General features: G+C 60.6%; 56 protein-coding genes (2 of these 56 only partly in view). 32 read left to right on the top strand and 24 right to left on the bottom strand.

Features of this window, described 5'->3' with window-relative positions; translation table 11 throughout:
- Positions 1-1,617, bottom strand: the 5' portion of a protein-coding gene (locus tag AC1DNK_RS01735) for a methyl-accepting chemotaxis protein (protein ID WP_477939021.1). It extends 381 nt beyond the left edge of the window; only the first 1,617 of its 1,998 coding nucleotides appear in the window; its start codon is at positions 1,615-1,617; the stop codon falls past the left edge of the window.
- Positions 1,618-2,086: 469 nt separating this feature from the next.
- On the opposite strand from AC1DNK_RS01735, the gene rpmH reads away from it, so the two are divergent.
- The 4 genes from rpmH to yihA all read left to right on the top strand — a co-directional run bounded on the left by rpmH (position 2,087) and on the right by yihA (position 5,166).
- Positions 2,087-2,221, top strand: coding sequence for a 50S ribosomal protein L34 (gene rpmH, locus AC1DNK_RS01730; RefSeq protein WP_112385299.1), 135 nt, complete (start codon positions 2,087-2,089; stop codon positions 2,219-2,221).
- Positions 2,222-2,243: 22 nt separating this feature from the next.
- Positions 2,244-2,651: a ribonuclease P protein component gene (rnpA, locus tag AC1DNK_RS01725; protein WP_112385298.1), complete on the top strand. Its 408-nt coding sequence runs from the start codon at positions 2,244-2,246 to the stop codon at positions 2,649-2,651.
- Complete coding sequence (gene yidC, locus AC1DNK_RS01720; RefSeq protein ID WP_112444503.1) at positions 2,651-4,444, top strand: membrane protein insertase YidC; 1,794 nt, start codon at positions 2,651-2,653, stop codon at positions 4,442-4,444. The genes rnpA and yidC overlap by 1 nt, the downstream gene beginning before the upstream one ends.
- Positions 4,445-4,509: 65 nt before the next feature.
- Positions 4,510-5,166, top strand: coding sequence for a ribosome biogenesis GTP-binding protein YihA/YsxC (yihA, locus tag AC1DNK_RS01715; protein ID WP_112385297.1), 657 nt, complete (start codon positions 4,510-4,512; stop codon positions 5,164-5,166).
- Between the two features lie 49 nt (positions 5,167-5,215).
- Here the strand turns inward: yihA and AC1DNK_RS01710 are convergent, their stop codons facing one another.
- The 3 genes from AC1DNK_RS01710 to AC1DNK_RS01700 all read right to left on the bottom strand — a co-directional run bounded on the left by AC1DNK_RS01710 (position 5,216) and on the right by AC1DNK_RS01700 (position 7,138).
- Positions 5,216-5,773, bottom strand: a complete 558-nt coding sequence (locus AC1DNK_RS01710; protein WP_112444477.1) for a fasciclin domain-containing protein — start codon at positions 5,771-5,773, stop codon at positions 5,216-5,218.
- Positions 5,774-5,882: 109 nt separating this feature from the next.
- The gene (locus tag AC1DNK_RS01705; protein WP_477939020.1) at positions 5,883-6,602 is read right to left on the bottom strand and encodes an anti-sigma factor; all 720 of its coding nucleotides are present in this window, start codon (positions 6,600-6,602) and stop codon (positions 5,883-5,885) included.
- Positions 6,599-7,138 (bottom strand): sigma-70 family RNA polymerase sigma factor, encoded by a 540-nt coding sequence (locus AC1DNK_RS01700; RefSeq protein ID WP_112385294.1) that lies wholly within the window; start codon positions 7,136-7,138, stop codon positions 6,599-6,601. The genes AC1DNK_RS01705 and AC1DNK_RS01700 overlap by 4 nt, the downstream gene beginning before the upstream one ends.
- Positions 7,139-7,283: 145 nt before the next feature.
- On the opposite strand from AC1DNK_RS01700, the gene argB reads away from it, so the two are divergent.
- Positions 7,284-8,171 (top strand): acetylglutamate kinase, encoded by an 888-nt coding sequence (gene argB / locus AC1DNK_RS01695; protein ID WP_112514072.1) that lies wholly within the window; start codon positions 7,284-7,286, stop codon positions 8,169-8,171.
- Positions 8,172-8,178: 7 nt separating this feature from the next.
- Here the strand turns inward: argB and AC1DNK_RS01690 are convergent, their stop codons facing one another.
- Together AC1DNK_RS01690 and AC1DNK_RS01685 are read right to left on the bottom strand one after the other, a co-directional pair.
- Positions 8,179-8,952, bottom strand: coding sequence for an isocitrate lyase/PEP mutase family protein (locus AC1DNK_RS01690; protein ID WP_477939018.1), 774 nt, complete (start codon positions 8,950-8,952; stop codon positions 8,179-8,181).
- Positions 8,949-10,028 carry a bifunctional transcriptional activator/DNA repair enzyme AdaA gene (locus AC1DNK_RS01685; protein WP_477939015.1) on the bottom strand — a complete coding sequence of 360 codons (1,080 nt, stop codon included), beginning with the start codon at positions 10,026-10,028 and terminating at the stop codon, positions 8,949-8,951. The genes AC1DNK_RS01690 and AC1DNK_RS01685 overlap by 4 nt, the downstream gene beginning before the upstream one ends.
- A 96-nt stretch (positions 10,029-10,124) precedes the next feature.
- Between AC1DNK_RS01685 and AC1DNK_RS01680 the strand changes: the two genes are divergently transcribed.
- Both AC1DNK_RS01680 and AC1DNK_RS01675 read left to right on the top strand, forming a co-directional pair.
- Positions 10,125-10,832, top strand: coding sequence for a pyrimidine 5'-nucleotidase (locus AC1DNK_RS01680; protein WP_477939013.1), 708 nt, complete (start codon positions 10,125-10,127; stop codon positions 10,830-10,832).
- 101 nt (positions 10,833-10,933) lie between these two features.
- Entirely contained in the window at positions 10,934-11,545 is a 612-nt protein-coding gene (locus AC1DNK_RS01675) for an EF-hand domain-containing protein (protein WP_477939011.1), read from the top strand.
- A 42-nt stretch (positions 11,546-11,587) separates the two neighbouring features.
- On the opposite strand, the gene AC1DNK_RS01670 is transcribed toward AC1DNK_RS01675, so the two are convergent.
- Positions 11,588-12,454 carry an LOG family protein gene (locus AC1DNK_RS01670; protein WP_477939009.1) on the bottom strand — a complete coding sequence of 289 codons (867 nt, stop codon included), beginning with the start codon at positions 12,452-12,454 and terminating at the stop codon, positions 11,588-11,590.
- A 181-nt stretch (positions 12,455-12,635) separates the two neighbouring features.
- Here AC1DNK_RS01670 and dapD point away from each other — a divergent pair, with 181 nt between their 5' ends.
- The 3 genes from dapD (at position 12,636) to AC1DNK_RS01655 (ending at position 15,384) form a co-directional block, all read left to right on the top strand.
- Positions 12,636-13,496, top strand: coding sequence for a 2,3,4,5-tetrahydropyridine-2,6-dicarboxylate N-succinyltransferase (dapD, locus tag AC1DNK_RS01665; RefSeq protein ID WP_477939007.1), 861 nt, complete (start codon positions 12,636-12,638; stop codon positions 13,494-13,496).
- A gap of 111 nt (positions 13,497-13,607) precedes the next feature.
- The gene (gene dapE / locus AC1DNK_RS01660) at positions 13,608-14,801 is read left to right on the top strand and encodes a succinyl-diaminopimelate desuccinylase (protein WP_477939005.1); all 1,194 of its coding nucleotides are present in this window, start codon (positions 13,608-13,610) and stop codon (positions 14,799-14,801) included.
- Positions 14,788-15,384, top strand: coding sequence for a hypothetical protein (locus AC1DNK_RS01655; RefSeq protein WP_112385285.1), 597 nt, complete (start codon positions 14,788-14,790; stop codon positions 15,382-15,384). Before dapE ends, AC1DNK_RS01655 begins: the two co-directional genes overlap by 14 nt.
- On the opposite strand, the gene AC1DNK_RS01650 is transcribed toward AC1DNK_RS01655, so the two are convergent.
- The 7 genes from AC1DNK_RS01650 to AC1DNK_RS01620 form a co-directional block, all read right to left on the bottom strand.
- Positions 15,372-15,731, bottom strand: coding sequence for an arsenate reductase family protein (locus AC1DNK_RS01650; RefSeq protein WP_477939004.1), 360 nt, complete (start codon positions 15,729-15,731; stop codon positions 15,372-15,374). The two genes, AC1DNK_RS01655 and AC1DNK_RS01650, sit on opposite strands and share 13 nt — an antisense overlap.
- A 34-nt stretch (positions 15,732-15,765) precedes the next feature.
- Complete coding sequence (gene truA / locus AC1DNK_RS01645; protein ID WP_477939002.1) at positions 15,766-16,569, bottom strand: tRNA pseudouridine(38-40) synthase TruA; 804 nt, start codon at positions 16,567-16,569, stop codon at positions 15,766-15,768.
- Positions 16,569-17,504 carry a methionyl-tRNA formyltransferase gene (gene fmt / locus AC1DNK_RS01640; RefSeq protein ID WP_477939000.1) on the bottom strand — a complete coding sequence of 312 codons (936 nt, stop codon included), beginning with the start codon at positions 17,502-17,504 and terminating at the stop codon, positions 16,569-16,571. The genes truA and fmt overlap by 1 nt, the downstream gene beginning before the upstream one ends.
- A gap of 19 nt (positions 17,505-17,523) precedes the next feature.
- Complete coding sequence (locus AC1DNK_RS01635) at positions 17,524-17,943, bottom strand: PIN domain-containing protein (RefSeq protein ID WP_477938998.1); 420 nt, start codon at positions 17,941-17,943, stop codon at positions 17,524-17,526.
- The gene (locus AC1DNK_RS01630) at positions 17,940-18,227 is read right to left on the bottom strand and encodes a FitA-like ribbon-helix-helix domain-containing protein (RefSeq protein WP_112538443.1); all 288 of its coding nucleotides are present in this window, start codon (positions 18,225-18,227) and stop codon (positions 17,940-17,942) included. Before AC1DNK_RS01630 ends, AC1DNK_RS01635 begins: the two co-directional genes overlap by 4 nt.
- A gap of 66 nt (positions 18,228-18,293) precedes the next feature.
- Complete coding sequence (gene def / locus AC1DNK_RS01625) at positions 18,294-18,809, bottom strand: peptide deformylase (RefSeq protein WP_112385279.1); 516 nt, start codon at positions 18,807-18,809, stop codon at positions 18,294-18,296.
- Positions 18,810-18,906: 97 nt separating this feature from the next.
- Positions 18,907-20,403, bottom strand: coding sequence for a methyl-accepting chemotaxis protein (locus AC1DNK_RS01620; RefSeq protein WP_477938995.1), 1,497 nt, complete (start codon positions 20,401-20,403; stop codon positions 18,907-18,909).
- A 205-nt stretch (positions 20,404-20,608) separates the two neighbouring features.
- Between AC1DNK_RS01620 and AC1DNK_RS01615 the strand changes: the two genes are divergently transcribed.
- From AC1DNK_RS01615 to AC1DNK_RS01605, 3 genes are all read left to right on the top strand, one after another.
- Complete coding sequence (locus AC1DNK_RS01615; RefSeq protein WP_477938993.1) at positions 20,609-21,835, top strand: DNA recombination protein RmuC; 1,227 nt, start codon at positions 20,609-20,611, stop codon at positions 21,833-21,835.
- Positions 21,836-21,879: 44 nt separating this feature from the next.
- Entirely contained in the window at positions 21,880-22,779 is a 900-nt protein-coding gene (locus AC1DNK_RS01610) for a ribokinase (protein ID WP_477938990.1), read from the top strand.
- 231 nt (positions 22,780-23,010) lie between these two features.
- Positions 23,011-25,344: a methyl-accepting chemotaxis protein gene (locus AC1DNK_RS01605; protein ID WP_477938989.1), complete on the top strand. Its 2,334-nt coding sequence runs from the start codon at positions 23,011-23,013 to the stop codon at positions 25,342-25,344.
- A 74-nt stretch (positions 25,345-25,418) separates the two neighbouring features.
- On the opposite strand, the gene ptsN is transcribed toward AC1DNK_RS01605, so the two are convergent.
- The 6 genes from ptsN to lptC form a co-directional block, all read right to left on the bottom strand.
- A complete protein-coding gene (ptsN, locus tag AC1DNK_RS01600) occupies positions 25,419-25,883 on the bottom strand; it encodes a PTS IIA-like nitrogen regulatory protein PtsN (RefSeq protein ID WP_112385274.1) in 465 nt (154 codons plus the stop codon).
- A gap of 70 nt (positions 25,884-25,953) precedes the next feature.
- Positions 25,954-26,529, bottom strand: coding sequence for a ribosome hibernation-promoting factor, HPF/YfiA family (hpf, locus tag AC1DNK_RS01595; RefSeq protein ID WP_112385273.1), 576 nt, complete (start codon positions 26,527-26,529; stop codon positions 25,954-25,956).
- 219 nt (positions 26,530-26,748) lie between these two features.
- On the bottom strand, positions 26,749-28,287 hold the full coding sequence (gene rpoN / locus AC1DNK_RS01590; RefSeq protein WP_112385272.1) for an RNA polymerase factor sigma-54: 1,539 nt from the start codon (positions 28,285-28,287) through the stop codon (positions 26,749-26,751).
- 156 nt (positions 28,288-28,443) lie between these two features.
- A complete protein-coding gene (gene lptB / locus AC1DNK_RS01585) occupies positions 28,444-29,226 on the bottom strand; it encodes an LPS export ABC transporter ATP-binding protein (protein WP_112385271.1) in 783 nt (260 codons plus the stop codon).
- A gap of 36 nt (positions 29,227-29,262) precedes the next feature.
- Complete coding sequence (locus AC1DNK_RS01580; RefSeq protein WP_112385270.1) at positions 29,263-29,877, bottom strand: LptA/OstA family protein; 615 nt, start codon at positions 29,875-29,877, stop codon at positions 29,263-29,265.
- Positions 29,878-29,892: 15 nt separating this feature from the next.
- The gene (gene lptC / locus AC1DNK_RS01575; protein ID WP_112385269.1) at positions 29,893-30,558 is read right to left on the bottom strand and encodes an LPS export ABC transporter periplasmic protein LptC; all 666 of its coding nucleotides are present in this window, start codon (positions 30,556-30,558) and stop codon (positions 29,893-29,895) included.
- Positions 30,559-30,772: 214 nt separating this feature from the next.
- On the opposite strand from lptC, the gene sppA reads away from it, so the two are divergent.
- From sppA to AC1DNK_RS01560, 3 genes are all read left to right on the top strand, one after another.
- A complete protein-coding gene (gene sppA, locus AC1DNK_RS01570; protein WP_112385268.1) occupies positions 30,773-31,723 on the top strand; it encodes a signal peptide peptidase SppA in 951 nt (316 codons plus the stop codon).
- A 29-nt stretch (positions 31,724-31,752) separates the two neighbouring features.
- The gene (locus AC1DNK_RS01565; protein WP_018898213.1) at positions 31,753-32,052 is read left to right on the top strand and encodes an integration host factor subunit beta; all 300 of its coding nucleotides are present in this window, start codon (positions 31,753-31,755) and stop codon (positions 32,050-32,052) included.
- Between the two features lie 110 nt (positions 32,053-32,162).
- On the top strand, positions 32,163-32,495 hold the full coding sequence (locus AC1DNK_RS01560) for a LapA family protein (protein WP_477938988.1): 333 nt from the start codon (positions 32,163-32,165) through the stop codon (positions 32,493-32,495).
- On the opposite strand, the gene AC1DNK_RS01555 is transcribed toward AC1DNK_RS01560, so the two are convergent.
- The gene (locus tag AC1DNK_RS01555) at positions 32,496-32,933 is read right to left on the bottom strand and encodes an N-acetyltransferase family protein (protein WP_477938987.1); all 438 of its coding nucleotides are present in this window, start codon (positions 32,931-32,933) and stop codon (positions 32,496-32,498) included.
- Between the two features lie 46 nt (positions 32,934-32,979).
- Positions 32,980-33,432, bottom strand: coding sequence for an SRPBCC family protein (locus tag AC1DNK_RS01550; RefSeq protein WP_112385265.1), 453 nt, complete (start codon positions 33,430-33,432; stop codon positions 32,980-32,982).
- A gap of 116 nt (positions 33,433-33,548) precedes the next feature.
- On the opposite strand from AC1DNK_RS01550, the gene AC1DNK_RS01545 reads away from it, so the two are divergent.
- The 6 genes from AC1DNK_RS01545 (at position 33,549) to AC1DNK_RS01520 (ending at position 40,064) form a co-directional block, all read left to right on the top strand.
- Complete coding sequence (locus tag AC1DNK_RS01545) at positions 33,549-34,646, top strand: class I SAM-dependent methyltransferase (protein ID WP_477938985.1); 1,098 nt, start codon at positions 33,549-33,551, stop codon at positions 34,644-34,646.
- On the top strand, positions 34,643-35,500 hold the full coding sequence (locus tag AC1DNK_RS01540; RefSeq protein ID WP_112514093.1) for a TrmH family RNA methyltransferase: 858 nt from the start codon (positions 34,643-34,645) through the stop codon (positions 35,498-35,500). The genes AC1DNK_RS01545 and AC1DNK_RS01540 overlap by 4 nt, the downstream gene beginning before the upstream one ends.
- Positions 35,497-36,000, top strand: coding sequence for a signal peptidase II (lspA, locus tag AC1DNK_RS01535; protein ID WP_112385262.1), 504 nt, complete (start codon positions 35,497-35,499; stop codon positions 35,998-36,000). The genes AC1DNK_RS01540 and lspA overlap by 4 nt, the downstream gene beginning before the upstream one ends.
- 55 nt (positions 36,001-36,055) lie before the next feature.
- On the top strand, positions 36,056-38,317 hold the full coding sequence (locus AC1DNK_RS01530) for an ATP-binding protein (protein ID WP_112514094.1): 2,262 nt from the start codon (positions 36,056-36,058) through the stop codon (positions 38,315-38,317).
- Between the two features lie 104 nt (positions 38,318-38,421).
- A complete protein-coding gene (gene olsB / locus AC1DNK_RS01525) occupies positions 38,422-39,297 on the top strand; it encodes a l-ornithine N(alpha)-acyltransferase (protein WP_112514095.1) in 876 nt (291 codons plus the stop codon).
- A 131-nt stretch (positions 39,298-39,428) separates the two neighbouring features.
- Positions 39,429-40,064, top strand: a complete 636-nt coding sequence (locus tag AC1DNK_RS01520) for a bleomycin resistance protein (RefSeq protein ID WP_112514350.1) — start codon at positions 39,429-39,431, stop codon at positions 40,062-40,064.
- Between the two features lie 59 nt (positions 40,065-40,123).
- On the opposite strand, the gene AC1DNK_RS01515 is transcribed toward AC1DNK_RS01520, so the two are convergent.
- Positions 40,124-42,409, bottom strand: coding sequence for an NADP-dependent malic enzyme (locus tag AC1DNK_RS01515; protein ID WP_477938982.1), 2,286 nt, complete (start codon positions 42,407-42,409; stop codon positions 40,124-40,126).
- Between the two features lie 302 nt (positions 42,410-42,711).
- On the opposite strand from AC1DNK_RS01515, the gene mutS reads away from it, so the two are divergent.
- From mutS to murJ, 4 genes are all read left to right on the top strand, one after another.
- Positions 42,712-45,426 (top strand): DNA mismatch repair protein MutS, encoded by a 2,715-nt coding sequence (mutS, locus tag AC1DNK_RS01510; RefSeq protein WP_477939850.1) that lies wholly within the window; start codon positions 42,712-42,714, stop codon positions 45,424-45,426.
- A gap of 10 nt (positions 45,427-45,436) precedes the next feature.
- Positions 45,437-45,709 carry a hypothetical protein gene (locus AC1DNK_RS01505; RefSeq protein ID WP_112385257.1) on the top strand — a complete coding sequence of 91 codons (273 nt, stop codon included), beginning with the start codon at positions 45,437-45,439 and terminating at the stop codon, positions 45,707-45,709.
- A 127-nt stretch (positions 45,710-45,836) separates the two neighbouring features.
- A complete protein-coding gene (locus tag AC1DNK_RS01500; RefSeq protein ID WP_477938980.1) occupies positions 45,837-48,728 on the top strand; it encodes a [protein-PII] uridylyltransferase in 2,892 nt (963 codons plus the stop codon).
- Positions 48,725-50,305 carry a murein biosynthesis integral membrane protein MurJ gene (murJ, locus tag AC1DNK_RS01495; protein WP_477938978.1) on the top strand — a complete coding sequence of 527 codons (1,581 nt, stop codon included), beginning with the start codon at positions 48,725-48,727 and terminating at the stop codon, positions 50,303-50,305. The genes AC1DNK_RS01500 and murJ overlap by 4 nt, the downstream gene beginning before the upstream one ends.
- 3 nt (positions 50,306-50,308) lie before the next feature.
- Here murJ and AC1DNK_RS01490 read toward each other — a convergent pair whose 3' ends face one another.
- Positions 50,309-50,737, bottom strand: a complete 429-nt coding sequence (locus AC1DNK_RS01490; protein ID WP_112385254.1) for a YcbK family protein — start codon at positions 50,735-50,737, stop codon at positions 50,309-50,311.
- Between the two features lie 332 nt (positions 50,738-51,069).
- Between AC1DNK_RS01490 and AC1DNK_RS01485 the strand changes: the two genes are divergently transcribed.
- The 6 genes from AC1DNK_RS01485 to tsaB form a co-directional block, all read left to right on the top strand.
- On the top strand, positions 51,070-51,471 hold the full coding sequence (locus tag AC1DNK_RS01485; RefSeq protein WP_477938976.1) for a VOC family protein: 402 nt from the start codon (positions 51,070-51,072) through the stop codon (positions 51,469-51,471).
- A gap of 91 nt (positions 51,472-51,562) precedes the next feature.
- Positions 51,563-52,627 (top strand): tryptophan--tRNA ligase, encoded by a 1,065-nt coding sequence (gene trpS / locus AC1DNK_RS01480; RefSeq protein ID WP_112385252.1) that lies wholly within the window; start codon positions 51,563-51,565, stop codon positions 52,625-52,627.
- 120 nt (positions 52,628-52,747) lie between these two features.
- The gene (locus tag AC1DNK_RS01475) at positions 52,748-53,707 is read left to right on the top strand and encodes a hypothetical protein (RefSeq protein ID WP_112538424.1); all 960 of its coding nucleotides are present in this window, start codon (positions 52,748-52,750) and stop codon (positions 53,705-53,707) included.
- An 83-nt stretch (positions 53,708-53,790) separates the two neighbouring features.
- Complete coding sequence (locus AC1DNK_RS01470) at positions 53,791-54,282, top strand: universal stress protein (RefSeq protein ID WP_112385250.1); 492 nt, start codon at positions 53,791-53,793, stop codon at positions 54,280-54,282.
- Between the two features lie 113 nt (positions 54,283-54,395).
- On the top strand, positions 54,396-54,962 hold the full coding sequence (locus AC1DNK_RS01465; RefSeq protein ID WP_112385392.1) for a NifU family protein: 567 nt from the start codon (positions 54,396-54,398) through the stop codon (positions 54,960-54,962).
- 99 nt (positions 54,963-55,061) lie between these two features.
- On the top strand, positions 55,062-55,438 hold the 5' portion of the coding sequence (gene tsaB / locus AC1DNK_RS01460) for a tRNA (adenosine(37)-N6)-threonylcarbamoyltransferase complex dimerization subunit type 1 TsaB (protein ID WP_477938974.1). The gene runs 283 nt beyond the window's last position; 377 of the gene's 660 nt are visible here — the first part of the coding sequence; the start codon lies at positions 55,062-55,064; its stop codon lies off the right edge, out of view.

Here is a 55,438-nt window from a genome sequence, read left to right as displayed (position 1 = left end):
GCCGGTTGCCTGCACCAGCTTGACGCCGACATTGACTTCATCGCCCGACTTGGTGATGAGCGCCTTGATGTCCTTGGCAGCGGTTGCCGAACGCTGAGCCAGTTCGCGGACTTCCTGAGCGACAACCGCAAAGCCCTTGCCTGCCTCGCCGGCACGCGCTGCCTCAACGCCTGCATTGAGCGCCAGCAGGTTGGTCTGGAAGGCAATCTCGTCGATGACGTTGATGATCTGGCTGATCTCGCGGGATGCCTGCTCGATGCGGCCCATGGCATCTACCGCATTGCGGACGACGACACCGGATGCACCCGACTTGTCCTTGGCTTCGGAGACCATGACGCTGGCTTCCTGGGCACGCTCGGTCGAATTCTGGACAACCGCCGTGATCTCGTCGAGAGCGGCAGAGGTTTCTTCCAGTGCGGCAGCCTGCTGCTCGGTACGCTTCGACAGGTCGTCGGTGGCAACGCGCAGTTCGTTGGTGTTGCCGTTGATGGCTTCAGTCGTTTCGCGAACTTCGCGCATTGTTGTCTGCAGCGTCACGAAGGTGCTGTTGACGTTCTGCTGCAGTTCGGCGAAGGCGCCCTGGAATTCGCCGCGCATCGTCTGCGTCAGGTCACCATCGGCAAGGCTTGCAATGACGCGGCGGGTTTCGTTGACGCCGGTGTCGACGCTGGAGAGCAGCGAGTTGATGTTGCCTGCGAAATGGTTGAGGCTTTCGTCCTCGTAGTCCTTGTCGATGCGGCGGCTGAAATCACCGGCGGCAGCGGAGGCAACGACGACAGACATGCTCGACTGCAGGTCATCGCTCTTGGCGCGCATCGCCGTTTCCTGGGCGTTGAGGCGCTTGATGGCGAGGCCGTTTTCCTTGAAGACGGCAACGGCCGCGGCCATGTCGCCGATTTCATCCTGGCGGCCTGCATAGGGCACTTCCGCTTCGAAATTGCCGTCGGCGACTTCCTTGATCGCGGTCGTCACTTTCTTGATCGGGCGGCTGAGGTGGCTGGTACCGATATAGAAGCCAAGGCCGACGCCCGCAGCGATACCGATCGTGGTGATCGCAAGCACAAGCCAAAAGACAGAGTTGCGGAAGGCCTCGATCTCGTCATCGACGGCATCGAGTTCGGCCTTGTCGGTCTTGACGATTGCGTCGATCTCGGCCTGGAAGGCCTTGCGGTTGGCGCGGTTGGCGTCGTTATTACCCTGATCGTTTGCGGCTGCAGGGCCGACTTCGGTGCCGAGACGTGCAGTCTCGGTGCGGAAGGCGCGGAATTCCTTGGACCGATCGACGAGCTTGCCGAAGCTATCCTTCTGGCTCTCAGGAACCAGCGGCGCCCAGCCAGCGATCACCTTGTCGATCTCATCGAGATCGGTGTTGATGCCTTTGGCAAAAGGAGCGACGTCCTTGATCTCCTTGGAAGCATAAATGCCACGGGCTTCCATCACGGTTGCCGTGACGAAACGATTGAGACGCTCGCCGGCATAAGCGCGGCTGGAAGCGCTTTCATAGGCGGTCAGCTTATTGTTATACTCGTTCATAGCGAACAATGCCGTCGCGCCGATGACCAGCGCAACGCCAGCCATAACGCTGACAAGCAAATTGATCTTTCCACGAATTTTCAAAGTATAGTCTCCCTAGGGGGTGAAGAGAGACTGGAAAGCAAATTCCCAGCCGAATGACCAAAATATCGGCGAAATTTCTTAAAGTTATGTTTCGGATTTTAGCTATTACGACTACAAGAAATTATCCCTATTATTCGGGCTCACAGCAGATTTTTCGCAAAAATTGCAATCAGCAAGACCGAACCAATGGGAAATCGTGGCTGCCTCAGAAGAACTTCGGCAAAATTCAACCTTCTGGGGTATTGTCGTAGTCGTTAACACCCTGATGCGACTTTTTGCATATTGGCGTTTTAGCGGGCAGGCCGCGTAGACGATTTTTACGGCTATAATTGACTTTTTTGGCGACCCTCCCTATAAGGCGCCGCACGTCCGGTCACTATAGGTCTTTTGGCCTCGCCCGTTCGCAAAAATAACGCTCCTTGCACTTTGCAAAACGTAAGAAGGGCCGCACTCCGCGGTATTAAAATAAATGAAGCGTACTTACCAACCATCCAAGCTTGTCCGCAAGCGCCGCCACGGTTTCCGTGCACGTATGGCTACTGCCGGTGGCCGCAAGGTTATCGCCGCTCGCCGCGGACGTGGCCGCAATCGTCTTTCGGCTTAAGGCCGGAATTGCCCGATAAGAGATGGCGGGCGAATTGACGACCAAAAAAGAACAAGAAGAAATGACTGTCGGGCGGCTGAAAAGCCGCCCGCAGTTTCTTGCTGTTCGCGTAGGCGAAAAGCGCAGGGGCGGCTTCTTCCTGCTCGAGGTACTCGACCGCAAGGAACCCGACACCGAAGCCCGCGTCGGCTTCACAGTCACCAAGAAACATGGCAACGCAGTCGAAAGAAACCGCATGCGGCGGCGTCTTAAAGAGGCGGTGCGGCTTCATGCAGGGTTTGCAATGCAAGCCGGACACGACTATGTGGTTGTCGCGAGAAGGGATGTCTTAAAGGCATCTTTCCAACAATTGACTGCGGAGCTCAAAGCCCGCGTTGAAAACAAGCCGAAACAAAAGCGGTCGAGTGAAGACCGCTCCAGGAACGTATGATGCAAAACAACCGCAATTATTTCATTGCGATCGCTCTTTCGGTGCTGATCGTTCTTGGCTGGCAGTTCCTCTATATGAATCCGCGCATCGAAGCGCAGCGCAAGGCGCAGGAAGCTCAGAAGGCGCAGCAGACCACCGAGCAGACGCAGACGCCTGCAGCAGGTGGCGCACAGCCGGCTCAAACGAGCGGCGCCGCTCCGAGCGGCCAGGTGGCGACGGTGGCAACACGCGAAGAAGCGCTCGCCAAGTCGCCGCGTGTCGCAATCGATACCGCAGCTCTTTCGGGCACCATCAACCTGACGGGTGCCCGCCTCGACGACCTGAAGCTCAAGGGCTATCACGAGACCGTCGACAAGAGCAGCCCGATCATCACGCTGTTCTCGCCGGCTGAAACCAAGGACGGCTACTTTGCCGAACTGGGTTACGTCGGCAGCGATCAGACCGGTACGGTTCCGGGCGCATCGACCGTGTGGACGGCACCGGAAGGCGCGAAGCTGACCGAAAAGACGCCCGTTACGCTCACCTATACGAACGACAAGGGCCTGACCTTCGCGCGCACGATCTCGGTCGATGAGCGCTACATGTTCACCATCGCCGACAAGGTGACGAACAGCGGCACGAATGCAGCGGCGATCTCTTCCTACGGCCGCGTCACGCGCTATAACAAGCCGACCACGCCTTCGGTCTATGTTCTGCATGAAGGCTTCATCGGCGTTATCGGCGAAGACGGTCTGGTCGAGAGCAAGTACACGGCTGTCGAAAAGGAAGCCGTTACGCCTGCCAAATCCACCGGCGGCTGGCTCGGCATCACCGACAAATACTGGGCGGCAACGATCGTTCCGCCGCAGAAGTCCGCTTATGAAGCGCGCTTCGCCTACTATCCGGGCACGCAGCCGAGCTATCAGGCTGACTACAAGGAAGACGCCGTCAGCATCGCTCCCGGCCAGTCCGTCGAGCTGAAGAGCCTCGTCTTCGCCGGCGCCAAGGAAGTTCCGGTTATCGACGGCTATGAGGCTTCCTACGAGATCCCGCGCTTCGATCGCCTGATCGACTGGGGCTGGTTCTACTTCCTGACGAAGCCGATGTTCAAACTGATGGACTTCTTCTTCCGTTACTTCGGCAATTTCGGCGTGGCGATCCTTCTGACCACTATCGTCGTCAAGGCATTGTTCTTCCCGCTCGCCAGCAAGCAGTACGCTTCGATGGCGAACATGAAGCGCATGCAGCCGAAGATGGAGGAGCTGAAGGCCAAATTCGGCGACGACCGCATGGGTCTGCAACAGGCGATGATGCAGCTCTACAAGGACGAGAAGATCAATCCTGTCGCTGGTTGCTGGCCGATCGCGCTGCAGATCCCGATCTTCTTCTCGCTCTACAAGGTGATCTACATCACCATCGAAATGCGCCACGCGCCGTTCTTCGGCTGGATCAAGGACCTTTCGGCTCCCGATCCGACCTCGATCGTCAATCTTTTCGGCCTGCTTCCCTTCGAAGCGCCGACCCTGCTGCATCTCGGCGTATGGCCGCTGATCATGGGCATCACGATGTTCCTGCAGATGCGCATGAACCCGACGCCGCCGGATCCGACCCAGGCCATGATCTTCACGTGGATGCCGCTGGTATTCATGTTCATGCTGGCGAGCTTCCCGGCCGGTCTCGTCATCTACTGGGCCTGGAACAACACGCTCTCCGTGATCCAGCAGTCGGTGATCATGAAACGCCACGGGGTGAAGATCGAGCTCTTCGACAATCTGAAGGGCGTCTTCAAACGAAAACCGGCGCCATCCAAGTAGACTTAGAAAAGCCCCGCTCCGGCGGGGCTTTTTCTTGGCGGCAGAAATGATCTATAAGGCAGCCCATGACAGAAAAGAACGATAAGCCCCTCTTCGGGCGGCCCTGGATCTTCATCCGTGGCGTGCCCTCCATGAAATTCCTGCCGCCGGAAGGCCCATTCGAAATCGCCTTTGCCGGACGCTCGAATGTCGGCAAGTCGTCGCTGATCAATGCGCTGGTCGGGCACAAGGGGCTGGCGCGCACCTCGAACACGCCGGGACGGACCCAGGAACTCAACTATTTCGTTCCCGACGGCTATTCCGGCGCCGAAGGCGACATGCCGCCTATGGCGCTCGTCGACATGCCGGGCTACGGCTATGCCCAGGCACCGAAGGATCATGTCGACGCCTGGACGAAGCTGGTTTTCGACTATCTGCGTGGCCGCGCCACGCTGAAGCGCGTCTATGTGCTGATTGACAGCCGTCACGGTATCAAGAAGAACGACGAGGACGTGCTGACGCTGCTCGATAAGGCAGCCGTCTCCTATCAGATCGTGCTGACCAAGACCGACAAGATCAAGCCGCCAGCAGTCGCGAAGCTGCTCGCGGAGACGCTCGAGAAGATCAAGAAGCGGCCTGCCGCCTACCCGTTCGTGGTCGCGACCTCGTCCGAAAAGGCAGAGGGGCTCGATGACCTTAGGCAGGCGATTGCCGAGACGGTGGAAATCAGCAACTGGAAATGAAAGAGGCGCCCCGAAAGGCGCCTCCCCACATTCTCCTGCCTGCAATCATTTACATCTTCGGCAGAAGCACCTTGTCGATGACGTGGATCACACCGTTCGACTGCTTGACGTCGGCGATGGTCACATGAGCGACGCCGCCGTTTTCATCGGTCAACGTAATCTTGCCCATGCTTTCCTTGGCCTTGATGATGCAGCCGCCGACCGTCTTGATGTCGTGCTCGCCGCCATCATCCTTGATCATCTTGGCGACTGTCTTCGACATCGCGTCGGCCGCGACGACATGGCAGGTCAGAACCTTGGTGAGCTGGGCCTTATTCTCCGGCTTCAGCAGCGTATCGACGGTGCCGGCTGGAAGAGCTGCGAAGGCTTCGTTGGTGGGCGCAAACACCGTGAACGGGCCCTTGCCCTCAAGCGTCGAGACTAGGCCCGCGGCCTTGACCGCGGCGACCAGGGTGGTGTGATCCTTGGAATGCACTGCGTTTTCGACGATGTTCTTGGTGGGGTACATCGCGGCACCACCGACCATCGGATTCTTGGCCTGCGCTGCAAAGGCGATTGCGGACACGGCAGTGGCAAGCGCGATGGTGCGCAAAGCGGACGTGATCATGATTGTTCTCCTCGACGCCGGCTGCAGGCACTGGCCTGATGCCTCGTGCTGCCCGGTCATTGAAGCTACGGGCGGCAGCGGAAAAGAGTTTCGGCGACAGGAAAGAATTTTAAGGGCGGTGTGCCGCGCCGCTGGCAACGACGGGTCCCGTCGGAGCGCCCGTCGATGAGCCGCCGAACGGCTCGAGGCTGACGGCGAAGGTCGCGCCCTCGCCGATCTGGCTGCGCAGATTTGCCGGGATGACCAGCCCACCGCCCTCGCCCGGCTGGAATACGCCAAGCGACTGCGGCCCACCGCTGCCCTGAACGAGCCAGAGCTGCAGAGACTTTTCTTCCGGCTTGCCCGCAGCGACCGGTATAATGCGCAGGTGGCCGGTATCGGCCTGATACGAGGCCAGCAGATTGACCTGGCTGCCGGCTGCCGACAGTTCCGCCATCAGTGGTGCCGCCCCCTGTGGCGGCGGTACGATGCCGGAGGCGAAGATGATCGCCCCGGCGGCAACGACCAGCGAGGCGAAAGTCAGCGAACGCCAGAAGACCGCCGAATTCCACAGACCGCGCGAGAAGGACGGCGCGTGCGCGGGATCGCCAAAGAGACGGGCCTCGACCTGCTTGAAGGTTTCGCGGCTCGGCGCAACTGTCTCATACTCGTCGTTGAAAGCGGAAAGATTGGTTTCCCAGCGGCTGACAATCGCCGCAAACTGACGGTCGCGGCGCATGCGCTCTTCGACAACCCGCCGATCCTGGTAAGAGAGAACGCCAAGCACATACTCGCCTGCGAGCACTTCGTCGCGAGAGCGGCCTCCCTTGCTTTGATCGGGCGATGTCATCGTTCCATGCACTCTCTCAGCTTCAAAAGGCTGCGCCGCAGCCATGTCCGCATGGTGTTGAGCGGAACGCCGAATTGGTCGGCAAGTTCCTGGTAGCTCAGTCCTTCGACATAGGCCCGCCTAACCGACGTCGCCCTGTCAGCTTCCAACTCTTCCATGCAGGTGTCAATCCGCCTTCCTTCATCACTCATCACAGCTTGCTTTTCCGGATCAAGTGCGGAGTCGGCAAGATCATAGGCACTATCGAGCTCGTCACTGACGGGCTTTCTCGCGCGCATGGTATCGATCGCCTGGTTGCGCGCTATTGCCGCAAGCCAGGCAGTGGGTGCGCCCTGCGACGAGGCGAAAACCTTGGCGCGCTGCCAGATCTTCACGTAGATCTCCTGCAGCGCCTCTTCGGCTTCCGCCCTGTCTTTCAAGATACGCAGGCATATGGAGAAAAGTTTCGGGCTCGTTTCCCTGTAAAGGGCGACGAAGGCCTGCCGGTCGGACATCGCCACGCGGCCAATCAGTCTTGCGAGTTCATCGCCGGTCATGCCGCTGCCGCTCTCCCTAATATATCCTTACATAGAGGGACGGGCGCAAAATTGACAAGAGGCCGTCAAACTAATGCGCAACGCATTATTCCATCTGTCAAAAACTTGAGATAAAAGGCCCGCGATCCATTCTGCGGGGTAAGCCATGAACCAGTCCGAAAGCGAAATGCAGGCGCATCTTCTGGCGCAGGCGCTGCCTTTCATGCAGCGCTACGAGAACAAGACGATCGTCGTGAAATATGGCGGTCACGCCATGGGCAATCCCGAGCTCGGCAAGGCTTTCGCCAGCGACATCGCGCTGCTCAAGCAATCCGGCGTCAACCCGATCGTCGTCCACGGCGGCGGCCCGCAGATCGGCGCCATGCTCACCAAGATGGGCATCGAATCCAAGTTCGAAGGCGGCCTGCGCGTCACTGACGCCAAGACCGTCGAGATCGTCGAGATGGTTCTGGCCGGCTCGATCAACAAGGAAATCGTCGCTCTCATCAACCAGACAGGCGAATGGGCGATCGGCCTTTGCGGCAAGGACGGCAACATGGTCTTCGCCGAAAAGGCACAGAAGAAGATCAAGGACCCGGATTCCAACATCGAGCGCGTTCTCGATCTCGGCTTCGTCGGCGAAGTCGTCGAAGTGGACCGCACGTTGCTCGATCTGCTCGCCCGCTCCGAGATGATCCCGGTCATCGCGCCGGTGGCTCCCGGCCGTGACGGCGCCACCTACAACATCAATGCCGATACGTTTGCAGGTGCGATCGCCGGTGCGCTGAATGCCACCCGCCTGCTGTTCCTCACCGACGTTCCGGGCGTTCTCGACAAGCAGGGCAACCTGATCAAGGAACTCTCCGTCGCCCAGGCGCATGCGCTGATCGCCGACGGCACGATCTCGGGCGGCATGATCCCGAAGGTCGAGACCTGCATCGACGCCATCAAGGCCGGCGTCCAGGGCGTCGTCATCCTGAACGGCAAGACGGCCCATTCCGTCCTGCTCGAGATTTTCACCGAACATGGTGCGGGCACGCTGATCGTCCCCTGATCACCGGTCAAAGCGCGGCGGCGTAAACCGCTGCCGCGGCTTCCTCCAGCTTTTCCATCATTGCCCGATAGGGTCCGGGGCCGTAGCTGACCCGGCCGACGCCAAGGCTTGCCAGCGTCTTCACGTCAGGCACGCCGGCCCGCATCATGATGTTCACAGGCAGCGGCGATGCGGCGCAGATCTTTTCGATCAATTTGACATCCGCGAGGCCCGGGACAAAGAACCCACGGGCACCGGCCGCCGCATAGGCTTTACCGCGCTCGATTGCTTCATCGGCAAGAGCGGCATGTTTCGACGGATCGCTCTCGGCCAGGAAGAGATCGGTGCGGGCATTGATGAAAAACGGAATGCCGCGGGCATCGGCCATGGCGCGGATCGCCCTGATCTTGGCGGCCTGCTTTTCCGGGGAATGCAGCCCCTTGCCGCCGACCACCTGATCCTCGAAATTGATGCCGATAGCCCCGGTATCGATGACCTTGGCAACATTGGCGGCAGCGCCATCCGGCTCTTCCGAATAGGCGCCTTCGAAATCGACGGAGAGCGGCAGATCGGTTGACGCAGCGATCGACCGGGCTGTGGCAATCAGCACGTCCATCGGCAGCTTCTGCCCGTCCGCGTAGCCCTGCGCCGCAGCCACCGACCAGCTGCCGGTCGCCAGCGCCTTGGCGCCGCCTTCGGCAACCGCCCTTGCCGTTCCGGCATCCCAGATATTGTAGAGAACAACGGGCGTTCCCTTCCGGTGCAACGCTTCGAATGCCTTTGCCTTATCCGCCTGGTTCATGATGCTTCCTCCATTTCGGGCCTTGTTGCCCGCATTTCTGCTTCGTGTTTCAACAGCCACTGCTTGCGCCAGAGACCACCGCCATAGCCGGTCAGCGATCCATCCGCCCCGATCAGCCGATGGCAGGGGATGACGACAGCGATCTGGTTGGCGCCGTTTGCGTGGCCGACGGCCCTGACGACCTGGGGATTGTCCATGTCGCGGGCAATGTCGCCATAAGCACGCGTCTCGCCCACCGGAATGCGCATCAGCCTCGACCATATCTCCCGCTCGAAAGCTGTTCCAAAGGCAAGGGCAAGCGGCGTTTCGAACTCCCTAAGCCGCCCCGCGAAATAGGCTTTCATCTCCGCCTCGATCCGTTCGATTGCCGGCGTACGCCCGGCGGCAACGGTGGAGCGCGTCTTCCGTTGCAGGCTCTCCAGCTCCCTCGGCAGCGCCTTGCGGTCATGAAATTCGAGGAGATGCAGATGCGTCTGGTCGGCCACCGCAATCATCGGCCCGAGTGGTGTATCGAAGAGATCGGCAAAGAGCAGCGCGCGGTTCTGGACGATAACAGGCGCCATGCCGATCATCCGGTGAAAGGCGGCGCGAAAACTGCTGGCCGATTCATAGCCTGCATCGAGCTGCGCATCGACAATGCGGCCGCCATCGGCGATCTGCTTGGCAGCCTGCCCGAGCCTGCGGTAGCGGGCGATGTCAAGAAAAGTCATCCCGAGCGCGCGCTTGAAGGCGCGGCGCACAGTCGAGAGATCGTAGCCGAGATCGGCGAGGCGATCCTCCGTCCAGCGCGCGGAAGGATCACGGTCGAGCGCCTTCAGGAGATCATCGACAACAGGCTCCCGCCCCGCCTGCTCCAGCGGCCTGCACCGCTGGCACGGCCGGAAGCCCGATTGCATGCAGGCCGAGATCGAGCCGCAAAAGAGCGTATTCTCCCGCTTCGGTTTGCGCGCCGGGCAGGTCAGCCGGCAGAAGACGCCGGTCGTCTTGACGCAGGCATAGGCGAGCCCCTCGTAATCGGAGCTTCGGGCAATCAGCGCATCGTAAAGCGCGTCATCATCGGGCAGATCGAACAGCATAAAGCCTTTCTACCACCCCGCCGAACCGCCGTCCGCCCGAAATCGGGCGTCTATTTTCGATTGTCGATGATCCCGGGCTCATGCCATAAGACGCGCATGACAAAGATCGATCGCACCCCTGAAAAATCCGACTTCGAGCATGTGAGCGAGTGGATCTTCGACCTCGACAACACGCTCTACCCGCATCACATCAATCTCTTCGCGCAGATCGACAAGAACATGACGGCCTATGTGTCGGCGCTGCTGCAGATGGAGCGGGATGAGGCGCGCAAGCTGCAGAAGCAGTATTATTACGACCATGGCACCACGTTGCAGGGTCTGATGATCCATCACGGCATCGATCCGAACGACTTTCTGGAGAAGGCGCACGCGATCGACTATACGACGCTGTCGCCGCATCCGGAGCTTGGAGACGCGATCAAGGCGCTGCCGGGGCGCAAATTCATCTTCACCAATGGCAGCGTCAAGCATGCGGAGATGGCAGCCGGTGCGCTTGGCATCCTCGAGCATTTTGACGACATCTTCGACATCGTCGCCGCCGATTTCGTGCCGAAGCCGGCGCAGGCGACCTATGACAAGTTCACGGCCTTGAAGCGGGTGGAGACGAAGAAGGCTGCGATGTTCGAGGACCTGCCGCGCAATCTCGTTGTTCCGAAGGCGCTTGGAATGAGCACCGTTCTCCTGGTGCCGAACAACCTTGAAGACACGGTTGTCGAATGGTGGGAAAAGACCAGCGGCGAGGAGGATCACATCGATTTCGTGACTGATGATCTGACCGCATTCCTGGCCAAGATTACCGGCTGACTTACGAAAGTTTCATCCATCTTACCTAGGTTTAATTGGGTTTTCCGGAACCGCAGCCTTACCTTTTGGTCGTGAAGGGATACGAACCGAAAGGAAGTCTCATGTACCGCAACAAGCTTATCCTGGCAGGCCTCTCCGCCGTTTTGATCGCCGGTGCCGCAGGCGCGAGCTTTGCTGCTCCCGGCCATCGCCCCGATGGGCCGCAGCACCATCGAGAGATGATGGGCGGGCCGCGTGGCGCCGCTTTCCGCGAGATCGCCTTCGTGCGCATGCTGAAGCAGTTCGACGAGAACAAGGACGGCAAGATCTCGAAGCAGGAAGCGATCGACGGCGTCGACAAGATCTTCGCAGCCGCCGACAAGAACAATGACGGCAGCCTGACGCCGGGCGAAATTCGCGAATATCATCAGGCGCAGATCAAGGCTTGGCGCGATTCACACAAGGACGCCAAGAAGGATGGCGGCGACGATCAGCAGATGGCACAGAACGACGGCAAGGGCCAGAATGGCGGACCGGACGGCCACCGCTGGGGCAAGCGCCACGGCGGCGACATGATGTTCGCCTCGATGATGCGGCGCGTCGACAAGGACGAGAATGGCCAGATTTCCAAGCAGGAAGCCGAAGATGCGATGACCCGGCTCTTTACCCGCCTGGATACCAACAAGGATGGCTTCATCTCGATCGACGACATGCCCGATCACCCTTTCCTCTAAGGGAGGAAACAGGAAGCCCGCCGCTTGCGCGGCGGGTTTTTCTTATTCATGCGGTTCGTAGAAATCCTGGATGATCTTCCAGGCCTGATCGGCAGTTTCCACAAAACTGATGAGCTTGACGTCGTCAGGCGCGATCGTCCCAAATTCCGCAAGCGCCTCGAAATTGACGATCGTCCGCCAGAACTTTTCACCGAACAGGATCAGCGGCATCTTTTCCATGCGGCCGGTCTGGATCAGCGTCAGGCATTCGAAGAATTCATCGAGCGTGCCGAAACCGCCGGGAAACACGGCGATCGCCTTGGCGCGCACCATGAAGTGCATCTTGCGGATCGCAAAATAGTGGAAATTGAAGCTGAGCTCCGGCGTCACATAGACGTTCGGCGCCTGCTCGTGCGGAAGGACGATGTTGAGACCGATCGACGGTGCTCCTTCGTCGGCAGCGCCGCGGTTGCCGGCTTCCATGACGCCCGGGCCGCCGCCGGTGACGATCACATATTCATGGAAATCATGCGCCGCCGAATAGCGTGAGCAGAGGCGGGCGAACTTGCGGGCCTCGTCGTAATAGACCGACGCCGCCTCCAGGTTGACCCGCTGCACATCGTTGCGCGCTGCCCAGGCGCTCTGGCCGGGCGCTGGAATGCGGGCGCCACCGAACATCACGACCGTCGACTTGATGCCACGCTCGGCCAAAAGTATTTCCGGTTTCAGCAGCTCGAGATGCAGGCGGATCGGCCGTAGTTCCTCGCGGCAGAGGAAGTCCTCGTCGACATAGGCAAGACGATAGGACGGAGAGAGCGTTTGCGGTGTTTTCGGTACGGCGCGGGCGCGATCCTTGTCCGTTTCGCTGGTCTTCAGCGGATCCCAGACCCCATCCTTGCGCCGGAGCCTGCCATTCTTACCCTTCGCCATTCAAAAATGCCTTTCAGTCCTTACCAAACGCGTCTTTAACGCCTTGAATCCAGAAACGATCTGGTTCGAAAAATCATTCCATTTTGGGCGCCCATGCGATAGAGCAGATCGCATCCCGCCGATCACAATTCCCGGAGGCCCTGTAGCCTTCAGGATAAAGTTCGAAGTTTAAGGAATTCTCATGAGCGCCACCGATCTTGCATCCCTCGAAAAGACCATCGAAGCGGCCTTCGACAACCGCGACAGCGTCAGCCTCTCGACCAAGGGCGAAATCCGCGATGCGGTCGAAGCTGCGCTCGAACTGCTCGATGCCGGCAAGGCACGCGTCGCCGAACGCGGCACTGACGGCGCCTGGACGGTCAATCAGTGGCTCAAGAAGGCCGTACTGCTCTCTTTCCGCCTGAACGACATGGAAGTCGTCAAGGGTGGCTCGGGCAACTCGACCTGGTGGGACAAGGTCCCCTCGAAGTTCGAAGGCTGGGGCGAGAACCAGTATCGGGATGCCGGCTTCCGCGCCGTTCCGAACTGCATCGTCCGCCGCTCGGCCTTTATCGCCAAGAACGTCGTGCTGATGCCGTCCTTCGTGAACCTCGGCGCCTATGTCGGCGAAGGCACGATGGTCGATACCTGGGCAACGGTCGGCTCCTGCGCCCAGATCGGCAAGCATGTGCATCTCTCCGGCGGCGTCGGCATCGGCGGCGTGCTGGAGCCGATGCAGGCCGGCCCGACAATCATCGAGGACAACTGCTTCATCGGCGCCCGCTCGGAAGTCGTCGAAGGCTGCATCATCCGTGAGGGCTCGGTGCTCGGCATGGGCGTCTATATCGGCAAGTCCACCAAGATCGTCGATCGCGCCACCGGCGAAGTCACCTATGGCGAAGTGCCGCCCTACTCCGTCGTCGTCGCAGGCTCGATGCCCTCGGGTAACAAGACCATGGCGAACGGCCTGCCGGCGCCGCATCTCTACTGCGCCGTGATCGTCAAGCGGGTCGACGAGCAGACCCGCTCGAAGACCGGCATCAACGAGCTGCTGCGCGACTAAGCTTGAAGTGACAGCCGGACATCGATCCGGTAAACAGACGGCGCTCTTTTAACGCGAGGCGGCATTCGCCTCGCCATTTCTTTGCCATCCCCGCCGGATAATTCGACCGTCATGACCGCTACCAATCCCGTCGCCAATCTCCAGACACTCATCCGCTGCCCATCCGTCACGCCGGCTGAAGGCGGTGCGCTTTCGGCGCTCGATGCGATGCTGTCGCCGCTCGGCTTCACGGTCGACAAGGTGATGGCGACAGAGGCTGGAACACCCGATGTCGAAAACCTCTATGCGCGCATTGGAAACGACGGCCCGCACCTGATGTTTGCCGGCCATACCGATGTTGTTCCTGTTGGTGATGAGGCCGCCTGGACACACCCGCCCTTTGCCGCCGAGATCGCCGGTGGCGAGATGTTCGGCCGCGGCGCCGTCGACATGAAGGGCGGCATTGCCTGCTTCGTGGCGGCAGTCGCGCGACATATCGAAAAGCACGGCGCGCCCAAGGGCTCGATCTCCTTCCTGATCACCGGCGACGAAGAGGGACCTTCGATCAACGGGACGACCAAGCTGCTGCAATGGGCGGCAGAGCGCGGCGAGCGCTGGGATGCCTGCGTCGTCGGCGAACCTACCAATCCGGATGCGCTCGGCGACATGATCAAGATCGGCCGGCGCGGGTCGCTGTCGGGCAAGATCACCGTTCATGGCGTCCAGGGCCACGCAGCCTATCCGCATCTCGCCGACAATCCCGTTCGCGGCCTGCTGCAGCTGACGACGGCGCTGATGGATCCGCCGTTCGACACCGGCACCGAAAGCTTCCAGGCCTCCAATCTCGAAGTGACGACGGTTGATGTCGGCAATCCGGCAACCAACGTCATTCCCGCGAAAGCGACGGCGAGCTTCAACATCCGCTTCAACGACACCTGGACCGCCGACACGCTGCGCGCTGAAATCATCAGCCGTCTCGATGGCGCCGCTGCCGAGGGCGCATTGCGGCCGGGCCGTAATGCTGTTCGCTACGAGATCGTCTGGGCCGACCGTCCCAGCCATGTCTTCCTGACCCGCAACAACGCGCTGATCGCGTCTCTGTCTTCGGCTGTCGAGAGCGTCACCGGCAAGGCGCCGAAGCTGTCTACGACGGGCGGCACCTCGGATGCGCGGTTCATCAAGGACTATTGCCCCGTGGTTGAATTCGGTCTCGTCGGCCAGACCATGCATATGGTCGATGAGCGCGTTGCCGTCGCCGATCTGGAGACGCTGACAGTCATCTACGAAACGTTCATCGAGCGCTGGTTCGAGAATGCCGGGGCTTAGGGAAGTCCAATATTATCTGGCGGGGCTCTGGCTGCTGATCCGCATGGATCCGCGCGGCTTCCGCTTTCTCGATGTCTCAGACAGGGGCGTGAACCGTTCGTTCTGGGCAATGGTCTGGTGCCTTCCGCCAATGGGCATTTCCTGGCTCTGGTGGCGCCAGGCCTTCCTGCAGACTATGCCGCCGCATTACGATGTCGGGCTGCCCTTTTACCTCCGTCTTGGAATGGTGGAGGTGGCGAACTGGTTCGCACCGTTGGTGCTGGCCGGGCTTTTGCTGCTGATCTTCAAGATGGGCAACCGCTTTGCTGCAGTCGTCGTCAGCGTCAACTGGCTGGGCGTGCCGCTCTCCTACATCAACGGGCTGCTGCTGGCTCTGGTGTTCTTCATTCCGGGAACGGTGAGCGTCGTCTCGATCCTGCTGCTGATCCTGATGATCGCGCAGGTCTTCATTCTGGCGCGCATCCTGCGGATGATCTTCCATGGACACGGGCTAATGGTCGGGGCGCTGACGCTGGCGCTGCTGGTGCCGACGATGATGCTTGCCGAATATCTTCAGAAGTTTCTCGGGATCTATCCCGCCTGACCCCGCGCCGGCACGACCTCGCCATCTTCCTTGGTGAACAGGCCAATATCCGGATTGGGAAGAAGATCCAGCACACGTTCCGAAGGGCGGCAAAGTGCTGCGCCTTTTGCCGTCACGACGACAGGCCGGTTCATCAGGATTGGATGCTCTACCATCGCATCCAGCAACTGGGCGTCGGACAGGGATTGGTCGCCAAGGCCCAGTTCGCTGTAAGGCGTGCCTTTCTCGCGCAGCAGATCGCGCACAGAAATATCCATTTTCGCAATCAGCGCCGCAAGCTCGTGCCGCGAAAGCGGCGTCTTCAGATATTCGATGGCAACGGGCTCCTCGCCTGATTGACGGATCATAGCCAGAGTATTGCGCGAGGTTCCGCAAGCGGGGTTATGATAGATCGTCACCGTCGTCGCTATCTGCTCCCTTTCGTCTGTCCGGAATCACGTCCGGATAATCGACCTGCATGAAATAAAGCCCATCCGGCGGCGCTACCGGCCCGCAAGCCTTGCGGTCGCGAGCTTCGAGGGCTGTCTGCACGTCATCCGGCGTCCATTTTCCCTCACCCGCCAGCTTCAGCGTTCCGGCGAAGGAGCGGATCTGGTTGTGGAGAAAGCTCTGTGCCGTCGCCCGTATCTCGATCAGCTCGCCTGTGCGCGTGACATCCAGCCTGTCCAGCGTGCGCACCGGGCTCTTGGCCTGGCAGTGAGCCGACCGGAATGTAGAGAAATCGTGATTGCCGACCAGCCTCTGGGCCGCCTCATGCATCGCTTCATGGTCGAGTGTCTTCGGCACCCACCAGGCCTTACCCGCTTCGATCGCAAGCTGTGCGCGGCGGGTGATGATCCGGTAGAGATAGTGGCGGCGAAGTGCCGAGAAGCGAGCATCGAAGAATTCGGGCGCGGCCTGGACCTCGATGATCGACACCCGCTCGCCGGCCAATCTGAGATGCGCGTTCAATGCGTTCTGAAGCTTGAAGTCAGCCCATTCCTTGGAGAGATCCGCGTGAATTACCTGACCGAGCGCATGGACACCGGAATCGGTGCGCCCTGCGCCCCGGACGGAAACCGTCTCGCCGCTCAACGACAGGATTGCCGCTTCGATCGCGCCCTGGACCGATGGGCCGTTGTCCTGGCGCTGCCAACCGACATAGGGCGCGCCGTCATATTCGACGGTCATCCGGTAGCGCGGCATCAGGTGAGCCTTGTGCCGGGCGAAAGCGGCGTGCCGCGCAGAAAGTCTGGCGCCGCGAGCGGCTTTCCGCCGGCTTTTTGCAAACGGGTGAGCCTGATGGCGCCGGTTGCGCAGGCAACGACGAGATCGCCGGTGAGAAGCTCTCCGGCAGCGCCCGAGCCGGTCGCCAGTTCCGATCCTAGTACCTTGACCCGCTCGGACTTGCCACCACTCTCTAGTTCGAACCAGGCACCGGGAAACGGCGCCAGTCCGCGAATGTGATTGTGAACGGCTTCGGCGTCCCTGTTGAAATCGATGCGCGTTTCGCCCTTGTCGATCTTCGAGGCGTAGAGCACGCCTTCTTCGGCCTGCGGCACCAGCGGCAGATTGCCGGATTCCAGCGCCACCATCGCCTCACCGATCGCCTTGGCGCCGGTGTGCATCAACTTGTCGTGCAGTTCTCCTGCCGTCATGCTCGGGCCGATCTCGACTTCGCGGGTAAGCGCGACAGGGCCGGTATCCAGGCCCTTGTCCATCTTCATCACCATCATGCCGGTCTTGGTATCACCTGCCATGATCGCCCGCTGGATCGGCGCCGCGCCACGCCAGCGCGGAAGCAGGGACGCATGGCCATTGTAGCAGCCATCCCGCGTGCCGGTCAGGATAGCTTCCGGCAGCAGCAGCCCATAGGCAACGACAACGGCAATGTCGGCGCCAAGAGCACGAAATTTTTCCCGCTCTTCGGGGTCCTTGAAATTCACCGGCGTGAAGACCGGCAGGCCCAGCAGTTCGGCAGCCTGATGGACCCGCGATTTCTGCAGGTCGAGCCCACGGCGGCCGCCTGGCCGCGGCGGCTGGCTGTAGACGGCAACGATCCGATGCCCAGCATCGACGAGCGTGCGCAGCGTCGGAACGGAAAATTCGGGCGTCCCCATGAAGATGATGCGAAGTGACATTCTATTCCGCCGTTAACGATCAACCGTCTTCAAACGGGTTTACCAGCTTGAGATCAAGCCCCTCGAAGTCTTTTATGTTGCGGGTGGCCAGGGCCGCGCCATGAGACAGGCAGATTGCGGCGATCATCGCGTCCTGGACCGAGATCGGCCTGCCGATCGATTCACGGCGGGCACGGAGCCTGCCTGTTTCGACCGCAGTATGTCGTTCGAAAGCAAGTATTCGCCCCCTGTAAACGGCCAGTAGCCGATCGAGTACTTCACGGTAGCGAGGAGATTTGTCACGAAGCCAAATTCGCTCGGCTCCGTACGCTTGCTCCATAAGGACCACATCACAGAGGTAGAGACTGTCTTCGGACTGGGCAGCAGCCCATGCGAGCACACGCGAATTCGAAGCCGGCTTGGCAATCTCCGAGATCACATTGGTGTCGAGAACGATCAATCGAAGCCCTCAAGAGGCCGGCCAAAGTCCCTCTTCCGCTCCGCTTCGATCTCGTCCATGATCCCTGCGAATTCTTCTTGCTCATCTTCGGTCAGCGGCGAGAATATTTCGCGAAAGCCATCAAGGGCCGACCGCGCCGGCGCATCGTTGTCCGAGATGTCAACCATCGCCTTCTGCAGCAGGTTTTTCGCCTCGTCGGAAAGGCTGTTGCCGTTCTTCTCGGCGCGCAAAGCAATATCCCGCTTCATCGCGTCGGAAATATCGCGGATCAGAAGATCACCCATGCCCGTACCTCCGTCATGATATCGCTGATATCATAACGCGCCAACGCCGCAGGTTCAATGCACAGATCAGAGGACCTTGGACTTGGCAGCCTTGGTGAACTTCTTGATCACCATTTCGCGCTTCAGCCGCGAGATATGGTCGATGAACAGCACACCGTTGAGGTGATCGATCTCGTGCTGCAGGCAGGTGGCCAGCAGGCCGTCGGCATCGATGGTCTGTTCCTTGCCGTCACGGTCGAGATATTTCAGCGTGATGACGGCAGGGCGCTCGACCTCGGCGTAATAATCCGGGATGGACAAGCAGCCTTCCTCATAAACGGAACGCTCTTCCGAAGACTTGAGGATCTCCGGATTTATGAACACCTGCGGCTGCTTGTCTTCGCCTTCGCGCGCCACGTCTATAACCAGCATGCGGCGCGGAACGCCGATCTGGATCGCGGCAAGGCCGATACCGGGGGCGTCGTACATGGTCTCCAGCATATCGTCGGCGAGACGCTTCAGCTCGTCATCGACGCGCTCGATCGGCTTGGAAGCCTGGCGGAGAACGGGATCGGGAAGAATGATAAGTGGCTTGATGGTCATGGCGTTCCCATAACCTATCTTTTAAAGCGAGGGAATTATCCGGGAAGTGCCGGAGGCGCTTTTTTATGTGCGCCTCCGGAAAATCGCCGTATTCGTCTCAGGCCGCGCGGCGGCTGGGAGCGCTGCTGCGCATTTCCATCCGAGTACCGAAACGCTGCAGCAACTCCATGAGATTGCTGACTTCGCCGCGCAGACGGCGGGTCTCGGCCGAGGTATGCTCGACCATGCCAGAATTCTGCTGGGTGATCGTATCCATGTTGCGGATTGCAACACTGACTTCGTTGACGCCGGTCGCCTGATCGCGAGCGGCAGCGGCGATTTCTGCGACCACATGATTGATCATGTCGATGCGGCTGATCATGTCGCCCAGTGCTTCGCCGGTGCTACTGACGATGCCGACGCCCTGGTCCACCTGCGCAGAGCTCTGCGAGATCAGGTTCTTGATCTCTTTTGCCGCTTCTGCAGTGCGCTGGGCAAGCTGGCGGACTTCCTGGGCGACGACCGCGAAGCCCTTGCCTGCTTCGCCTGCACGTGCCGCTTCGACACCGGCATTCAGCGCCAGAAGGTTGGTCTGGAAGGCGATCTCGTCGATGACGCCGATGATTTTGGCGATTTCATCCGACGACTTCTCGATACCGGCCATGGCGGAAACGGCGCTGTTCACAAGCTCGCCGGAATTCTTCGCACGCTGCTGTGTTTCACGCACCGCATCCGAGGCCTTCTCGGCATTGGCGGCGGTCAGCCCGACGCTGACGGACAGCTGCTGGAGCGCAGCTGAGCTTTCTTCGACGCCCGCAGCCTGCTGTGCGGTCCGAAGCGCCAGATCGTCGGCAGCCTTGGAGATCGTGTCCGTGCCGCGCAGGATTTCAGCCGAGCTGCTGCGAACCGAGCCGAATGACGTGCGCAGCGCGGCGACGGCGCGATTGTAGTCGTCGGCCATATGCTTGAAATTGCCCGGAAGGTCGGTGGGTAGCTTGGCATCGAGGTCGCCGGCGGAGAGCGCTTCCAGGCCACGGCGCAGATGATCGAGCGCCATCGCCTGGTCGGCTTCCGCCTTGGCGCGGTCCTCCTCCAGCTTGCGGCGCTTTTCTTCCAATGCCTCGAGATAGACGGAGATCGAATAGTCCATATCCAGCATCCCGGCCTTGATGACGGCGGAAAGCTTCTCGGCCAGTACCTTGCCCTGCTGGCGGCCGAACATCGACGGCCACTGCTTGTCCATGATGCCCTTAACGAGCTCGGACATGACGATCGCGTAGCCACCGATATACCAGCGTGGCTCCAGGCCGATGCGGGCGTGAGTGCGGCCGACTGCGGTGACGCCCTTCACGTAGGTTTCGTCGAAATTGCCACCAGCCAGATTGGCCCAATGGTTCTCCTGCGCCTTCTTGGCGTGGCCCATATGGGATTTGTCGGAGAAGAAGCTGGCAACGGCCGGGGTCTTGGCGATCTTCTGATAGAATTTGTCAAGCGCACCGCCGACCAGCGAGCTGATGACAGGCCGGATCTCGCTCATCGTCTTGCGGGCAGCATCGTCGAGCTCGATGAAGTCGAGGCGCTGCTTGAGGTCGGATTGCGATTGCTGGCTGCTCATGATGTTCTCTGTCTGCGCGATGCGCGGTAAGGATCTGTTTCGGCAGAGACATTTCTAAAATATGGTTGAGCAATCGTTAAGCATGGCCACGATTTGTCGTCCCCCTCCCAAAGTGGACTGCGGCCTTTTGATCATACCAAAGCTACCTGTGGATTCGTTCACGTTTTGATCTGGTCAATGATTTGAAGTTTGCTATGGTGGCCGGATGAACAATTCTGCCGACTCGCTCACTATCTCGCTTGCCGCCGTCAATCCGGCCATTCTCGCCATCGCAGGCGGCGCCATCGCCGCCATGGTCGTCGTCCTCGTGTTCTTGCTGTTCAGAAGCAACAACTTGCGGCGCGAGCAGAATGAGGAAGCCGCGATCCGATCGGCGGAAGCCGATATGCGCATGTCGGAGCTTCTGAAAATCCAGGCGGAGATGCAGGGCCGCATTTCGACCATGGCGGAAGTGTTCGGCACGCGGCAGGCAGAGCTCAATCAGGCGATCAACCAGCGTCTTGATGGCATGTCGCAGAGGGTCAGCCACACGATCACCGAACAGACGAAATCGACCCACGAAAACCTGCAGAAGCTGCAGGAGCGGCTTGCTGTCATCGACGTCGCCCAGAACAACATCCAGATGCTTGCCAAGGACGTCGTCGGCCTGCAGGCGATCCTTTCCAACAAGCAGACGCGCGGCGCCTTCGGCCAATCGCGGATGGAGACGATCGTCGCCGACGGACTGCCGATGGGCGCCTACGCCTTCCAGCAGACGCTTTCCAACGGCTCCCGGCCGGACTGCACCGTGAAGATGCCGAATGGCGCACCGCCGCTCGTCATCGACGCCAAGTTTCCGCTCGAAGCCTGGAACGCCATCCGCGACGCCGGCGGCCCAGATGCCACCAAGATCGCCTCCCAGCAGTTCCGGCGCGATATGGAAGTGCATATTCGCGATATCTCGGAAAAGTATCTGATCCAGGGCGAAACCCAGGACACTGCCTTCATGTTCGTGCCCTCGGAATCAATCTTTGCCGAGGTTCACGAGAATTTCGAGCCGATCATCCAGAAGGCGCATCGCGCCCGGATTGTCATCGTGTCTCCTTCCCTGCTGATGCTGTCGATCCAGGTGATCCAGGCGGTTCTCAAGGATCAGCGTATGCGCGCACAGGCGCACGTCATTCAGGGTGAAGTCGCAAACCTCATGGACGATCTCGGCCGCCTCGATGAGCGGGTGCGCAAGCTGCAAGGGCATTTCGCCATGGCGCAGAAGGATGTCGACATGATCGTCACCTCCGCCGACAAGCTGACCAAGCGTGGCTCGAAGATCGAGGCTCTCGAATTCGAAGCGACGGGCGATACCGGCAAACCGGAACGCGAAGACCAGCCAGCAGCGAAATCAGTCGAGAGCCGGACAGGCCTTCTCAAGCTCAGGGTGGTTGACGAGGAGTGAGCCCTTCGGGCAGTGTCGCGCCAATTAAAGGACGGGACATCCACATGATCACTGTGTTCGGCTCCATCAACATGGACCTCATCGCCACCACCGCGCGCCTGCCGAAGCCGGGTGAAACCGTGGCTGGGACTGGCTTTGCGACTGCCGCCGGCGGCAAGGGTGCCAACCAGGCGCTTGCTGCGCGCCGTGCAGGCAGCACCGTCAATATGGCCGGCGCAGTCGGCAAGGATGAATTCGCCGCCCCCGCCATCGCGCTTCTCAGTGAAGCCGGTACCGGACTTTCCAAGGTCAATCATGTGGATGGCCCAACCGGCACCGCCCTGATCCTCGTGGGCGGCGACGGCGAAAACATGATCGCCGTCGTTCCCGGTGCCAACGGCACCGTCAGCCCCGAAGATGCCGAGGCCGCGGTTGCGGCAATGCAACCCAAAGATATTCTCATGCTGCAGCTTGAGGTTCCCCCGGCTGCCGTCGAGAAGGCTCTTGATGCGGCCCACAGGAAGGGCATCCGCAGCATACTCAATCTCGCACCGCTGATTGCCGATGCGCCGCGCCTTGGGCGGCTGGCAGATATCGTCATCGCCAACGAAACGGAATTCGAGCTTCTGGCCGGACAAGAAGGCATGAGCGCTGGCGATCGCGAGGCCGCCTTGAAGCGCCTTCACGGCGAAACCGGACAGACGCTGATCGTCACACTTGGCGCCGATGGCGTCATTGCCATTCGCGATGGCGAGCTCGTCCGGGCAAAAGGACTGAAAATCGAGCCCGTCGATACCGTCGGTGCCGGCGATACCTTCTGCGGCTATTTCGCCGCAAGCCTCGACGACGGTCTCGATTTTGACACGTCACTGCGCCGCGCCGCTATTGCCGGATCCCTTGCCTGCCTCAAGGCGGGAGCTCAGCCGTCGATCCCTCTCAGCGCTGAGGTCGCAAACAAGCTATAGACTTTTCTGTTTCCGATACACTCTACGAAAACCCTCTGCCGCCAAGGCAATTCAGGGGCTCAATTCGTACAGTTTCATTCAAATTTAAGAGATTTCTGGCGATCTTTCCGGCGATCGTCAGGCTTCAATTTTAACGGCGCCTGGACTTTTGCACGGCTGCTCCATGACGGTGCGGCTCACCCTCGCCTGTGCCGGAAATGTTCGTCCGGCAAGTCGCCCCGCCGAGGCACCATGTTCATCTTCCGCATGAAGTCGCTTGCCGCAAAACTCATTGTCATCACCGGCGTCGCCATCGCGCTCGTCCTTTTTGTATCAAACTTTTTCCTCATCGATCAGACGCGCAGCCGCGTGCAGACGCTGACGATGGACCAGGCGAATCTTGAGGCAAAAGCCATCGCCAACGAAATCGCCGCCAATGTCGGCGAACTGGCGAGTGCTGCGCGCTCTATGTCCGGCGTTGTCGGCCGCGGCCACGAAGGTGGCAACTTCGACCGCAAGGGCATCATCAATATCCTGAAGGCCAATCTCGAAAAGAATGCCTTCGCGTTCGGCAGCTGGTTCTGCGAACAGCTCGGCGCCTTCGACGGCAAGACCACCGAGATTGCCGACAAGCTCGACGAGGGCACCAACAAGGCCGGCGCATTCACGCCTTACTGGTCGAAGACCAAGGATGGCGCGATCCAGTTCTCGACCTTCGACAACGACTATACGGCCGAATGGTGGAAGCTCGCTGCCGAAAGCGGCAAGGGTGCCATCACCACGCCTTACCTTGCTGAAGGCACGGATGTCCCGACGCTGCTGACCTCGATCGCTTATCCCGTCGTCTCCGGCGGCAAGATGATCGGTGTCGAAGGCGTCGATATCTCGCTTAAGTCGCTGACCGACAAGCTGCAGGCCCTGCATCCTTTCGGCTCCGGCCGTGTGACGCTGGTTGCCCAGAACGGCAACTGGATCGTCGCGCCGACGAAGGAGCTGATGTCGAAGCCCTACGGCGACGCTGAGGGTTCGGCCCAGGTCAAGTCCGCCCTGAGCTCGATGACTCCTGGCGTTGTCAAGAATCTCTCGCTCGACGGCTATGAGCCCTTCGATCGCGTCGTCTATCCTTTCGCCGTTCCCGATCTCAACGCCACCTGGGTCGTACTCGTGGACGTGCCGCACAGCGCCATCAATGCTCCGGTGCAGGATCAGACCTTCATGATGATCATCGGCGGCATCGTGGTGCTCGGCGCCGTGATGCTGGCCCTCTATTTCGCCGTCCGCTCTCTCGTGCAGAAGCCGCTCGGCCAGCTGGTCGCCGGCGTCAAGAAGCTCAGCGATGGCCAATACGAGCAGCCCGTGGCCGGTCAGGAGCGTGCCGATGAAATCGGTTCGGTCGCCAAGGCACTCGAGGGCTTCCGCTTTGCGCTTGCCGATACGCGCCGCCTCGAATCCGAGGCCGACAGCCAGCGCAGTGCCGCTGAGTCCGAACGCAGCCGCTCCGAAAGCGAGCGCCAGCAGTCGGTCGCGCTCCAGCGCCAGATCGTTGCCATCGTCGGTGCCGGTCTCTCCGAATTGTCGCAGGGCAATCTCGGCCACCGGATCAACGACGAGTTCCCTGGCGAATATGCAAAGCTGAAGCAGGACTTCAACGCTGCACTCGCCAGCCTCGAAGAAACGATCAACACGATGAACCTCAGCGTCGGCAACATTGGCTCCGGCACCAGCGAGATCAGCAACAGTGCCTCCGATCTTGCCAAGCGCACGGAACAGCAGGCCGCAAGCCTGGAAGAGACTGCAGCTGCGCTGAACGAGCTGACCGCACAGGTCAATTCTAGCGCCGAGAACGCCCGGACTGCTGCCGAGAATGTCAACCTGGCCTGCGAGGATGCAGAGAAGTCTGGTGAAGTCGTGCAGAAGGCAATCGCTTCGATGCAGGGCATCGAGCAGTCTTCGACCGAAGTGTCGCGCATCATCGGCGTCATCGACGAGATCGCCTTCCAGACCAACCTGCTTGCTCTGAACGCCGGCGTCGAAGCTGCTCGCGCAGGTGAGGCCGGCAAGGGTTTTGCGGTCGTCGCGCAGGAAGTCCGCGAACTGGCGCAGCGCTCGGCGAGTGCTGCGAAGGAAATCAAGACGCTCATCAATACCTCGGCCGTCCAGGTCAAGGAAGGCGTCGATCTCGTCGGCCGTGCCGGTGGCACGCTGCACAAGATCGCCGATCAGGTGATGAGCATCAACGAGCTGATCCGCCAGATTTCCGCCTCCGCCAGCGAGCAGGCGATCGGGCTGAAGGAGGTCAACCAAGCCATGAACCAGATGGACCAGGTGACCCAGCAGAACGCCGCGATGGTGGAAGAAGCGACCGCAGCCAGCGTCACGCTCAACGACGAGGCACAGACACTGAAGGCGCTCGTGCTGCGCTTCCGCGTCTCCGGCCAGGCAAACAGTGCGGCACTCAGGGCAACGGCCCAGCATATGCGTGCTCCCGCGGCCCCTGCCCCGGCCTATCGCGCTCCGGCGCCGCGCCGTGCCGCAGTCGCCCATGGCTCGGCTGCAGTCGCACAGGACAATTGGGAAGAGTTCTGAGAGCTATCCCATCTCAAACGAGAAGAGGCGCCCGGTCATCCCGGGCGCCTCTTTCATTTCTACACTTGAAAATCTCAGGCGGCGTTCGAGGCCTGCTCTTCGTTGAGGAAGGCATAGATCGCCGAGGCAGAGTCCGTCGCGCGAAGCTTGGCAACCAGATCCTGGTCACGCAGCACACGGGCGATGCGCGACAGCGCCTTCAGATGGTCGGCGCCCGCGCCTTCGGGAGCGAGCAGCAGGAAGACGAGATCGACGGGCTGATCGTCCAGCGCTTCGAAATCGACCGGGCTTTCGAGCCTTGCGAAGACACCGACGATCGAGCGAACGCTGGCAATTTTCCCATGCGGGATTGCAATGCCGTTGCCGACGCCCGTCGAGCCCAGGCGCTCACGCTGCAATACGACGTCGAAGATTTCCCGTTCGGAAAGGCCGGTAATCTTGCTGGCCTTTGCCGCCAATTCCTGAAGCAGCTGTTTCTTGGAATTTACCTTGAGGGCGGGAATAATCGCATCTTGGTGCAGCAGGTCTGCCAATGCCATTTCTTTTTCCTTCTGTCGCCAAAGCCGGGTGATTGGAAGAGCGGCGCAACGCGCCGCTCATCGCCCGATCTCAGCTCTTGATATTGGCTGCGTCGATCCAGCCAATATTACCGTCATGCCTGCGGTAAACGATGTTTAACTGTTCCTTGCCCGGGCTGCGGAACAGAAGCAGCGGCTCGTCCGTCATGTCGAGCGCCATCACGGCGGTCGCAACGGACATGGTCTTCAGCTGCTTCGTGCTCTCGGCTACGATAGCCGGGGCAAAATCGTCGGGAACCTCTTCTTCGTGGTCAGGAACGCCGTCCATGACCGTATAGGCGACTTCCGCAAAACCGTTCAGATGATTTCCGGCATGATGATCTTTCAGCTTCCGCTTGTAGCGGCGAAGGCGCTTCTCGATGCGTTCCGAGGCGGCATCGAATGCGACCTGCGGATCCATTGCTTCTCCTGCAGCATGCAGCACCACCCCACTATCGAGATGAAGCTTGCAATCCGCGGAGAAGCGCGAGCTCGACTTCTCAACGATCACCTGACCAGAATATCCCCCGTCGAAGTATTTCGTGACGGCCATGGCCATTTGCTCCTCGATCTTTTGACGGAACGAGTCACCAATTTCCATATGTTTACCGGATACACGCACACTCATGGAGTTTCCCTTCTTATAGTGGTTTGCGGTACCAGTTTACGCCAAGCCTACCTCTCATCCAAGCACTTCACGCAAACTCAAGCAAGATCGGCTTAAGTCTCGTGCTTCAAGCGCCCTGAGGATGATGGGGATAAGTCCGAACGCTGTTTCACAGCGCCAATTGCGGCGGGCTAATAAAGGCAGGTTACCAAAAAGTCAACGCCAACCGCGGGAGTCCGCCTAGAAGCCTGCAACCTTTGCCAGCGCGCGCTTTTCGCGCCGGCGCTGAACAGAAGAGGCGATATTCATCGCTTCGCGGTACTTGGCGACCGTGCGGCGCGCCAGATCGACGCCACCTTTTTTCAGCATGTCGACGATATCGTCATCGGAAAGCACTGCTTCCGGGCTTTCCTGCATGATCAGCGCGCGGATCTTGTGGCGTACCGCCTCGGCCGAATGACCATCGCCACCCTCCACCGCGCTGATCGACACTGTGAAGAAATATTTGAGCTCGAAAAGACCGCGCGGCGTCAGCATGTACTTGTTCGACGTCACGCGGCTGACGGTCGATTCATGCATCTTGATGGCGTCGGCGACGGTCTTCAAATTGAGCGGGCGCAGATGATCGACGCCATGCAGCAGGAAGGCGTCCTGCTGGCGGACGATCTCGGTCGCGACCTTCATGATGGTCTTGGCGCGCTGGTCGAGGCTGCGTGTCAGCCAATTGGCATTCTGCAGACATTCCGAGAGGAAGGCGTGATCGTCGCCATTCTTGGTGACATTCGCAAAATAAGCCTGGCTGACAAGCACGCGGGGCAGCGTGTCCGGATTGAGCTCCACCAGCCAGCTGCCATCGGACGATGGCCGCACGACGACGTCGGGCATGATCGCTTCTGAAACGCCCGCCTCAAAGCCGCTGCCCGGCTTTGGGTTCAGCTGGCGGATCTCTGTCAGCATATCGAGGAGATCTTCCTCATCGACGCCGCAAAGACGCTTCAGGGTCGCAAAATCGCGGCGCGCCAGAAGCTCGAGATTGGAGACGAAGGCTTCCATCGCCGGATCGAAGCGATCTTTCTGACGAAGCTGGATTGCCAGACATTCAGCGAGATTGCGGGCGAAAACGCCGGGAGGATCGAGCGTCTGCAGTTCGGCCAATACCCGCTCGGCGTCGGCGGTTGCAGCACCGAGGCGTTCGGCGGCTTCGGAAATATCGCCCTGAAAGTAGCCGGCCTCATCCAGCTGATCGAGAAGATGCTGACCGATCAGCCGGTCTGCAGCGCCAGTCAGAATGAAGGGAATCTGCTGGATGATGTGGTCCCGCAGCGAGACCTGACCGGCGACGAAGTCGTCGAGATCATAGCCCTCGCCCTCGGAGCCGCCCGGCATCGATTTCCATTGGCTGAGAAGCTCCGGCGCATCCGCGCGCTGCGGCGCGCCGTCATCCTGAAAGACGTTGGAATAATTGGCGTCGAGTTCGTCGCCGAGATGGCTGACACGGCCTTCGCTGCCATTGTCATACCAGTCGCCGGAGAGCGCGTCGCCGCTATCGCCGTCTTCGGCCTGATGCTGCGCGTGCCCCTCATCTTCGCCGACACGGTCGCTGCCCGTTTCCGCGTCATTTGACGGAAATTCCAGCAGCGGGTTCTTTTCGACTTCCTGGGCGATGAACTGGACGAGTTCGAAATGCGTCATCTGCAGCAACTGAATGGACTGCATCAGCTGCGGCGTCATGACGAGGGATTGGTTCTGTCGCAGGAAAAGATTGGCTGACAGGGCCATGGCGGACGCGAAACTCCCGTTCATTTCCTCCGGGAAACCGCGTCGAAACAAGAATTTCGGGCCACGGATATCCAGTTGGCCCAAAAATTGCTTTTTTATTCTATTTGGTCAAGCGCAAGTATGGCGGAAGGTGAATTTCCGTCGGCTTCAATCCAATCAAAGGCTGAAATTGTCGCCAAGATAGAGGCGGCGAACCTCGGGATTGTTGACGATGTCATTCGCGCGGCCATGCGTCAGCACTTCACCGGCATGGATGATATAGGCGCGGTCGATCAGGCCCAGCGTTTCGCGAACATTGTGGTCGGTGATCAGCACGCCGATGCCGCGAGCCGTCAGATGATGCACAAGGTTCTGAATATCGGAAACAGAGATCGGATCGACGCCGGCGAACGGCTCGTCCAGCAACATGAAGGTCGGGTCGGTCGCAAGCGCGCGGGCGATTTCCAGGCGGCGGCGTTCACCGCCGGATAGCGACACTGCTGCAGCCTTGCGCAGCTTGGAGATATGGAATTCTTCCAGCAGCTCGTCGAGCTTCTTTTCGCGCGCTGCCTTGTTCTTCTCGTGCACTTCAAGAACGGCTCGGATATTTTCCTCGACCGTCAGGCCGCGGAAAATCGAGGCTTCCTGCGGCAGGTAGCCGACACCCAAGCGCGAACGGCGATACATCGGCATCGTCGTGACGTCGTTGCCGTCGATCTCGATCGTGCCTTCGTCGACAGGCACCAGGCCGGTGATCATGTAAAAGCAGGTCGTCTTGCCCGCGCCGTTCGGCCCGAGAAGACCCACAGCCTCGCCGCGGCGAACCACCAGCGACACGCCGTTGACGACACGCCGCGTGCTATAGGTCTTGGTCAGACCCCGCGCAATCAGCGTGCCCTGGTAACGGCTCTTGTCTCCGGCGGAACCGTCCGCGGCCTGCGGCGCGGACTGGCCGAACATTTTGGGAAGCGAGAAAAGTTTCACGAGAGGGCCGGATCAGTTCTTCTTCTGGGACTTCGGATCAAGCTGGATCTGGACGCGGCCCCCGCAGCTATCCAGTTGCGCCTGCCCGGTCTCCATGTGAACGGTAAGCTGGCAGCCGGTGAAGACGTTCGGGCCATCGGAGAGAACGACTTTGTCGCCCTTCAGAACGAAGGTCTGTGCCGCCATGTCGAACGCGCCGTTATCGGCCGTCGCCGTCTGCGTTCCGGAGCTGACGAACACCTTGTCGCTGACCAGAATGTGGTCGATATCGGCATTGCCGGAGGAGATCGACGCGGCACCTGCATCGGGCTTCGCCTTTGCATCGGTCGCCTGTCCGTCTGCTGCCGCCTTGGGCTTGTAGAACACCGTCATATGCCCGGCCTGCAGGGTCGTCTTGCCCTGCACGACCTTCACGTTGCCGGTGAAATCGGCCTTGTGTTCCTGGTCATGAATTTCGAGCTTGTCGCTCTCGATCTGGATCGGCTCGTTCTTGTCGAGCTTGAGGCCATCCATCTGGCTGGTGGTCGCCTGCGCAAACGCGGCTCCCGCGATCATCAGAAGTGCCAGAGCGCCGCCGGTTGCTGCTGCGCCAAACTTACGTACTGAAGAGTGACAATCTTTTGTCATTAAATAACCCGGCTGTTAGGTGCCCTGTTTGCGGATGGCGGATGGATCGACGTTCATACGAACTTTCCCCTCGAACGTGATCACGCGACCCTTATCCGCCATCTTGAGGGAGTTCGCAACAACCGAAGTTCCCTCTTTCGTGATGGTAACGGGATCATCAGTCGACATGCTGCCGCCCTTGATATCGAGCTTTGCAGACTTGAAATCGGCTTTCAGTCCATTGCTCATGATAACAGTGAATGGCGAAGTCAGCGCCAGCTTGTCCGTCGCGCGGTCATAATCTGCGGAAGAGGCCTCGACGCTGGCGACCAGGCCGTCACTGACGGGAACGGCTGCCTTGATCGTCTCGAGCGTGATGAGGCTGGGGTTCTTGATATCCTGCAGTGCGCGCTCGGCGAGCATGGAATAATTGATGCCGTCGGAATTGCGGCCTGAGATCGCGGGCTTCGCCATGACGACCTTGCCGTTCTCGATCTTGGCCCCTTCGATCTTGATATTCTCCGGCAGATAGGCCCGGATCATAGAGACGGCGATGAAGATCAGCGAGATGATGACGGCGGTGACCGGCAGCAGTACTTTCAGGCGGCGGACGCGCGCGGAGTGATGCAACGCAGCGCCATAGGCGTTGCGCTCGGGTCTGGCAATTGCAGCCCCCCCGCCGCTGTTGATGGTGTTGAGCATCGGTCTGTCCGTGTCTGTTGATCGGCTTCCTATATAGGAACTACTACCGTCGATCACAGATCGTTTCGCATTATTACATTAGCTTGCCAATATGGATTTTTTTCTGCAACAAGCAACAAACGGATGAAAACGAGGTAAACCGGCATTTTCACAACACTATGCCGCCTTATCTCATGCCGCAGTGAATGAGGCCGCCGCCGGCCCTGGAGGACTTATGGACAGCTCGACGATCGCCGACCGCCGCAAACTTCGCCGGCGCCTCGGATTTTGGCGCATCGCCGCAGCGCTGCTTCTCGTCGCACTCGGCTTCTCTCTGTACCAGTTCTTCCGTGCTGATATCGAGCAGAGCCGGCCGCAGATCGCCCATGTGACGATTTCAGGACTGATCACCGACGACGACGAATTGCTGGAGCGGCTGAAGAAGATCGAGGAGAATGATCAGGTCAAGGGCGTGATCATCTCGATCTCCTCGCCAGGCGGCACGACCTATGGCGGCGAGAAGATTTTCAAGGCGATCAGGGCGATTTCAGCCAAGAAGCCTGTCGTTTCGGATGTGAGGACGCTGGCCGCTTCGGCCGGTTATATGATTGCCACGGCAGGCGATACGATCGTCGCCGGCGAGAGCTCGATCACCGGATCGATCGGCGTCATCTTCCAGTACCCGCAGATCCAGCCGCTGCTCGACAAGCTCGGCGTGTCCCTGCAGGAGATCAAGTCCTCGCCTTTGAAGGCCGAGCCCTCGCCCTTCCACAACACCAGCGAGGAAGCCAAGGCAATGATCAACAGCATGGTCCAGGACAGCTATGCCTGGTTCGTCGATCTCGTTGCCGATCGCCGGAAAATGCCACGCGATGAAGTACTTAAGCTTGCCGATGGGACGATCTATACAGGCCGCCAGGCGCTGAAGGTCAAGCTCGTCGATCAGCTCGGCGGCGACCCCGAAATTCGCGACTATCTGGCCAAGCGGGATGTCAGCAAGGACCTGCCCGTGGTCGATTGGGACAAGAAGAGCAACACGCCTTTCCTGCTCGCCGGTGCCCTTTCAAAGGTCGCGACGCTTCTTGGTTACGGCGACCTCGTCAAAAGCCAAGCGCTTGAGGGCATTCTGCCACAAAAGTTGCTCCTTGACGGGCTCGTTTCAGTTTGGCAGTTTGGCCGCGATTGATAAGAAATCAATAATTTAAGGGGGCGACCGTGATCAAGTCGGAACTGGTGCAGATAGTTGCCGCGCGCAACCCGCATCTCTATCACCGCGACGTCGAGAATATCGTCAATGCCGTTCTCGACGAGATCACCGATGCACTGGCAGCGGGCAACCGCGTCGAACTGCGCGGCTTCGGCGCCTTTTCTGTCAAGAACCGCCCATCGCGCTCCGGCCGGAACCCCCGGACCGGCGACACCGTGTTCGTCGAAGAGAAGTGGGTTCCGTTCTTCAAGACCGGCAAGGAACTGCGCGAACGGCTGAACCCCGGCCAGGCCGATCAGGACGACTGAGACCTGCCCTGCGGCGAAACCGCGCTTGAAGTTCGCCCGCCGATTCCTATTCTGCATAAAGTCTGAAAGCGCCGCTTGAACGCGGCGCTGATAATGCGCGGAGGCCATCCATGGCGAAGAAGATCACTAACCTTTTGATTTTGCTGCCACTAGGCATCATCCTGATCATCTTCTGCGTCGCCAACCGGCAGATCGTGACGCTGGCCTTCAATCCCTTCCGGCCCGAGGATCAGGTCCTGTCGCTATCGGCGCCATTCTTCGTCTTCATCTTCATTGCGCTGATCATCGGCATGTTCGCAGGCTCTGCCGTCACGTGGTTCAGCCAGGGAAAGCACCGCAAGCGGGCGCGCAACGAAGCCAAGGAAGCGGTGCGCTGGCAGAGCGAGGCGGATCGCCACAAGGCGCGCGCCGAAGAGATCGCAGGCCAGCTTCCATCGCGATAATCAGCGGAGCGGATCGAAGGTCAGTTCCTCATACTCGCCTTCCGACGACGTCCCTCCGCTGGTAACGGCGAAGCCCCTGGATAGATAGAAGGCTTTCGCCTGGGCATTGTTGACCAAGCACTTCAGCCGGTATTGATGCCGTGGCCAGTCCGGAAGTGCGGCAAGCAGCGCTGTGCCGACGCCCCTGCCCCGCCATTCCTTGCGGATATAGAGCATGTGAATGAAATCGTCGGCTGCCCAGAGCGTCATGAAACCGGCGATCGTGCCATCGGCCGCCTCGGCGAGCCAGACGAGTTCGCCTTGCGTGTGAGCTGCAAAATCCTCGTGCCGGAACTTATACGGATCGACCCAGGTGAAGGTCTGGCGGCGAACCTGGAGATAAATGTCGGCCAGCTCTTCGCGATCCGAAGGCTGCGGGGTCCTGATCGTCACGTTCATGCTTCAGGCTTAGCTCAGACATCGCAAGCCGCCAATGGCCCGAGGTTCAGATCGCTGCCTTTTCCGAGACTGCCGCATTGAAATCGGCGAAGAATTGCTGTGCCAGTTTCTGCGACGTGGAATCCACCAGCCGGGCACCAAGTTGCGCAAGCTTTCCGCCGACCTGTGCCTTCGCCGCATATTGCAGGATGGTTTCGCTGCCGTCTTCCTTCAACACGACATCGGCGCCGCCTTTGGCAAAGCCTGCGATGCCGCCCTTGCCTTCGCCGGAGATCGTATAGCTTTCGGGCGCGTTTATATTGGACAGCGTCACCTCGCCGTTGAAGGTGGCCGAGACCGGGCCGATCTTGATCTTGACCGTCGCCGCCAACTCGGTCGGTGAGGTCATCTCCAGCACCTGACAGCCCGGAATGCAGCGCTTGAGGATGTCTGGATCATTGAGCGCGGCCCATACGGCATCGCGCGGAGCATTGATGCGTTCCTCTCCGGTCATATCCATTCGAAATCCTCCCATTTCGGATCGCTAAACTTATCACAGCGGGAAAGCGCTTTGCCAAGGTGAAACGGAATGCTATTTGCACGGGCTCTATCGAATTGAAGACGCGGAACACCACGTTGAAACAAAAAGAACGCCGGCCAGGCGCAAAGACGCCTTCCGGTTCCTCCGGCCACCGCCGCAACGACGAGCGCCCGAACCGCCCGGCAAAGCCTGCGACAAAACCCGCGGCTGCCCGTGAAACAGTGCGCGAAGCCGCCACCAGCCTTGCTGTCGAACGGCCATTGCAGACCCGGACGGGCGACCGGCCGGCTGAGCGCGTGCCTGTCATTCTTGAATCGCTGGGTGCCGGCGATTTCCACCTGATCGACAGCGGCAACGGCCAGAAGCTCGAACAATACGGCCCCTATCGCATCATCCGCCCGGAGGGACAGGCGCTGTGGCAACCGTCACTTCCCCCGCACGTCTGGGAAAAGGTCGATGCCGCCTTCACCGGTGACGTCGACGAAGAAGGCACCGGCCGCTGGCGTTTCCCGAAGGACGCGCTCGGTGAGACCTGGCCGCTCCATCTGCTCGGCGTCGATTTCTTCGGCCGCTTCACGTCGTTCCGGCATGTCGGCGTATTTCCAGAGCAGATCGTCCATTGGGCCTGGATGAAGGAACAAGTCGAACGTGCAGGCAGGCCGCTCAAGGTGCTGAACCTCTTTGGCTATACCGGTGTCGCCTCGCTGGTCGCAGCTGCAGCCGGTGCCGAAGTGACCCATGTCGATGCCTCGAAGAAGGCAATCGGCTGGGCGCGCGAGAACCAGGCGCTCGGACGGATGGAAAAGCTGCCGATCCGCTGGATCTGCGAAGACGCGATGAAGTTCATCCTGCGCGAGGAGCGCCGCGGCAACACCTATGACATCATCCTGACGGATCCGCCGAAATTCGGCCGCGGGCCGAATGGCGAGGTCTGGCACCTCTTCGAGCATCTGCCTCTGATGCTCGACATCTGCCGCGGCATCCTGTCGCCCAAGGCCGTCGGTCTGGTGCTGACCGCCTACTCGATCCGCGCCAGCTTCTATTCGATCCATGAGCTGATGCGCGAAACGATGCGCGGCGCCGGTGGCGTTGTGGAATCCGGCGAGCTGGTGATCCGCGAAGGCGGTCTCGACGGCAAGACGTCGGGCCGCGCCCTTTCTACGTCTCTCTTCTCCCGCTGGGTGCCGAAATGAACGAATATCACGACCGCGGACCCCGCCGGGTCGGCCAGGTGAAGGAAGTCACCTCGCTTGCCAATCCGATTATCAAGGACATCAAGGCGCTCAGCGACAAGAAGACCCGCGAGCAGAGCGGCACCTTCATGGCCGAGGGCCTGAAGCTCGTGATCGACGCGATCGAGCTCGGCTGGACGATCCGCACCCTGGTCTATGCCAAGGCCGCGAAGGACAAGCCGCTGGTCGAGCAGATGGCGGCAAAGACCGTCGCCTCGGGCGGGCTAGTGCTTGAGGTGAGCGAGAAAGTGCTTTCCTCGGTCACGCGCCGCGACAATCCGCAAATGGTCGTCGGCATCTTCGAGACCCGCTGGAAGCCGTTGCGTGATATCCATCCCCAGCAGGGCGAAACCTGGATCGCACTCGACCGCGTCCGCGATCCAGGCAATCTCGGCACGATCATTCGCACCGCCGATGCAGCAGGCGCCTCCGGCGTCATCCTTGTCGGCGAAACGACGGATCCTTTCTCGCTGGAGACCGTGCGCGCCACCATGGGCTCGGTCTTTGCCGTGCCGGTCACCCGCGCTTCTCCCGAGGACTTCCTTGCCTGGAAGAAGACGGCCGGTGTTTCGGTGGTCGCAACGCATCTTGCCGGATCGGTGGACTACCGCACGATCGACTACAAGAAGAAGCCCGTTGTTATCCTGATGGGCAACGAGCAATCCGGTCTGCCGGATCAGCTTGCAAGCCAGGCCGATGCCCTTGCCCGCATTCCGCAGCAGGGCCTTGCCGACTCGCTCAACCTTGCCGTTGCCAGCGCCGTTATGCTCTTCGAGGCCCGGCGGCACCTTCTCTCATTGTCCGAGGCAAAATGACCGAACAGACGCTCCCGCGCCCGGCCCTCTTTTCGCGCCCGCTGCCGATCTTGCTGTTCATCGTGGTGGCAGTGATCCTCGATCAGGCTGTGAAGATTACCGTCGATCACTATCTGCCGCTGCAGGAGATGGTTCCGGTCATTCCGATGCTGGCGCTCTATAGAACCTACAATCTCGGTGTCGCCTTCTCGATGCTCTCGGGTATGGACGGCTGGTTCATCGTGGGAATGCGCCTGATCATTGTCGCCTTCGTGATCTGGATGTGGCATCGCACAGCGAAGGACCGCTGGATCGCGCATACCGGCTTCGCGCTGATCATTGCCGGCGCGCTCGGCAACCTCTTCGACCGCTTTCTCTACGGGCACGTGATCGATTATATCCTGTTTCATACCGAAACATGGTCGTTCGCAGTTTTCAATCTTGCCGATAGTTTTATCACCGTCGGCGCGGGATGCGTGATTCTTGACGAGTTGCTGCAACCGAAAAAGGCCGAAAGCTAAAATTTTAGCTTTTTCCTGAAGGCATTCGGAAGAGCGCCTATGTTAGCCAGCATTCATGCAAAGCTTGGCTCAACTGCAGGAAAGATTGACCGCGGCATTCGGTCCCGCCAAACCGCAGGCAATGCGGACGGCGGATGATAACCTGCAATCCAAGGCTGACGCGCTGCCCGAACACCGGAAGCGGCCGCTTCGCAGCATTGTGTCATATTGGCTCGGTGGCGCCGGTCTGATTGCGGCCTGCCTCCTCATTTTTCTCGGACAGGCAGGCGGCATTCTGTTTCTATCCGCCGGACTTGCCTTCATTGCTGTCGTGTTGATCGCCTATGCCGCCGCGTCGAGCCGCAAGACGAATTCCCGTCTGGCCGCGAAGACCGGACATGAGCGCGTACCGGCCAGCGAGGCAGCAGATCTTTTTGCCAATGTCCACGACGTACTTGGCGATATCACCGTTACCCGCAGCATCGACCGGCGAATCCTTGGCGCCAACGCGACGTTCCGGCGTCTCACCGGGCGGCTGAAGCCGGAAGGCCAGACCTGTGAGGAAATCGGCATTGCCTTTCGCCCCGGCGCCGAACCGCATCGCTTCGACGTCGAGATCTCGACGCCGGAGGGACAGCGCATCTTCGTCTGGAACGACGTCGTCACCCGCGACCCCACGAGCGGCAATCTGCTGATCCAGAGCGTTGCCCGGGACGTGACCGCCGAGCGCCTGACGGCACAGGCCCGCGAAGAGGCGCGGCAGAAGGCGGAATACAACAGCGCGGCAAAGTCGCGTCTGCTTGCCACCGTCAGCCACGAAATCCGCACGCCACTATCCGGCATTCTCGGCATGACGCATCTGCTGACCCAGGCGCAGATGACGCAGGAGCAGCAGAATTATATCGGCGGCATCCGCCAGTCCGGCCACGCGCTGACGCAGCTGGTTGAAGACCTGCTCGATTTCTCGACCATCGAAGTCGGCCGTTTCCAGCTGCGGCCGCGATCGGAATCGCTCCGGCAGTTGCTGGAGAGCGTCGTCGAAATGCTGGCACATCGCGCCCATGAAAAGGATATCGAGATCGGCGCGACAGTGTCTTCGGATGTTCCGGAATTTATGAGCTTCGATCCGGCCCGCCTTCGCCAGGTACTGTTCAACGTAATCGGCAACGCGGTGAAATTCACCCAGGCCGGCGGCGTCTTCATCCGCGCCGCCCTGACGGACGACGAACTCGTCATCACCGTAACCGACACCGGACCCGGCATGACTGCGGAGGAGCAGTCGCGGATCTTTGCCGAATTCGAACAGGGAGGAACGATGATGGAAAAGAGCGGCGGCACGGGGCTTGGGCTGACGATCTCCGCCCGCATCATGCGCGAATTCGGCGGCTCGCTGACTGTTGCCAGCGAAAAGGGCAAAGGCAGTGAATTCACCATCCGCTTCCCGGCAGGCATGACTGAAGAAAGCCGCGGACGGCGCAAAGGGCTGCTGGCAGGAAACACGGTCCTATTGCTCGCACCGGCCGGTGCGGCGCGGGCCGCTATAGCTGAGACGGTGATGGCACTCGGCGGCGATTGCCACCTCGTCGAAGACGGCGAGACGGCCCGCGAAACGCTGCTTTACATGGCCGGCCGCGGACAACGCCCGACCGACATCATCATCGATCATCGGCTATCGGCCGAGTTCTCCAGCCACCTTGCCGATCGCGCCGACATTGCAGCGCTCGGCCTGCGCAAGATCCTGCTCGTCAATCCGGAAGAACGCAATTCCCATGCGCTGGATCTCTTCGACGCCTGGCTGATCCGGCCGCTGCGCGAGCAGTCGCTGATCGACGTACTGCGCGGCCGCATGCGCGGCATGGAAAAGCGCGACGCTCTGAACGACAATCAGCCAGGCTTCAGCGCCTCGATCCCGGAAGCCAGCCAGCAGCACGGGCTGAATATCCTGCTTGGCGAAGACGACCCAATCAACGCGATGCTTGTACGTGCGATGCTGGAGAAGGGCGGACATACCGTCCGCCATGTCGAGGACTTCGAGGCGCTGCTCGATGGCGCCCTGTCGGAGAATGGCAGCAGGCCTGATATCATCATCAGTGACCTGACCATGCCGGGTGGCGAAGGCGTTGACATGATCGGCCGCCTGCGCGGTCACGAGCGCCGGCTCGATCTGCTGCCGGTGCCCGTCATCGTGCTGACGGCCGACAAGCGGGACGAGTCGCGCCGCGCAGTTCTGCTCGCCGGGGCCAACCGCGTGATGATCAAGCCGATCGACCCCATCCGGCTACTGACCGAGGTTCAGGCCGTCGCCGCGCTCTCCGCAAGACGCGCCGAAGCGCTCTGATGATGAGTGACACCAGCTGCATTTTTCCGTAACATTGATGTCACTTTCCTGTCGCACATTAGTGTTTTATGGCAGCTCATGAGCCGGCAACGGGAGAATCGTCAATGGATATCGACACCTTGAATCGTGAGACATTGGTGGAGGCCACACGGCCTGCAACTTCGGCCCCGCCGAAGGAAAGCGACGTTCTCGGCCGCATCGGCAACCTCGAAACCCGGCTGGCCCGCACTGCAAGCGAAATCGACGCTTCGCAGCATGTCCGCTACCGCGTTTTTGTCGAGGAAATGGGCGCGCAGCTTCCGGCAGAGACAATGCGCCGCGAGCGCGACGTCGATGCCTATGACGCCTTCTGCGACCACCTGCTCGTTCTCGACCGCTCGATCGAGGGCGACAGCGAAGACCAGATTGTCGGCACCTACCGCCTGCTGCGGCAGGACGTCGCAATGGCGAATGGCGGCTTTTACTCGGCTTCCGAATTCGCCATCGGCGAGCTGCTCGCCCGTCATCCCGACAAGAAGTTCATGGAACTCGGCCGCTCCTGCGTGCTGCCCGCCTACCGCACCAAGCGCACGGTCGAGCTTCTCTGGCAGGGCAACTGGGCGTACGCCCTGAAGCATGGCGTCAGCGCGATGTTCGGTTGCGCATCGTTTCCGGGCGTTCATCCGGAAAGCCATGCACTGGCGCTTTCCTTCCTGCACCACACGGTCGTTGCCAAGGACGAGTGGGCTGTCGATGCCCTGCCGCATATGGCACGCGCCATGGACCTGATGCCGCCGGAGGCGGTGAACCCGAAGAAGGCGCTGATGGCGCTGCCGCCGCTGATCAAGGGCTATCTGCGTCTCGGCGCAATGGTCGGCTCCACAGCGGTCGTCGACCACGCCTTCAACACCACCGACGTGCTGATCGTCCTGCCGATCTCCAGCATCTCGGACCGCTATCTGAACTACTACGGCGCTGACGCCGGACGTTTTGCGAGCTGATAACAGTGGGCAGGCGCCGTCACTCTTGACGGCGCCCGGTTGGACATTCATCCTGAAGTCAGCGTTTCAGTAGGGCGCATCGGCATGGTGCCGGCTGGGCTATGCCCGCCTACGATCTTCAACGTTGCGCCATGCCCAATTTCGAAAACCTCAAGAAAAAAGCCAAGCAGTTCAAACGCTGGCATCAGGATCGCTATTATCCTGTTGCTGCGGAAATTGGATATTGGCTCCCGCGCTTCAGGCACCTTGACGACAAGGCTATCCTCAACGCCGAGTTCAAGCTGGTTGATGCTCAAGAGTTGGTCGCCGCTATGGAGGGCTTTGAAAGCTGGGCCGCGCTGAAAGAGGGACTTAGCGAAATGAGTTCAGCAGCCAAGCAGCAATCTGCATCAATGCCTCGAATGATCGATTCACAGCCTCAGCTGTTCGTGAGCGACATCGATTCATCTCTCTCATTTTATGCCCAGAAGCTGAAATTCGAAACTACCTTCGCCTACGGTAATCCGCCCTTCTACGCCCAGGTCGCCCGTGACGCTGCGAAGTTGAATATCCGGCACGTCGATAGCCCAGCCTTCAGCATTGAATTTCGGCGCCAAGAAATCGATGCGCTCTCGGCAACGATCACTGTCGACGATGTGAAGGCATTGTTTCTGGAATATACGGCGGCCGGTGTTCCATTTTATCAGAGCCTGAAAACGGAGCCTTGGGGCGCGCGCACTTTCATCGTGCGCGATCCCGATGGCAACCTGATCATGTTCGCGGGTTGAGGACAGACTGATGACAAAGCGGATGTGTCGCCAATTCCGCCTTGTCATTGCTATTCGCTTTACGACCCGGCCGCATAGGCGGCAATTGCCGCCATGTTGACGATGTCGCTGTCCTTGGCGCCCATCGAGGTAATCTGGACGGCCTTGTCGAGGCCGACGAGGATCGGGCCGATGACGGTGGAGCCGCCGAGTTCCTGCAGCATCTTGGTGCTGATGGAGGCCGAGTGGAAGGCCGGCATGACGAGGACGTTGGCCGGGCCGGACAGGCGGCAGAACGGATACTGCTCCATCGCCTTGCGGTTCAGTGCCACATCCGCCGACATTTCGCCGTCATACTCGAAATCAACCCGGCGCTTGTCGAGGATCTTCACCGCCTCGCGGACCCGCTCGGAGCGCTCACCCGATGGATGGCCGAAGGTGGAATAGGCGAGCATGGCGACGCGCGGCTGGTAGCCCATGCGGCGAGCGAGACCCGCGGCTTCCTCGGCGATATCGGCGAGCTCTTCAGCCGTCGGCATGTCATGGACGGCGGTATCGGCAACGAAGACGGTGCGGCCGCGAGCAAGCACCAGCGACACGCCTATAACCCGATGGCCCGGCTTCTCATCGATGCAACGGCGGACGTCTTCCAGCGCGGTCGAGTAGTTGCGGGTGATGCCCGTCACCATGCCGTCGGCATCGCCGAGCGCTACCATGGTGGCCGCGAAATGGTTGCGGTCGTTGTGGATCAGGCGCTGGGCATCGCGATGCAGATAGCCCTTCCGCTGCAGGCGCGCATAGAGATAGTCGATATAGGCCTCGACGCGGGTGGAGATGCGGGCGTTGACGATTTCGAGGCCGGGGCGGTTGAGATCGATGCCGGCGCGCTCGGCCGTTGCCTTGATCAGGTCCTCGCGGCCAAGCAGGATTGCCGTGCCGAGCTGCTGGTTGGCGTAGGAGAGTGCGGCGCGCATCACCTGCTCTTCTTCCGCCTCGGCAAAGACCACACGCTTCGGACGGCGGCGGACGCGCTCGTAGAGGCTCGCCAGCGTCGAAGCGATCGGATCGCGGCGGGCCGACAGCTCGCGGCGATAGCCTTCCATATCGGTGATGACCTTGCGGGCCACACCACTCTCAATCGCAGCTTCCGCGACGGCGGCCGGGATCGCCGAGATCAACCGCGGATCGAAGGGGACCGGGATGATATACTGCGCGCCGAAGCGCGGGCGATTGCCCTGATAGGCGGCAACGACATCGTCGGGCACATCTTCGCGGGCGAGACTGGCGAGCGCCTTGACGGCGGCAATCTTCATGTCGTCGTTGATCGTCGTGGCGCGAACATCGAGCGCGCCGCGGAAGATGTAGGGGAAGCCGAGGACGTTGTTGACCTGGTTCGGATAATCCGAGCGGCCGGTCGCCATGATTGCGTCGTCGCGGATGCGGGCGACTTCTTCCGGGGTGATTTCAGGATCCGGGTTCGCCATCGCGAAGATGATCGGCCGATCGGCCATGGAGCGGATCATGTCCTCCGAGAAGGCACCCTTCTGCGACAGGCCGAAGACAACGTCGGCACCCTTCATCGCTTCCTTCAGCGTGCGGGCCTTGGTCTTGACGGCATGGGCCGACTTCCACTGGTTCATGCCCTCGGTGCGGCCTTGGTAGATCACGCCCTTGGTGTCGCAGAGCACGATATTCTCGGCCGCAAAACCCATCGCCTTGATGAGTTCGACGCAGGCGATCGCGGCGGCACCCGCACCATTGCAGACGAGCTTGGTGGTCTTGAGGTCGCGACCGGTCAGCTCCAGCGCGTTGATCAGGCCGGCGGCGGCGATGATTGCCGTGCCGTGCTGGTCGTCATGAAAGACCGGGATATCCATCAGCTCACGCAGGCGCTGCTCGATGATGAAACAGTCCGGCGCCTTGATATCTTCGAGATTGATGCCGCCGAAGGACGGGCCGAGGAAGCGGACGCAATTGATGAACTCGTCGACATTCTCGGTATCGACTTCGAGGTCGATGGAGTCGACATCGGCGAAACGCTTGAAAAGGACCGACTTGCCTTCCATGACCGGCTTGGACGCCAAAGCGCCGAGATTACCGAGACCGAGAATGGCCGTACCGTTGGAAATGACGGCCACCATGTTGCCGCGCGTCGTGTAGTCGTAGGCTGTGGCGGGATCGGCGGCGATCGCCTTGACCGGAACGGCGACACCAGGCGAATAGGCCAATGAGAGATCACGCTGCGTCGCCATCGGCTTGGTTGGATTGACCTCGAGCTTGCCCGGCCGCCCCATAGAGTGGAAGTCCAGTGCTTCCTTGTCGGTGATGCCGTTGGCGGGGCGCTGCTTGCTGTTCATGTCGGGCATATGTCCTCCAAATCTCCTGGCAACCATCTTCGATTGCGCCGTTATCCCTCTATAGACACGCTTATTTGGGCCGACACGACGCCTTGCGAAAAAGCCGTACGGCTACAATCGATTAAAATATCCGCCGGAGCTGACAGGTGTCCCCTCAAGGGGTTCCTGACCTCGCGGTTCGCCGAATACCTCCCTCAATCCTCCTGTGGGCTAACGGCTCCCATTTCCCGATAGCTGTTGTCTTCTATAGCCGCGCTTCGATAGGGTGGCACCTGTTTTTTAGGGAAAAGCCGACCGACGTGAACGACAGAATGGATCCTCGACACGAAGCCTTTTCGGCTGCCGAACTTTCGACGGAGGAAAGCCGCGCCTCGGCGACGCCGATGATGGAGCAGTTCATCGAGATCAAGGCGAACAATCCGGATTCGCTGCTGTTCTACCGCATGGGCGATTTCTACGAACTGTTCTTCGAGGACGCGCTCGATGCCTCCCGCGCGCTCGGCATCACGCTGACAAAGCGCGGCCAGCATATGGGTCAGGATATCCCGATGTGTGGCGTTCCTGTCCATGCCGCCGACGATTACCTGCAGAGGCTGATCGGCCTCGGTTTCCGCGTGGCCGTCTGCGAGCAGGTGGAAGATCCGGCCGAAGCAAAAAAGCGCGGCTCGAAATCGGTCGTCAGGCGCGATGTCGTCCGCCTCGTCACGCCTGGCACGATCACCGAAGAGAAGCTGCTTTCGCCATCGGAATCGAATTACCTGATGGCGCTGACCCGGATCCGCGGTGCATCGGAGCCGCTGCTGGCGCTTGCCTGGATCGATATTTCGACCGGCGTTTTTCGTCTCGCCGAAACAGAGGCCTCCCGCCTGCTGGCCGACATCCTGCGCATCGAACCGCGCGAGCTGATCGTGCCGGATACAATGTTCTACGACCCGGAACTAAAGCCTGTTTTCGATGTGCTTGGCCGGGTGGCCGTGCCGCAGCCGGGCGTGCTGTTCGACAGCGCGACGGCAGAGGGCCGCATCACCCGTTATTTCGGCGTCTCGACGCTCGATGGCTTCGGGACTTTCTCGCGGGCAGAACTTGCGGCTGCGGCCGCCGCTGTCGCCTATGTCGAGAAGACCCAGATCGCCGAGCGGCCGCCGCTTGGTAAGCCGGAGCGCGAGAGCGGCGCTTCGACGTTGTTCATCGATCCGGCGACCCGCGCCAATCTCGAACTGGCGAAGACGCTCTCCGGGGATCGCAACGGATCGCTTCTGAAGGCTATCGACCGGACGGTCACCGGTGGTGGCGCACGGTTGCTCGCCGAGCGGCTGATGTCGCCGCTGACCGATCCCGTAAGGATCAACGAGCGGCTGGATTCGATCGGCTTCCTGATCGAGGAGCCATCGCTTTGCGGCGATCTGAGGGATGCCTTGAAGCACGTGCCGGATATGCCGCGTGCACTCTCCCGCCTGGCGCTCGATCGCGGCGGACCGCGCGACCTCTGGGCGATCCGCCAGGGCCTTGGTGCCGCCCGCGAACTGGCGCGCCGTCTTTCGGATGCCCTGTTACCCGCAGAACTCGATAGCGCCTCGACCGAGCTTAGTGCGCTTCCGCTCGCGCTGGAAGCCCTGCTCGGCGAGACGCTGGCCGACGAATTGCCGCTGCTGAAGCGCGATGGCGGCTTCCTGCGCGATGGTGCGGATGCCGAGCTCGACGAAGTCCGGGCACTGCGCGACCAGTCGCGCCGGGTGATTGCCGGACTGCAGCTGCAATATGCAGATGAGACCGGCATCAAGTCGCTGAAGATCAAGCATAACAATGTTCTCGGCTATTTCATCGAGGTGACGGCGGGCAATGCCGGGCCGATGACCAATACCGCCGAGGCCAAGGCGCGCTTCATCCATCGCCAGACGATGGCCAATGCCATGCGTTTCACGACGACCGAGCTTGCCGATCTCGAAAGCCGTATTGCCAACGCCGCCGACCGGGCGCTGCAGATCGAGCTGAAGGCCTTCGGCCGGATGACCGCGGCAGTGGTTGCCGAGGCCGAAGCTATCAAGGCCGGCGCCCGGGCGCTCGCGATCATCGACGTTGCCGCTGCCTTGGCCCTGCTCGCCGACGAACAGGCATATTGCCGCCCGCTCGTTGACGGCTCGAAGATGTTTGCGATCGAAGGCGGCAGGCATCCTGTCGTCGAGCAGGCGCTGCGCCGCCAGTCGTCCGGGCCCTTCGTCGCCAACAATTGCGATCTGTCTCCGTCTTCCGATGGCAAGGACGGCGCCATCTGGCTGCTCACCGGCCCGAACATGGGCGGTAAATCGACCTTCCTGCGCCAGAACGCCCTGATTGCGATCCTGGCGCAGATGGGCTGTTTCGTCCCGGCGGCATCGGCGCATATCGGCATCGTTGATCGGCTGTTTTCGCGCGTCGGCGCATCCGACGATCTCGCCCGCGGCCGCTCGACCTTCATGGTCGAGATGGTCGAGACCGCGGCGATCCTCAATCAGGCTACGGAGCGCTCGCTCGTCATTCTCGATGAAATCGGCCGCGGAACGGCGACGTTCGACGGCCTGTCCATCGCCTGGGCTGCCGTCGAGCATCTGCACGAGGCTAACCGTTGCCGCGGTCTGTTTGCCACGCACTTTCATGAGCTGACGGTTCTGTCGGACAAGCTTGCCCGGCTATCGAACGCCACGATGCGCGTGAAGGAATGGGATGGCGACGTCATCTTCCTGCATGAAGTTGGTCCGGGCGCGGCGGATCGCTCCTATGGCATCCAGGTTGCGCGGCTGGCCGGATTGCCGGCCTCGGTCGTCTCACGGGCGCGCGACGTGCTTACGCGTCTCGAAGACGCCGACCGCAAGAACCCGGCGAGCCAGCTGATCGACGACCTGCCGCTTTTCCAGATGGCGGTGCGCCGCGAAGATGGCAATCGCGGCCCATCGAAGGTCGAAGAATCGCTGAAAGGCATGAGCCTTGACGACATGACGCCGCGCGAGGCGCTGGATGCGCTTTACGCCCTGAAGAAGCAAGTGAAGTAGGAGCCGCCGGATGTTTATGCGCAGCCTCGTCCGCGAGACACAGCGGCTTTCCGATATGTTCACAATCCTCGAGGCGCTGCGCAAGGCCGACGAGCATGGCAATCCGCGGGGCTGGAACTCGCCCTACGGCCTTCTGGAAGTGACGCGCAGCTGCGCACTGATCTGCGAACTGGCGTCGATGATCGCCAAGGCGGGATACCGCGAATGTGACAGGCCGACGCTCGAGGCGATTACCGGTGAAGCCCGGCAGGTGCTGTATTCGGTCCAGGCCCAGGCCGCCTGAAAGCCGGCGCCCGCCGAACTTGCGGCAAACCGCCTCGCCGCGACCCGCGCCAACACCTTTTCGCCAAAATTAAAGGTTCTTGAGGTATGAAGCCGGTGTCATTCGCCGGGCAGAGAGGCTATAGCGCATGCAGACGAAACGAGAGGCGCAGAACGATCAAGCCGCGCCGCGCGAACAGAGCATGGCGAAGCAGGACATCGACTTTTCCAGCATTCTCGACACCGCGTACCTGCAGAGCCAATGCGACGCCGTCGCCGAGGCGAACAGGAACCGGCCGGACCTTCTACGCTCCGACCTCTTGGCGGTTCTCAAGAAAGCAAGCACAGAGGGCCGCCAGAAAGCCCGGACGCTGCTTTCGGACGACGGCAGCGGACTGAATTGCGCCTACCGCATCTCCTGGCTTCAGGACCAGATCATCGCGGTCCTCTACAATTTCGCGATCACCCACGTCTTTCCGAAGCAGAAGGACAAGTTCGCGGTGACCGCGGTCGGCGGCTATGGCCGAGACACGCTGGCGCCGGGTTCCGATATCGACCTGCTGTTCCTCTTCCTGCCGAAGCCGGGCGAGGAGACCCACAAGGCCGTGGAGTTCATGCTCTACATCCTCTGGGACATGGGCTTCAAAGTCGGCCACGCGACCCGCACCGTCGAAGAATGTATCGCGCTGTCGAAATCCGACATGACCATACGCACGGCGATCCTCGAAATGCGCTATATCTGCGGCCTCCAATCGCTGGAGACCGATCTCGAAGCGCGCTTCGACAAGGAAATCGTCACCGGCACCGGCCCGGAATTCATTGCCGCCAAGCTTGCCGAGCGCGACGAGCGCCACCGCAAGGCGGGCGACACGCGCTATCTCGTGGAACCCAACGTCAAGGAAGGCAAAGGCGGTCTTCGCGACCTGCACACGCTCTTCTGGATCTCCAAATACTACTATCACGTCCGCGATCCCGCAGAGCTCATCAAGCTCGGCGTTCTCTCGAAGCAGGAATACCGGCTCTTGATGCGCGCCGAAGATTTCCTCTGGGCCGTGCGCTGCCATATGCACTTCCTGACCAACAAGGCGGAAGAGCGGCTTTCCTTCGATATCCAGCGCGAGATTGCCGAGGCGCTCGGCTATCAGCCGCGCCCCGGTCTCTCCGCCGTCGAGCGCTTCATGAAGCACTACTTTCTGGTGGCCAAGGATGTCGGCGATCTGACGCGTATTCTCTGCGCCGCTCTCGAAGACCAGCAGGCGAAGTCGACCCCGGGACTGAGCGGCGTGCTAAGCCGCTTCACGCACCGGACCCGCAAGATCGCCGGAAGTGCGGAATTCGTCGAGGATCGCGGCCGTATTACGCTTGCCGATCCTGAGGTCTTCAAGCGTGACCCTGTCGCCATCATCCGGCTCTTCCATGTGGCCGATCTGAATGGACTGGAATTCCATCCCGATGCCCTGAAGCGGGTCAGCCGCTCGCTCGGCCTGATCGACAACGATCTGCGCGACAACGAGGATGCGAACCGGCTTTTCCTGTCGATCCTGACATCACACCGCGATCCGGCGCTGATCCTGCGGCGGATGAACGAGGCAGGCGTGCTTGGCCGCTTCATTCCGGAATTCGGCAAGATCGTCGCGATGATGCAGTTCAACATGTATCACCACTATACGGTGGACGAGCATCTGATCCGCAGCGTCGACGTCCTGTCGGAAATCGACAAGGGCAAGGCCGAGGAGCTGCACCCGCTTTCCAACAAGCTGATGCCGGGCATCGAGGACCGTGACTCGCTCTATGTCGCGGTGCTGCTGCACGACATCGCCAAGGGCCGCCAGGAAGATCACTCCATTGCCGGCGCCCGCGTTGCCCGCAAGCTCTGCGCGCGCTTCGGCCTGTCGCAGAAGCAGACCGAGATGGTGGTCTGGCTGATCGAGGAACATCTGACGATGTCGATGGTCGCACAGACCCGCGACCTGACGGACCGCAAGACGATCACCGATTTTGCCGACCGTGTGCAGTCGCTGGAACGGTTGAAGATGCTGCTGATCCTGACGATCTGCGATATCCGCGCCGTCGGCCCCGGTGTCTGGAACGGCTGGAAGGGCCAGCTGCTGCGCACGCTCTATTACGAAACCGAACTGCTGCTCGCCGGCGGCTTCTCCGAAGTATCGCGCAAGGAGCGCGCCGGTTTCGCTGCCGAGGCATTGTTCAACGCGCTCTCCGACTGGACGCAGAAGGACCGCAAGACCTACACGAAGCTGCACTACCAGCCCTATCTGCTTTCGGTTCCGCTGGAAGACCAGGTGCGCCATGCGCATTTCATCCGGCAGACCGACAAGGCTGGTCAGGCGCTAGCGACCACGGTTCGGACCGACAGCTTCCATGCGATCACCGAGATCACCGTGCTTTCGCCCGACCATCCGCGCCTGCTTGCCGTCATTGCCGGCGCCTGCGCAGCGGCCGGGGCGAACATCGTCGATGCGCAGATCTTCACGACCTCGGATGGCCGCGCGCTCGACACGATCCACGTGAGCCGCGAATTTCTCAATGACGAAGACGAGTTGCGCCGTGCGGCGACGATCGGCCGGATGATCGAGGACGTGCTTTCAGGCCGCAAGCGGCTGCCTGAGGTCATCGCGACGCGCACCAAGAACCGTAAGAAGAGCAAGGCCTTCGTCATTCCGCCGTCGGTCAACATCACCAATAACCTGTCGAACAAGTTCACCGTCATCGAGGTCGAATGCCTCGACCGCGCCGGTCTGCTGTCGGAAATCACCGCCGTGCTGTCCGATCTGTCACTCGACATTCAATCCGCCCGCATCACCACCTTCGGCGAGAAGGTGATCGATACCTTCTACGTCACAGACCTCGTCGGTCAGAAGATCACCAGCGACAGCAAGCGCTCCAACATCACCGCCCGGCTGAAAGCCGTCATGGCGGGCGAGGAGGACGAACTGCGCGAGCGCATGCCTTCGGGCATCATCGCGCCTGCTGCCACCAGGACTTCGCAGCCGAACGACAAGAAAGCCGGTTCGCCCGCATGAGCCTCGTCAAGAAATTTGCCACCGTCGGCGGCGCTACCCTCGGCAGCCGTATCTTCGGTTTTGCCCGCGAAACGCTAATGGCCGCCGCCCTCGGCACCGGGCCGATGGCCGACGTGTTCTACGCCGCCTTCCGCTTCCCGAACCTTTTCCGGCGCCTCTTCGCCGAAGGCGCGTTCAACGCCGCCTTCGTGCCACTGTTTGCCAAGGAGATCGAGGCGAATGGCACCGATGGCGCCAAGCGTTTTTCGGAGGAAGTCTTCGGCGTGCTGTTTTCGGTACTGCTGCTCATCACCATCGTGATGGAGCTCTGCATGCCGCTTCTGGTGCGCTTCATCATCGCGCCTGGCTTCACCGACGATCCGGACAAGTTCTCGATCACCGTGCGCATGGCGGCGGTGATGTTCCCGTATCTGATGTGCATGTCGCTGACGGCGATGATGAGCGGGATGCTGAATTCGCTGCATCACTTCTTTGCCGCCGCGGTTGCACCTGTTTTCCTCAACGTCGTCATGATCGGCGCGCTGTTTTATGCGCTCTATACCGGCTCTGAGCCGCTGCAGACGGCCTGGTACCTTTCCTGGGGCGTTCTGGCGGCGGGTATCCTGCAGCTCGCCGTCGTCTATATCGGCGTCCTCCATGCCGGCATGAGTATCGGCCTGCGCCGTCCGCGCATAACGCCCAACGTCAAGCGGCTACTGATCCTTGCCGTTCCGGCTGCCGTCACCGGCGGTATCACCCAGATCAACCAGATGATCGGCCAGGCGATCGCCTCATCGCGCGAAGGTGCGATTGCAGCGCTTCAATATGCCGACCGTATCTATCAGCTGCCGCTCGGTGTCGTCGGCGTTGCGGTCGGCGTCGTCCTGCTGCCGGAACTGGCGCGCGCGCTCAAGGGCGGCAATCTGCGCGAAGCCGGCAATCTGCAGAACCGCTCAATCGAATTCGTGCTGTTCCTGACGATCCCAGCTGCCTTCGCGCTCTGGATTCTTTCCGACGAGATCATCCGCGTGCTCTACGAGCGTGGAGCGTTTCACCAGGAAAACACTGCTATCGTCGGCTCGATCCTGGCGATCTACGGTATCGGCCTTCCGGCTTTCGTGCTCATCAAGGCTTTGCAGCCCGGCTTCTATGCCCGCGAGGACACCAAGACGCCGATGCGGTTTTCAGCTGTTGCCGTCGGCGTCAACTGCGCAACGGCGCTGACGCTGTTCCCGCATCTTGGCGCCCCCGGCATCGCCGTTGCCGAGGCGACTGCGGGCTGGATCAGCACGGTGCTGCTGTTCACCACTCTTATTCGGCGCGGCCACCTCGCGTGGGAATGGGCGCTGGCTCGGCGCGCTGCGCTGCTCGTCGTCTCGGCCACCGTCATGGGTGGCGTCATCATCTATCTGCAGCATCGCTGGGAGCCGTGGCTGGCCTCAAGCGCTCATCTGACAACCAAGATCGGCACGCTGGGACTGCTGATCGGGATATCGATGATCGTCTATTTCGCCACGGCATTCGTGATCGGCGGCGCCGATCTCGGCATGATCCGCCGCAACCTCAACCGCAAGCCGGCACCTTCCACTAAAGGCTGAGGCTCAACAGTAGGTCCATCGCCGCTTCGGCCCGGTATCGACATGGACGATGCCGTTGCAGTAGCGGCCGATACCACCGATGCCCGGTGCGCTCTGAGCAGCGGCAATAACCACCCGCTCGGAAACGCCGGGCACCCGGATATCGGCGGCATTGCAATGGCGATGCTGAGAGTGCGACCGGCCGGAATGCGGCCGGAAACCCGATGTGACCATCGGGCGCCTGCCGGTCTTGGCGGCGATATGGGCAAGAATTCCTCTCAGGCGTGGCGGAAAGCATCCGACACGGACGCTGACGGTCTGCACCGTGTAGGCGGATGTGGCGGCATTCTTGAGCAGCCTGACGGATGGCTTCTTGGCGGTCTGGGCATTGGCATTCAAGCAACAAGACACGGCGAAAAGACTGGCGAGCGCCAGGGATAGAATGGTGTGCATCGACGTCCCTCCGGAAAGGGCCGGGCTGAAAGGGCAGCGCCCGGCCGGATGGCGCCAGGAACGTTGGTTTCAATTGTGACCATTTTGTGAAATTTTCTACCAATTGAAAATGTGAAAATACCTCATTTATAGGATATTCACATTTTCAACATAGCTATAAATGAGTATAAAATACTCCTGACACCCAAAACGGAATCAAGGCTTTGCCCATTGCGCGCATAGCCCATCCGAAATCGCTTTCGGCGCGCAAAAAATGCGGCTCGGCGGCTGAAAAAAGTTTAAGAAGGGAGCCTTCATCCCGTTGAAATGCCTTGAATCAGGAGCCCGGACCCATGCAGTCGCTGTTTCTCGTCACGCTTGTTGTCGATGACTATGATCGCGCAAAGGCTTTCTATTGTGGTTCGCTCGGCTTCGACTGCCTGCAGGATGAGGCGATGCCGGACGGCAAGCGCTGGGTCGTGGTCAAGCCGCGCGCCGGCGAAGGTGCGGCCTTCCTGCTTGCGCAGGCTGCGGACGAACAGCAGAAGACCGCGATCGGCAATCAGACCGGAGGGCGCGTCGGCTTCTTCCTGAAGACCGACGATTTCGTGCGCGACCATGCGGCGATGGCCACTGCCGGCGTTCACTTTCTGGAGGAGCCGCGGCACGAGATTTACGGCACCGTCGCCGTGTTTTCGGATCCCTACGGCAACACCTTCGACCTCATCCAACACGCCGCACCAGCAGGCTCTTGATTGCCGCGTTTGACGCGTGCATAAGCGCGCCCGTTAGCAACATGGGCCTATGGCCCTGGGGCCCTCCACCAGCCTAATCGAGGACATCATCATGGGCGAATTCAAGAAGCTCGTATTCTCCGGCGTTCAGCCGACCGGCAATCTCCATCTCGGCAATTATCTCGGCGCGATCCGCAAGTTCGTGGCGCTGCAGGACGGCAATGACTGCATCTACTGCGTCGTCGACCTGCATTCGATCACCGCGCAGCTGGTCCACGAGGATCTTCGCGGTCAGATCCGTTCGATCGCTGCGGCCTTTATCGCCGCCGGCATCGATCCGGAAAAGCATATCGTCTTCAATCAGTCCGCCGTGCCGCAACATGCCGAGCTTGCCTGGGTCTTCAATTGCGTTGCCCGTATCGGCTGGATGAACCGCATGACGCAGTTCAAGGACAAGGCCGGCAAGGACCGCGAGAATGCCTCGCTCGGTCTGCTCGCCTATCCGAGCCTGATGGCTGCCGACATTCTCGTCTATCGCGGCACCCATGTGCCTGTTGGCGACGACCAGAAGCAGCACCTGGAGCTGGCGCGCGACATCGCCATGAAGTTCAATCTGGATTATCAGGATCACATCCGCCGGGCCGGTCACGGCACCGATATCGTGGTCGGCAACGAGCCTGTTCACGCCTATTTCCCGATGGTCGAGCCGCTGATCGATGGTCCGGCGCCGCGGGTCATGTCGCTGCGCGACGGCACGAAGAAGATGTCGAAATCCGATCCGTCCGACCTGTCGCGCATCAATTTGATGGACGACGAAGAGGCGATCTCCAAGAAGATCCGCAAGGCAAAGACCGATCCCGATGGCTTGCCGAGCGAAATCGAGGGTCTGAAGGGCCGCCCGGAAGCCGACAATCTCGTCGGCATCTATGCAGCACTCGCCGACAAGACGAAGGCGGAAGTTCTTGCCGAATTCGGCGGTCAGCAGTTCTCGGTCTTCAAGCCAGCCCTCATCGATCTGTCGGTGCAGGTTCTCGCGCCGATCACCGGCGAGATGCGCCGGCTGATGGACGACACGACCCATATCGACGCGATCCTGCGCAACGGCGGCGAGCGCGCCCGCGCCCGCGCCGAAGCCACGATGAAGGACGTCCGCGACATCATCGGATTTCTTTACTAGGCAAACATCGTTCGAGCCGGGCGTTGTCAGCCCGGCTCAAGCTTTGCCTGCCATGGATTTCCAGCATTGTCCGGACAGTCCGGACGATCATCCAACGCTGACGCGCTGCAAGGAACATCCATGACCCCGTCTGCCTCCACTCCAGGTGCGGCGCATTTGCCGGACGTCGAACTGCTGAGGGCCAAGGTCGCCGGGAACGGATGCCTCGTATACCAGCCCTATCTGAACGATCAGCAGCTCGCTTCGCTGGATCCGCAGGCTGTGCCGCTCGACATCTCGTTCAATACTGAGGCCGCAACGCGCGAATACGAGCTGTTCCGGACGCTCTACGATCACCATAGAGCCATCGGGTTCGATCCTTCCGCCTTCTGGGGTCTTGTTTCCAGCAAGTTCGCGTTGAAGGCTGCCACGCCATTTTCCCATTTCGTATCGCAGGCGAGCGAAGCGCAACGCGCCGGTTTCGACTGCTATGCCTACAATCCGATGCTCGCCAACGCCGCGATCTTTCTCAGCGCCTGGGATCAGGGTATCGCGACCGGCCATGTCGGCATGGACAAGATCTTCGATTACCTGGCCGCAACCGGTTACCCGGTCGGCGAGCCGCAGGGGCCCGATACATTCTTCTTCTGCAATTATTTCGTGGCAAACGACCGCTTCTGGAGAGGCTACTTCTCCTATTGCGAGGCTATTCTCTACGCCCTCGAGCAAGAGGCCGCCGCCGGCAGGCAGGCAGGTCTGGCCTATATCGGCCACGGCAATTATGCGCGCGACAAGAACACGAGCATGCGGCCGTTTGTCATCGAGCGCCTTCTCGGCCTCTACATCGCCTCCGCGCGCACCAGCGGACTGAAGGTCGCCGGTTTCGTTCCCCAGGCCGAAGACTTCGCCCGCAAATTCGGCGACCGCATGGGCAGCGCTTTGTTCGATCTCTGGTCAAAAAAGAACGATGGCATTGCAGGTGAAGGCGCTTCACGTTTCGAGACGTGGAAGGAGGCCCGCTTTGCGATCGCATCGCAGCCGATCCTCGCTTTGCATGCCGACGATCCGCCGGCCTGGCTCCCCAGGATCAACAAGCTCTAGGTGCCGAGCGAACCCGTTCGGAAGGGTTTGCGGTCGTACGAGGGGCTTGCAAATTTTCGGGTTAGGGTGTCAGAGTCCGCGCCATGGTATCAAAGCGACTCTCCCGTCTTGAAGGTCATCGCCGCAAGTTCATGGCGGTCATCGACGGTACACCCGAATGCCAGCGCGCCGTTCACTATGCCGGCCGGCGTGCCAAGAATTCCAACGGCGGCCTCGTCCTCGTCTATGTGATCCCGGAAGGCGATTTCCAGCAGTGGCTGGGCGTCGAGGAGATCATGCGTGCGGAAGCGCGCGAGGAGGCGGAAGCCGTCGTTGCCAAGTCGGCGCAGGTCGTGCGCGAGACGATAGGTATCGAACCGGAAATCGTCATTCGCGAAGGCAGCGCCGCCGAGCAGATCAATCTGGCGATCGAAGAAGACCGGGATATTGCTATCCTGGTGCTCGCGGCAAGTTCGGCGAAAGAGGGACCGGGCCCCTTGGTCTCGTCGGTTGCCGGCAAGGGTGCGGCTTTTCCGATCCCCGTCACCGTGCTTCCCGATACGCTGACGAACGAAGAGTTGGACGCGCTTGCCTGAGAAGGGCAATTCTGGAGTCATTATCTCTTGAATGGCGCGGCCAAACAGCCTATTTTCTTTTGAAGAATTCTAAAGACGGCCCCGAGCGACGGCTTGGCCGCATGGAGAGCGAAATGTTCATTCAGACCGAAGCCACCCCGAACCCCGCCACGCAGAAGTTCCTGCCGGGCAAGGTGGTGATGGAGAACGGCACGGCCGAATTCCGCAGCGCGGACGAAGCACAGGCCTCGCCGCTGGCTGCGCGCCTGTTCGAAATCCCGGGCGTGACAGGCGTCTATTTCGGTTACGACTTCATTTCCGTCTCCAAGGACAATGCCGAATGGCAGCACCTGAAGCCGGCGATCCTCGGCTCGATCATGGAGCATTTCATGTCGGGCAAGCCTGTCATGGGCGATGCATCGATCCTGTCCGAGGATGCGGATGCAGGCGACGAGTTTTTCGATGCAGGCGACGAGTCGATCGTCCTCACCATCAAGGAGCTGCTGGACACACGTGTGCGTCCGGCCGTGGCCCAGGACGGTGGCGACATCACCTTCCGCGGCTTCAAGGACGGCAAGGTCTATCTCAACATGAAGGGCTCCTGCGCCGGTTGCCCCTCCTCTACTGCAACGCTGAAGCATGGCGTTCAGAACCTGCTTCGCCACTTCGTTCCCGAAGTGCAGGAAGTCGTCGCGGCCTAAGCAACAGTATTTGCGCATCGATTCACCCGACCGGGCTATTGCAGCACGGCCGGATGAATTTATTCTGCGCGCGGAAGAATTTATTCGGAAATTGATGGCATGATAATTCTGGCGCTCGACACGGCAGGTGTGGATTGCGCTGCCGCTGTTTTTGACAGCGGTAGTGAGACGGTGCTTGGGGAGGCATCGGAGATGATTGGCAAGGGGCATGCAGAGCATCTGATGGGCATCGTCGACCGCGCATTGTCGCAGGCCGGCAAGAAGCTCGCGATGGTCGAACGCATCGCCGTGACGATCGGCCCCGGCTCCTTCACAGGCATTCGAGTGGGTGTGGCTGCGGCCCGCGGTTTCGCCCTCGCACTCGGTATCCCGACGGTCGGCGTCACGACGCTGGAAACCATGGCAGCGGCACAACGGCTGAAGACGCCCGGCCGCGCGGTCCTTGCCGCCATGGATGCCAAGCGCGACGAAATCTA

Source organism: Rhizobium sp. 01N424, from assembly GCF_056399485.1.
This window is presented reverse-complemented; position numbering and strand designations above follow the sequence as displayed.

What these genes read in the sequence shown, in the direction of transcription:
- truA (WP_477939002.1), bottom strand. Translation starts at nt 16,569, where the DNA reads ATGCCGCGCTACCGGATGACCGTCGAATATGACGGCGCGCCCTATGTC.
- AC1DNK_RS01540 (WP_112514093.1), top strand. Translation starts at nt 34,643, where the DNA reads ATGAACGAATATCACGACCGCGGACCCCGCCGGGTCGGCCAGGTGAAG.
- AC1DNK_RS01700 (WP_112385294.1), bottom strand. Translation starts at nt 7,138, where the DNA reads ATGACCGGCGATGAACTCGCAAGACTGATTGGCCGCGTGGCGATGTCC.
- AC1DNK_RS01675 (WP_477939011.1), top strand. Translation starts at nt 10,934, where the DNA reads ATGTACCGCAACAAGCTTATCCTGGCAGGCCTCTCCGCCGTTTTGATC.
- AC1DNK_RS01550 (WP_112385265.1), bottom strand. Translation starts at nt 33,432, where the DNA reads ATGGATATGACCGGAGAGGAACGCATCAATGCTCCGCGCGATGCCGTA.
- AC1DNK_RS01490 (WP_112385254.1), bottom strand. Translation starts at nt 50,737, where the DNA reads ATGCACACCATTCTATCCCTGGCGCTCGCCAGTCTTTTCGCCGTGTCT.
- hpf (WP_112385273.1), bottom strand. Translation starts at nt 26,529, where the DNA reads ATGAGTGTGCGTGTATCCGGTAAACATATGGAAATTGGTGACTCGTTC.
- AC1DNK_RS01710 (WP_112444477.1), bottom strand. Translation starts at nt 5,773, where the DNA reads ATGATCACGTCCGCTTTGCGCACCATCGCGCTTGCCACTGCCGTGTCC.
- rnpA (WP_112385298.1), top strand. Translation starts at nt 2,244, where the DNA reads ATGGCGGGCGAATTGACGACCAAAAAAGAACAAGAAGAAATGACTGTC.
- AC1DNK_RS01580 (WP_112385270.1), bottom strand. Translation starts at nt 29,877, where the DNA reads ATGACAAAAGATTGTCACTCTTCAGTACGTAAGTTTGGCGCAGCAGCA.
- rpoN (WP_112385272.1), bottom strand. Translation starts at nt 28,287, where the DNA reads ATGGCCCTGTCAGCCAATCTTTTCCTGCGACAGAACCAATCCCTCGTC.
- def (WP_112385279.1), bottom strand. Translation starts at nt 18,809, where the DNA reads ATGACCATCAAGCCACTTATCATTCTTCCCGATCCCGTTCTCCGCCAG.
- murJ (WP_477938978.1), top strand. Translation starts at nt 48,725, where the DNA reads ATGAGCCTCGTCAAGAAATTTGCCACCGTCGGCGGCGCTACCCTCGGC.
- AC1DNK_RS01465 (WP_112385392.1), top strand. Translation starts at nt 54,396, where the DNA reads ATGTTCATTCAGACCGAAGCCACCCCGAACCCCGCCACGCAGAAGTTC.
- AC1DNK_RS01685 (WP_477939015.1), bottom strand. Translation starts at nt 10,028, where the DNA reads ATGCTGTTCGATCTGCCCGATGATGACGCGCTTTACGATGCGCTGATT.
- mutS (WP_477939850.1), top strand. Translation starts at nt 42,712, where the DNA reads ATGGATCCTCGACACGAAGCCTTTTCGGCTGCCGAACTTTCGACGGAG.
- dapE (WP_477939005.1), top strand. Translation starts at nt 13,608, where the DNA reads ATGACCGCTACCAATCCCGTCGCCAATCTCCAGACACTCATCCGCTGC.
- fmt (WP_477939000.1), bottom strand. Translation starts at nt 17,504, where the DNA reads ATGTCACTTCGCATCATCTTCATGGGGACGCCCGAATTTTCCGTTCCG.
- yihA (WP_112385297.1), top strand. Translation starts at nt 4,510, where the DNA reads ATGACAGAAAAGAACGATAAGCCCCTCTTCGGGCGGCCCTGGATCTTC.
- AC1DNK_RS01630 (WP_112538443.1), bottom strand. Translation starts at nt 18,227, where the DNA reads ATGGGTGATCTTCTGATCCGCGATATTTCCGACGCGATGAAGCGGGAT.
- AC1DNK_RS01500 (WP_477938980.1), top strand. Translation starts at nt 45,837, where the DNA reads ATGCAGACGAAACGAGAGGCGCAGAACGATCAAGCCGCGCCGCGCGAA.
- AC1DNK_RS01705 (WP_477939020.1), bottom strand. Translation starts at nt 6,602, where the DNA reads ATGACATCGCCCGATCAAAGCAAGGGAGGCCGCTCTCGCGACGAAGTG.
- AC1DNK_RS01555 (WP_477938987.1), bottom strand. Translation starts at nt 32,933, where the DNA reads ATGAACGTGACGATCAGGACCCCGCAGCCTTCGGATCGCGAAGAGCTG.
- dapD (WP_477939007.1), top strand. Translation starts at nt 12,636, where the DNA reads ATGAGCGCCACCGATCTTGCATCCCTCGAAAAGACCATCGAAGCGGCC.
- argB (WP_112514072.1), top strand. Translation starts at nt 7,284, where the DNA reads ATGAACCAGTCCGAAAGCGAAATGCAGGCGCATCTTCTGGCGCAGGCG.
- rpmH (WP_112385299.1), top strand. Translation starts at nt 2,087, where the DNA reads ATGAAGCGTACTTACCAACCATCCAAGCTTGTCCGCAAGCGCCGCCAC.
- AC1DNK_RS01680 (WP_477939013.1), top strand. Translation starts at nt 10,125, where the DNA reads ATGACAAAGATCGATCGCACCCCTGAAAAATCCGACTTCGAGCATGTG.
- AC1DNK_RS01690 (WP_477939018.1), bottom strand. Translation starts at nt 8,952, where the DNA reads ATGAACCAGGCGGATAAGGCAAAGGCATTCGAAGCGTTGCACCGGAAG.
- yidC (WP_112444503.1), top strand. Translation starts at nt 2,651, where the DNA reads ATGCAAAACAACCGCAATTATTTCATTGCGATCGCTCTTTCGGTGCTG.
- AC1DNK_RS01655 (WP_112385285.1), top strand. Translation starts at nt 14,788, where the DNA reads ATGCCGGGGCTTAGGGAAGTCCAATATTATCTGGCGGGGCTCTGGCTG.
- AC1DNK_RS01670 (WP_477939009.1), bottom strand. Translation starts at nt 12,454, where the DNA reads ATGGCGAAGGGTAAGAATGGCAGGCTCCGGCGCAAGGATGGGGTCTGG.
- AC1DNK_RS01505 (WP_112385257.1), top strand. Translation starts at nt 45,437, where the DNA reads ATGTTTATGCGCAGCCTCGTCCGCGAGACACAGCGGCTTTCCGATATG.
- AC1DNK_RS01530 (WP_112514094.1), top strand. Translation starts at nt 36,056, where the DNA reads ATGCAAAGCTTGGCTCAACTGCAGGAAAGATTGACCGCGGCATTCGGT.
- AC1DNK_RS01620 (WP_477938995.1), bottom strand. Translation starts at nt 20,403, where the DNA reads ATGAGCAGCCAGCAATCGCAATCCGACCTCAAGCAGCGCCTCGACTTC.
- olsB (WP_112514095.1), top strand. Translation starts at nt 38,422, where the DNA reads ATGGATATCGACACCTTGAATCGTGAGACATTGGTGGAGGCCACACGG.
- sppA (WP_112385268.1), top strand. Translation starts at nt 30,773, where the DNA reads ATGGACAGCTCGACGATCGCCGACCGCCGCAAACTTCGCCGGCGCCTC.
- AC1DNK_RS01650 (WP_477939004.1), bottom strand. Translation starts at nt 15,731, where the DNA reads ATGATCCGTCAATCAGGCGAGGAGCCCGTTGCCATCGAATATCTGAAG.
- AC1DNK_RS01605 (WP_477938989.1), top strand. Translation starts at nt 23,011, where the DNA reads ATGTTCATCTTCCGCATGAAGTCGCTTGCCGCAAAACTCATTGTCATC.
- lspA (WP_112385262.1), top strand. Translation starts at nt 35,497, where the DNA reads ATGACCGAACAGACGCTCCCGCGCCCGGCCCTCTTTTCGCGCCCGCTG.
- AC1DNK_RS01515 (WP_477938982.1), bottom strand. Translation starts at nt 42,409, where the DNA reads ATGCCCGACATGAACAGCAAGCAGCGCCCCGCCAACGGCATCACCGAC.
- trpS (WP_112385252.1), top strand. Translation starts at nt 51,563, where the DNA reads ATGGGCGAATTCAAGAAGCTCGTATTCTCCGGCGTTCAGCCGACCGGC.
- AC1DNK_RS01560 (WP_477938988.1), top strand. Translation starts at nt 32,163, where the DNA reads ATGGCGAAGAAGATCACTAACCTTTTGATTTTGCTGCCACTAGGCATC.
- lptC (WP_112385269.1), bottom strand. Translation starts at nt 30,558, where the DNA reads ATGCTCAACACCATCAACAGCGGCGGGGGGGCTGCAATTGCCAGACCC.
- AC1DNK_RS01475 (WP_112538424.1), top strand. Translation starts at nt 52,748, where the DNA reads ATGACCCCGTCTGCCTCCACTCCAGGTGCGGCGCATTTGCCGGACGTC.
- AC1DNK_RS01470 (WP_112385250.1), top strand. Translation starts at nt 53,791, where the DNA reads ATGGTATCAAAGCGACTCTCCCGTCTTGAAGGTCATCGCCGCAAGTTC.
- ptsN (WP_112385274.1), bottom strand. Translation starts at nt 25,883, where the DNA reads ATGGCATTGGCAGACCTGCTGCACCAAGATGCGATTATTCCCGCCCTC.
- AC1DNK_RS01610 (WP_477938990.1), top strand. Translation starts at nt 21,880, where the DNA reads ATGATCACTGTGTTCGGCTCCATCAACATGGACCTCATCGCCACCACC.
- AC1DNK_RS01520 (WP_112514350.1), top strand. Translation starts at nt 39,429, where the DNA reads ATGCCCAATTTCGAAAACCTCAAGAAAAAAGCCAAGCAGTTCAAACGC.
- AC1DNK_RS01615 (WP_477938993.1), top strand. Translation starts at nt 20,609, where the DNA reads ATGAACAATTCTGCCGACTCGCTCACTATCTCGCTTGCCGCCGTCAAT.
- lptB (WP_112385271.1), bottom strand. Translation starts at nt 29,226, where the DNA reads ATGTTCGGCCAGTCCGCGCCGCAGGCCGCGGACGGTTCCGCCGGAGAC.
- AC1DNK_RS01485 (WP_477938976.1), top strand. Translation starts at nt 51,070, where the DNA reads ATGCAGTCGCTGTTTCTCGTCACGCTTGTTGTCGATGACTATGATCGC.